The organism is Stenotrophomonas sp. TWI1149, from assembly GCF_039673155.1.
Classification (GTDB): Bacteria; Pseudomonadota; Gammaproteobacteria; order Xanthomonadales; family Xanthomonadaceae; genus Stenotrophomonas; species Stenotrophomonas maltophilia_AA.
Window position 1 is genome coordinate 115,344 of sequence record NZ_JBDJLB010000012.1, and the last position, 50,846, is coordinate 166,189.

Here is a 50,846-nt window from a genome sequence, read left to right on the forward strand (position 1 = left end):
CCGTCGTACGGGCCGTAGTTCGCGGTGGCCACCATCGCCGCCAGCGCCTTGTTCTCATCGAACCCGCGGATGCCCTTGAGGTAGGCATCGGCGATCACCGGCACGGCGTGGTAGCCGATCATGCACCAGGTTTCCTGGCCGTGGAACGCCCATACCGGCAGCATCCCGTAGGCGCTGTTGTGCTGGTGCGCGAGCAGCGAATTGATGAAATCGCTGTTGCGCTTCTCCGGCTGCACCAGGGTCAGCAGCGGATGCAGGGCGCGGTAGGTGTCCCACAGCGAGAACGTCGAGTAGTTGGTATAGCCCTCGGCGCGGTGCACGGCATTGTCCGCGCCGCGGTACTGGCCATCGCTGTCCATGAACACGGTCGGCCCGAGCAGGCTGTGGTACAGCGCGGTGTAGGCGCTGCGACGGTCGTGCTCGGGGCCGTCGATATCCAGCACCGACAGCGCCTGCGTCCACTGCGTTTTTGCCTCGGCACGGACACGGTCGAAATCGAAGCCCGGCACTTCACTCTCCAGGTTGGCGATCGCACCGGCCTCGCTGACCGACGAAATCGCCACCGTCACCACCAGCGGTGTGTCCAGTTTGCCGAAATCGAAGGTGCCGACCAGCTGGCGTCCTTCAATCTGTGCACGCTGGGCCGGGCTCTGGTGTCCCGGCGGCGGGAAGCCCTTGTAGGCGATGTCGGTCTCGGTGTTGTGGAATGCGTGACCGGTCAGCGGCCGCGAGAAGCGCATCGCGAAATACAGTTGCCGGCCCGGTGCCCAGCCGCGGGTCTCGCGGAAGCCGGTGATGGTGCCGTCCTCGCGGGCGCGCAGGCGTGACCACATGATCTTGCCCGGGTAGTCGTAGAGGCTGGTGCGCAGGTCCAGCAGCACGCGCGCGGGCTGGTTGGCTGGATAGGTATAGCGGTGTACGCCGACGCGGGTGCTGGTGGTCAGCTCGGCGCGCACCTTCGGATCATCCAGGGTGACGGCGTAGTAGCCCGGCTCGGCGCGCTCGTCGTCGTGGCGGAAGCGCGAGGTGTAGCCGCTGCCGGGTTTGTCCGGATCGCCACGCTCGAGGCTGGCATCGGTGCGCACCGGCATCAGCAGCACATCGCCCAGATCGGAATGGCCGCTGCCGGAGAAGTGCGTGTGCGAGAAGCCGACGATGCTGGTGTCGTCGTGCCGGTAGCCCGCCGCCCAGCCATACGCCTTCTCGCGTGGCTGGATGCGGGTGTCCGGACTGAGCTGCACCATGCCGAACGGAACGGTCGCGCCGGGATAGGTATGCCCCTCCCCGGCCGTGCCGATGAACGGATCGACCGCCGCATAGGCGCGTTCGCCGAGCTTCGCCGGTGCCGCCGTGGCCGTGCCGGCCACCAACATCGCCCCTACCGCGAGCCCCAACCACCGCACCGTCCCCGTTTTTGTCATGGCGTTGAATTTAGATCGATTCAGGTGAGGTTGATCCTAGCACTGGCCGATCGGGCTGACATGTTGCGGTGCGGGTGTTGGCGACGCCGGGCCGTTCGCCCGGCGCCACTGGTGGCCGCTGATGACGGACGCGGACCGGGCTTACGCGGGCCGCGCATCTTCCGGCACGGCCGCCACCGGCAGCGTCGGCTGGGTCGCATCCACCGTGACCGGGTCGTCGCTGCGCATCAGCGCACGGGCTTCGGCTTCGCTGGCCACCGCCGGCGGCGAACCACGCAGCGGCATTCCGGCCGTCTCACGCACGAACAGCATGGTGATCACGCCGATCACCGCCGCGCCCATCAGGTAGTAAGCCGGCACCAGCGGATCGCCGGTGCGCTCCACCAGCCAGGCGGTCACCAACGGCGTGGTGCCACCGAACAGCGAAACCGAGACATTGAAGGCGATCGACAGCGCGCTGTAGCGCACCGGCGTATAGAACAGCGCCGGCAGCGTGGACGGCATCGAGCTGGTGAAGCACACCAGCGCCACGCCGAGCAGCATCAGCCCGAGGAAGATAAGCCAGTCATTGCCACTGCCAACCAGCTTCAGGCACGGGATCGCCAGCAGGAACAACGCGATGCAGGCACCGATGATCATCGGGCGGCGGCCCAGGCGATCGCTGAACAACCCGCCCAGCACATTGAGCGGCATCATCACCAGCATCACGATGATGATCAGCAGCAGGCCCTTGCTCTCGGCGTAGCCCATCGTGACGCTGAGATAGCTGGGCATGTAGGTGAGCAGCATGTAATCGGTCACGTTGAACACGAGCACCAGGCCGACGCAGATCAGCAGCTGCGCCCAATGCACGCGGAACAATGCGCCCAGGCCGGGACGTTCGTGGTCGCGCTTTTCGGCTTCTTCGGCATAGGCGCGGAAGGCCGGGGTTTCTTCCAGCTTCATGCGCATGTACAGGCCGAGCAGGCCCAGCGGGCCGGCCACGAGGAACGGAATGCGCCAGCCCCAGTCCAGCATCTGGGTGCCGCTCAGGGCCATGTGCAGCGCGGTGACGGTGCCGGCACCGGCGATGTAGCCGCCCAGCGTGCCGAACTCCAGCCAGCTGCCCATCAGGCCGCGGTTGCGGTCGGTCGAATACTCCGCAATGAAGGTGGCCGCGCCGCCGTACTCACCGCCGGTGGAGAAGCCCTGCACGATGCGGGCGAGCAGCAGCAGTGCCGGCGCCCATATCCCGATGCGGTCATAGGAGGGGATCAGGCCGATACTGAAGGTGCCGGCGGCCATCAGGATCATGGTGAAGGCCAGCACTTTCTGGCGGCCGTACTTGTCACCCAGCGGCCCGAATACCAGGCCGCCCAGCGGGCGCACCAGGAAGGCGACGGTGAAGGTCGCAAAGGTCGCGATCAACTGCGCGGTCGGACTGCTGTCGGGGAAGAACACCTGGCCGAGGGTCACGGCGAGGTAACCGTAGACACCGAAATCGAACCATTCCATCGCGTTGCCGAGCGCGGCGGCACCGACGGCCTTCTTCAACATCGGACGGTCAACGACGGTGACTTCGTCGACGTGCATCTGGCGGCGGCGTTTGAACCAGCCGAAATGGGCATGTGCGGCATGCAGGTCCTGCATCTGCTTTCTCCTGGAAGCAGGCCATCGCGGCGCCCGAGGTCCCGCGCACGGCACAGGAAATACCGCCTCTGATGACACAGCGCGATGCGCGACGAGGGGTTGCAACAGACGATCCCGGACGGCCGCGTGGACTCAGCGACGCTGCGGGATGGATGACCAGGAAGCGGGCAATGGCCCGGGGTGATCAAGCGGGCCATGTTACTACAAATGGCGCTCTCGATCCTCCCACCCTGCCTGCGAACGGCGTGGAACAGCGTGTTTCAAGCTGTTTCAATGCATGCAATGACTTACGGATCGCGCTCCAGTGCATCGATCAAGGGCGCAAGATCTTCCCTCTCCTGCGGCCGTACCGCCCGCGCGATTTCCTGGCCGTCCCGCAGCAGGATCACGGTCGGCCACAGCTTCACCGCGAAGGAGCGGCCGAGTGGCCGCCCCTTCCCGTCTTCCACCTTCAGATGCGTGGTCTCGTAGCCACCGAGGAACTTCTGCAGCAGCGGTTGCGCGGCGCTGCAGTGGCCACACCAGCCCGTGCCGAATTCCAGCAGCACCCAGCCGCTTCCCGCATCGAGCTCGGCGCGGGCGATGTCGGCAGGGCTGTACTCACGAACGAAGGCCATGGGCGGTGTTCTCAGGACAGAGCGCGCTGGATGTCCTCCAGCGGCGCGTTGGTGAAGTCCTTGGCCAGATCCTTGATCAGGCGCTCCTGGGTTTCCTTGTGCAGCAGCGGACGGATGCGGCCCAGGGTCTGCGGATCGGCGATCAGGATCAGGTGTGCGTAGCGGTTCTTCAGCGCATCTTCGTTCAACTGCGCGGCCACCTGCTTGGCGAAGGTCGCTTCGTTGAGCTGGGAGATGCTCATCTCCTGCGGCACCGAGCCAGACGGCCCCTGCCCGGACGCGCCGGCATCGCTGACGGCCTGCAGTTGCAGTTCCCCCTCCTGCTTGAGTTGCAGCTTGTGCGCGGTGCCGACGTTGGTGAACACGCGGGCCGAGCCGCCATCGGCTACAACGACCAGGGTACCTTCGGGAATCTGCTGACTCATCATCTACTCCTTATGGGGAAAACCGAGCGCGGCTGCACTCGGGTTCCACCGTAGGGAACGGCATGTAAGCACCGTGCATACGGATGTATGCACAGCGTATGCAGGCCCTGTGCGCCCTACTCCCGCGGGGATGTCGGCAGCGGCATCTGCAGGTGCCTGGCGAAGAAACGCGCCATCACCCGGTAGGCCTGCTGGCTTTCCGGCAAGCGCGCGTCCAGGTGGAAGGCGTGGCCCAGCCCGTCCCAGACGTGCAGGTCCGACGCGCGGCCGAGGTCCACCAGCCGGGAATGGGTGTAGACGACGTTGCTCAGCTCGGCTGCGCGGGTCGCGGTAATGAACAGCGTGGGCGGAAACCGGGCCAACACCGCATCGGAAAACACCGGCGACACCAGCGGATCGCGGAAATCGACCTTGCCGTAGTACAGATCTTCCATGATCGGCAGCGTGCCATCGGCATGCGGCAGCAGGGCGTCGGTCACCGCCGCGGCCACATAGCGCGAGTCGCCGCCGTAACGGGCATCGCCGCCGGCGCAGAACAACCCCGCCGCGGCCGGCATCGGCAGTTTCTCCTTGTCGAACCACGCCAGCGATTCGCCGGTCAGCACGCCGCCGGCCGAGCAGCCGAACAGGCCGATGTGCTGCGCGGGCATTTTCTCCAACGCGGCGCGATATACCGCCGCGACATCCTCGCTGGCGGCCGGGAAGTGGTGCTCGGGCCCCTGTCGATACTCCACCGCTACCACCGTGGCACCGGTCATTGACGCCACCGGGATCGCCTCGAGCAGGCCGAGGCTGTCGGCACGTCCAAAGACGAAAGCACCGCCATGCAGCTCGATCAGCAGGCGCCGCTGCGCCGGGTCGGTGGGTGCACTGCGCGGCTCGACCCGCACCACCGGCACGCCGTTCCAGCGCTCGTGGTGCAGCTCCACCGGATAGCGCTGGCGCAGCGCCTGGATTTCTCCGTAGGCCCACGCGTCCGCGCCCTTGCGGATCGCCGCCAGTTCCTTGAGCACGGTGGCGTTGTCCATCTTTGCGACCGGATCACCGTTGACCACCGCGCTGCGCATCGCCGCCTGTGCTTCAGGGCTCAGATAGGGCGAGAGCGGTAAGGCAAATCCGGGGACGTTCCGCACGCCCTCCGTCGCTGAAGGTGCGGGATTGGCCGCCATGACGGTCCCGCTGACGACCAACCACAGCGCCATCGGCGCGATCTTCCCGGTCCACCCCATCTTCCGCACTCCCCTGTGAGATCGGGTCACAGAATAATCGTTGCCTCACCGCAGACGCTATGCAGCCGGGCTGGATCCTATCGACTCATCCGGTTCGCCATGTGCCCCCGGCCAGGGGGCGCATGGCCGAGACTGAACCCGGTTCCCCGGCGACAGGCGGTCATTACGGTGTAAAATTCATCGTTTTAACCGGAACAATGGCCAAAACCGCGCAACGGACGCCTGTCCCGGGCCCGGCCTTCATCCGGCTGCTGGCCCGCCTCGCCGAAAGCAACCTGTCCTCGGCGGGCCCTGCCCTGTCCGACCGGCTCAGCGAGTGGGTGGACTGGACGCGGGCGGTCACCTTGTCCAAGGCGCTCGATGGCCGGCTCCCGCCTGCGGTGGAAGGCCCGGATTTCGACGCCGACGAGGACGCCGAGGTCCAGCGGATCCGCGCGACGCTGGAGGCCAGCATTGTTCAGGAACCTGAGCCTGCCAGACCCCCTCGCCGGGTCGTTGACGGCGGCGGTGCCGAAGCGTCCAGCGACTACACCGTGTTCCGCGAGCGCTACATCACCCTGCAGCGCTCGATGCTCGGTGCCACCAGCCGTCTGCGTGGCCGTCTGCGCGACATGCTGACCCGCACCTCGCCCGAGATGGCCAGGCTCGCCGAAGTCGATGCGCTGATGGAGCAGACCCTGAGTGCGCGCGAGTACAGCCTGCTGGCCAAGGTGCCGGTGCTGCTCGGGGTGCATTTCGAACGCCTGCGCGAGGCCGGCAGCGACGATGCCTGGCGCGAAGTGTTCCGCCGCGACATGCAGAGCCTGCTGCTGGCCGAGCTGGATATCCGTTTTCAACCGATCGAAGGCCTGCTTGCAGCGCTTCGCACCCACTAACCGGGACGTCATGTTCAGAACCAGTCTTCACTACGTTGTTTTCCTGCTTGGCCTTGTGGCGGTGTGCTGGATCGGGGCGGGGTATGCCAGCACCAATCCGGTCGGCTTCGCGGTCGCCCTGCTGATCGCCGTCTGCTACCTCGCCGGTGGCCTCGAGCTGTATCGCTACCGGCAGGCGACCGCCTCGCTTGCGTCGGCCAGCGCCAGTGCGGGCACGGCAGGCGCAGGGCTCGCCGCCTGGCTCGGCCAGCTGCATCCCAGCCTGCGCAACGCGGTGCGGCTGCGCGTGGAAGGCGAACGGGTCGCCCTGCCCGGTCCGGTGCTGACGCCGTACCTGGTCGGCCTGCTGGTGCTGCTGGGCATGCTCGGCACCCTGCTCGGCATGATGGCCACCCTGCGCGGCACCGGCCTGGCACTGGAGAGCGCGACCGACCTGCAGGCCATCCGTGGTTCGCTGGGCGCGCCGGTGGAAGGTCTCGCGGTGGCGTTCGGCACCTCGATCGCCGGTGTCGCCACCTCCGCCATGCTCGGCCTGCTCTCGGCCCTGTGCCGGCGTGAGCGCTTGGAGGCGGTGCAGCGACTGGACGTGGAGATCGCGACCACCCTGCACACGCACTCGCAGTCCTGGCAGCGCAATGAAGCCTTCCGGCTGCTGCAGCAGCAGGCCGAACTCATGCCCACGCTGGTGGATCGGCTGCAGGCCATGACGGCCGCGATCGAGCAGCAGAGCAGCGCCTCGGGCGAGCGGCTGCTGACCAACCAGCAGAACTTCCATGCCAAGGCCGACGAAGAATACGCGCGCCTGACCGCCGCGATCGAGCAGTCACTCAAGGACAGCGTCGCCGAAAGCGCACGCGCGGTTGGCGCGGCCTTGCAACCGGTGATGGACACCACCCTGGCCGGCATCGCCCGCGCCAACGCCGCCATGCACGAGACGGTGACCGAGGCAGTGCAGCGCCAGCTGGCCGGTCTGACCGAAGGTTTCGACGCCAGCCGCGTCGCCACCGCCGCCTCTTGGCAGGCCGCGCTCGACAGCCAGCAGCAGACCAACACCGCATTGACCGCCGACCTGCGCGCCGCGCTGGACGGATTCGCCGCGCAGCACGATCAACGCGCGCTGGGCCTGCTCGACGCGGTCTCCGCGAAGCTGGTCAGCACCGCTGACGGTTGGCAGGCGGCCCAGTCCGCACAGCAGCAGACGAATGAAGCCATGGCGACCGATCTGCGCAGCGCACTGTCCAGCTTCACCGAAACGCACGAGGCCCGGGCCACCGGTCTGATCGACTCGGTCGGCAACCGCATGGACGCCACCACGGCGCAGATCGCCGAGGCATGGCAGCAGGCCCTGGCCCGCCAGGATGCGGCCGCAACGGCACTGAGCGAGCGTCACCAACAGGCGCTGGACGCCGCCGCCGCGACGCTGCAGGCACAGGCGGTGTCACTCGGCGATGCGATGCAGCAGTCCCATGCCCAGCTGCAGGACGCGCTGGAAGCACGCGATCAGCAACGTCTGAGCGCGTGGACCGAGGCCTTCACCGGCATGAGTGCCAGCCTCGGCGAGCGCTGGGAGCAGACCGGCGACAGCGTGGCCCGCCGCCAGCAGGACATCTGCGACACGCTCGCCCGCACCGCCAACGACATCACCCAGCAGGCACAGGCCCACGCCAGCGAGACGATCAGCGAGATCTCGCGCCTGGTCCAAGCGGCTTCGGAAGCGCCCAAGGCCGCGGCCGATGTCGTTGCCGAGCTGCGCAGCAAACTGTCCGACAGCCTGGTCCGCGACACCGCCACGCTGGAAGAACGCAGCCGCCTGCTGGCGACCGTGGAGACCCTGCTGGATGCGGTCAACCACGCCGCCAACGAACAGCGCGTCGCCGTCGATGCACTGGTATCGACCTCGGCCGAGCTGCTGGACCGGGTCGGCACCCGCTTCACCGATCACATCGAAGCCGAGACCGGCAAGCTGGGCAGCGTGGCCGCGCAGGTCACCGGCAGCGCGGTGGAAGTGGCGAGCCTGGCCGATGCGCTCGGCAGCGCCGTGCAGTCCTTCGGGACGGCCAGCGACGGTCTCAACGAGCGGCTGGCCCAGATCGCCGCCTCGCTGGACGGTTCGCTGGCACGCAGTGACGAGCAGCTTGCCTACTATGTTGCCCAGGCGCGCGAGGTCATCGACCTCAGCGTGCTTTCGCAGAAGCAGATCATCGATGAGCTGCAGCAGCTGGCCGGCCGACGCAGCAGCAAGGCCGGAGCCGCCTCGGCATGAGCGACGAGATCGAAGTCGAGGCCGACGGAGGCGCGCCGATCTGGGCCGCCTTCGGCGACCTGATGTCGGTGCTGCTCGGTGCGTTCGTGCTGATCCTGGTCGGCGTGGTCGCGCTGCAGCTGGAGCTGACCAACCGGCTGGATGAAGAGGTCAAGCAGCGCCAGGCCGAAGTGCAGCGCCGGCAGACGCTGGAGCAGGCACTGGCCGGGCCGCTCGCGGCCGGGCGCGTGACGCTGGTGGATGGCCGCATCGGCATCCGCGGCAATGTGCTGTTCGCCTTGAACTCCGACACGCTGCAGCCCGAGGGTGTCGACGTCCTCAAGAGCCTGGCCGGGCCTCTGAAGGGCTACCTGGCCTCGCGCGAGGAAATCCTCATGGTCAGCGGCTTCACCGACGACCAGCAGGTGCGCGATGGCAACTGGCGCTTCGCCGACAACTGGGAGCTCTCCGCCGAGCGTGCGTTGACCGTGACCCGCACGCTGATCGCCGAGGGCGTTCCGTCGGATGCGGTGTTTGCCGCGGCGTTTGGCTCCGAGCAGCCGGTGAGCTCGAACGCCGACGAGGATGGCCGCGCCAGGAACCGCCGCGTCGAAATCGCCCCGATCCCGAAACCCAAGGCGAGCAAGGCCGCGGATGCCCCGTAATCCAGTCGCAACCGCTGAGATTCTCCAGCATTGGCGAGCGGACAAGCTCGACGGGCTGGACCGCACGCGCTTTGCGGTGATCGAGGCTTTGCATGCCCGCGCACAGCTGCATGAAGGTGAGGTGCGGGCGCTGTTGCAACGGAAGCTGGACGCGTTGGTCGCAGGTTACGCTGAGCGGGTTGCCGAGGCGTCGGCATCGCTGACATCCGCGCCGGGCCTGTCATCGGGTCGCACCGGTCTGCAGGCGCTGGTCACGGAATTAACGGGGCAGCACAGTGCTGCGTATCCGGAATTGCCGGTGCTGGGCGAGGTCCGGGCGACGTGGGCCAGGCTTCGCAATGCCAGCCAGCTCAAGCAATCACTGGCCCAGATACCCACCAATGGTGGGCCGTTGAACTCCGGTGTATTGGTCCATCGCGCGCTGACGCTGATGAAAGAGACCTCACCCGGTTACCTGACGCATTTCATGGCGTACCTGGATGCGCTGTCGGGCATGGAGCACCTGCATCAGTGGGGCGTGCTGGTGGCGACGCCGAAAGTGGTGCCGCGGGGGGCGAAGCCGCGGCGGCCGCGTGCGGGCAAGGCGCCGGGCTGATCGAAGCGTCGACAACGCCCTATGTACGTCTACGCCTCCACGCGCGACGGGACAGGATCAGCGCTACTGCGAAGCTCATGGTCGTCGAACCACGCCGCCGTCGCGACGCCAGACAAGCGTCTCCGCGTCGCCGAATGTAACCCGATCCACCTTGTCATCCAGGGGGAGCGCGTAAGTGAAACTGCCCGACATGCCCGCTTTCGCGGGCACCAGCATCACGTTGACTTGAATCGCGTCCGCCTGCCGCACGCTGTCGATTCGCTCAACGGCGAGCGCGCTATGAAGGGCAAGGCCCGACAGCAACAGCTCCCCTGGTCGGCTCTGTTGGGCCTTGAAGAACTGGACGTCCTCCAGCTTCAGTGTCAGCGCATTATCTGCGCCACACGCTGCCAACAACGCTCCTGCACCCAACACGACGTACCTGAGTGCAATCATCTCAAATCACCGTCCCGGAGGAAGTCCTTCGGCTTGACGCCCAGGCGAATCACGTTCCTCAGTATGCCCAGATGGGCATCACCAAAGAGCAACGAAAATCCTACCGTCGTATAGAAGATCAGAAGCGCTGCCGGGACCGGGAGTGCGCGAACGATGCTCCCACAGTCACGGTTCCACGCAAGCAGCACGCCGACACCGACCAGTTCAACCGCGACCACCGCACCGAGCACGCGTCCAACCCACGATGCAGGCAGCTTCACCAGCCCCCTTGATGCAAACTTGAACCTCGAGTACACCATCAGCATCAATACAGCCACATACATCGCCGCCAGTACGCTCGGCGGGTAGGCGTCGAGCGGGCAACTCATGCTAACCAGGTTGCGCGCAAGTACGAAGCAGGCAACAAACGCTGCCGCAGTCGCTGCAAGCTTCAGAGATCGCGCAATGATCAATTCTGCGTACATTGGCATATGTGGCGTTTTTGTCCGTCGAACGATCAACGCTAAGCGGCGCTTTCTTCAGAGCGCCGTGGACCACGTCGAACAAACACGCCAACGCATGCGCCCGCCATGCCACTCAGGACGGACACCACGACGTTCGGCGCGAACCACATGCCGGCAGCCGAAGACAGCACGTCGCTCGTGTCGAATGCAAAATTACTTCGAGCCACTACTGAGATGCCCAGGCAGTACGTGGCCCCGAATACCAATGCCAGCACCAGAAGCAAAGCCCCAAGTTGTCGCCACATGAATTGAAACCCCCGTTCATCCCGTTCTCGCGCCACTCTACGTGGATACGGCTGCCCAGCGATAAACCCCGGACACTGGCCTAGAGCGCTCCTCGCGTGCGGGGAAGGCGGCCAGCTGATCGTCTCCACGCTGGCGCCCGTAAGTCTCATGGATTCAACATCACGCCGCGCTGGCATGCAGGGTCACGCCCAGTGCACGGGTCACTTTGAGGATTGTGGCAAAGTCCGGGCTGCGTTCACCGGACAATGCCCGGTACAAGCTTTCGCGCGACAGACCCGCATCACGCGCGACTTTACTCATGCCCTGCGCGCGCGCGATATCGCCCAGCGCCTTGGCGATGAAAGCCGCATCGCCGTCGCTTTCAATGATGCAAGCATCGAGATACGCCGCCATCTCGTGCGGTGTACGCAGGTGCTCGGCCACATCGAAGGTCTCCAAGCGCGTTTTCTTGTTCATTGCCATGGCATCTTTACTCCGAACCATTCGGGGCTATTGTCTTTCAGTAGAAGTGCCCTACAGGTGACGTACTAGTTCCTGTGCCCTTGCGATGTCACGTTGTTGAGCAGACTTGCTCGATTTATCTCCGCCGACCAGAAGAATCACCACTTCGCCTCCACGCTGTGTGTAATACACGCGGTACCCAGGGCCAACGTCGATCCGAAGCTCCGATACACCACCGGTCAGGTTTCGATGATCGCCTGGATTGCCATCTGCGAGGCGGCGAATCCGGGCAAGGATCCGCATCCGTCCGACCACGTCTTTCAGGTCGTCGATCCAGTCTTTGAATTCCTGGGTGCGTTTCACGTCCACGCGGACAACTGTAGCCCACCGACTACAGTTCGTCAAAGCGCTGGGGCCGATCCGCTTTACGCGCGCGGTCAACCCGTGTTCGGGACGCTGAATACGCACCCGGCCGCTCGCCTGAAGGCCCCCTCTTGCCGCCCAGAATCCACGGTGGTAGCGTGTAATTACAGCGTAATTATGAAGAGGCGGCAGATGGCTCGAGACTGGAACACGCTGGCGACCCGCCGCCAGGCAAGGCTGCAGCGGGCCACGGATGCCGGGCTCGGGCGCCTGGTACCGCATGCCGAGGTGCCGCGGCTCCTGCATACCGTGCTCGAACCCGGCGACCGGGTCTGCCTGGAGGGAAACAACCAGAGGCAGGCCGATTTCCTCGCCGAGTGCCTGGCCCAGCTCGATCCCGCGCAGGTCCACGGCCTGCACATGGTCCAATCCGTGCTCTCCCTGCCCTCGCACCTGGACGTCTTCGAGCGCGGCATCGCCCAGCGCTTGGACTTCTCCTTCTCGGGTCCGCAGAGTGGCCGGCTGGCCAATCTGGTCGCCGAGGGCCGGATCGAGATCGGGGCCATCCACACCTACCTTGAACTGTTCGGCCGCTACTTCATCGATCTCACCCCGCAGGTCGCGCTGATCGCCGCGCAGGCTGCCGACCGCCACGGCAATCTCTATACCGGCCCCAACACCGAAGACACCCCCGTGATCGTCGAAGCCACCGCGTTCCGGGGCGGCATCGTGATCGCCCAGGTCAACGAGATCGTCGACACCCTCCCCCGCGTCGATATTCCGGCCGATTGGGTCAACTTCGTCACCGAGGCGCCGCGCCCGAGCTACATCGAGCCGTTGTTCACCCGCGATCCGGCGCAGATCTCCGAGATCCAGGTGCTGATGGCGATGATGGCCATCAAGGGCATCTACGCCGAGTACGGCGTGCAGCGCCTCAACCACGGCATCGGCTTCGATACCGCGGCGATCGAATTGCTGCTGCCCACCTATGCCGAATCGCTGGGCCTCAAGGGCAGGATTGGGACGCATTGGGCGCTCAATCCGCATCCGGCGCTGATCCCGGCCATCGAATCCGGCTTCGTGCAGTCGGTGCATTCGTTCGGCTCCGAGTTGGGCATGGAGCGCTACATCGAGGCGCGCTCCGATGTCTTCTTCACCGGCAGCGACGGCAGCATGCGCTCCAACCGCGCGTTCTCGCAGACCGCCGGTCTGTATGCGTGCGACATGTTCATCGGCTCCACGCTGCAGATCGATCTGCAGGGCAACAGTTCCACCGCCACCCGCGACCGCATCGCCGGCTTCGGCGGCGCGCCCAACATGGGCTCGGATGCACGCGGCCGCCGCCACGCCAGCCCGGCCTGGCTCAAGGCGGGCCAGGAGGCGGCACTGCCCGGGCAGATGCCGCGCGGACGCAAGCTGGTCGTGCAGATGGTGGAAACCTTCCGCGAGCACATGGCGCCGGCCTTCGTGGATCGCCTCGATGCCTGGGACCTCGCCGAGCGCGCGAAGATGCCGCTGCCGCCGGTGATGATCTACGGCGATGACGTCACCCACGTGCTGACCGAAGAAGGCATCGCGAATCTGCTGCTGTGCCGCAGCCCGGAGGAGCGCGAACAGGCGATCCGCGGCGTGGCCGGCTACACCGCCGTCGGCCTGGGCCGCGACCGCGCGATGGTGGAGAACCTGCGCGACCGCGGCATCATCCGCCGCCCCGACGACCTCGGCATCCGCACCCGCGATGCCAGCCGCGACCTGCTCGCCGCGCGCTCGGTCAAGGATCTCGTGCGTTGGTCCGGTGGGTTGTACGACCCGCCCAAACGCTTCCGCAACTGGTAAGGGGCACGCCATGGAAACCCTGCGTTATCGCTTCCCCGGGCAGCACGATCTCACCGAGCGCGATCACCACGCGCTGGTCGGCGTGGTCGCCTCGGGCAATCTGGAAGTCCTGATCGAACCCATCCCGCTGGATGGCGCGATGGAGATCGAGGTGATCACCTCGGCCACCGGCTTCGACACGATCTGGCAGGCCGTGCTGGCCGACTTCGCCGCGCGCCATCCGCTGCGCAACGTGCGGCTGTCGATCAACGATGCCGGTGCCACGCCGGCGGTGGTCAGCCTCCGCCTGCAGCAGGCACTGGAAACGCTGCAGGAAGGAGACGCGCCGTGAGCAGTCACAGTTTCTACGAAGCCGATGCCCGCGAACGCATCCGAGGTCTGCTCGATGGCGGCAGCTTCCGCGAATTCGTCGGCCCTGCCCGGCGCATCATCAGCCCGCACCTGGCCCAGCTCGATCAGCCCGGCGCGTTCGACGACGGCATCGTAGTCGGTGGCGGCACGCTGGATGGCCGCACCGTTCTGATCGCCGCGCAGCAGGGCCAGTTCATGGGCGGCGGCGTCGGCGAAGTGCACGGCGCCAAGCTTACCGGCCTGCTGGAACGTGCGATCGAGGTGCGTCCGGAGGCGGTGCTTCTGCTGCTCGACAGTGGCGGCGTGCGCCTGCATGAAGCCAATGCCGGCCTGATCGCGATCTCCGAGATCATGCGTGCGGTGTTGGCCACGCGCGCGGCAGGCGTGCCCGTTTTCGCACTGATCGGCAGTGGCAACGGCGCGTTCGGCGGCATGGGTATCGTGGCCCGCTGTTGTACGGCAGTGGTGATGTCCGAAGAGGGGCGGCTCTCGCTGTCCGGCCCGGAAGTGATCGAGACCGTGCGCGGCGTGGAAGAGTTCGACTCGCGCGACCGCGCCCTGGTCTGGCGCGTCACCGGCGGCAAGCACCGCTATCTGATCGGCGATGCCGTGCGGTTGGTGCCCGACCGCATCGACGCGTTTGGTGCGGCCGCAGCGGCACTGATCGCCGCACATGTCGAACCGCAGGACCCGCTGGAAGCACTCGATCAGGCACACGCCCAGCTGGGCGCGCGGCTGCAGGCCTATGGCGGCTGCCGCGACGGCCTGGAGGTCTGGACGCTGCAGGGCATCGCCGATGCCGGGCAGCTGCCCCTGCTGGACACCGCTGACTTCCTTGACGCCGTCAAGGATCGGAGCCTGCCATGGAACTGACCCCGCTGCTGGATGCCCTGTTCCCGCTCGGCCATGCGGTCACCCGCGATGACGATGTGCTGGGCGGTACGGCCACCACCGCTGCCGGCGAAGTCACCGTCATCGGCACCGCCAACAAGCTGGAGGTCGGCGTCGACCACGCACTCGCGCTGGCAGCCACCGTGCTCGCCAGCACCCACGCGCACCCGCAGCGGCCGATCGTGATGCTGGTGGACACGGCCGGCCAGCGTCTGGCGCGGCGCGATGAGATGCTCGGCATCAACAGCTACTTCGCGCACCTGGCCCGCACGCTGGATCTGGCCCGCCGCCGCGGTGCGCCGCTGGTCAGCCTGGTCTACGGTGAATCCGTGAGCGGCGGCTTCCTGTCGTTCGGACTGATGGCCGATCGCATCTTCGCCCTGCCTGAAGCGCAGGTGCGGGTGATGGATCTGCGCGCCATGGCCCGCGTCACCAAACAACCGCTGGAGAAACTGCAGGCCCTGAGCCAGAGCTCGCCGGTGTTCGCGCCCGGCGTGGAGAACTACGTCAGCATGGGCGCCGTGGAGGCCGTCTGGGAGGGCGACCTCGCACAGGCACTGGTCGATGCGCTCCACGCTCCGGTCACCGGCGACCCACGTCGTGCGCGTGGCGCCGAGCGTGGTGGCCGCCTGTTGGCGCGCGATGTCGCCGCTGCCGTGGCCGCAGGCGAGGCCTGAAGCATGCGCCGTCACGACCTGGTCTGGCTCGCTCCGCAGGCACCGTGGCAGGTGCTGAGCCCGGGCGCGGATGCGCGCCTGCGGGCGTGGGCCCAAGCGCGCCTGCCCTTTGTCGTGGCGCGACGCGATCCGGTCACGGATGGCGATCAGCTGCGGCTGGGCGTGCCCTTGCCCTTGGCCGAGCAGCGCCAGCGGCTGTCTCTGCAGGTCGAACGCACCCACGTGCAGCGCACCGCACCGCCGCCGTTGCTGGCCGAGGTCGCCGACGCACTGGCCACCCCCTGGCGAGATGCGCTGCGTCCGTTGCTGGCCGACCTGCCCGCACCCACCCGACCGCCCCGCGTGTTCGGCAGCTTCGCCTGGCAGAGCCTGACCGGTCTGTCGTATCTGCACGCCCGCTCCGATCTGGACCTGCTGTGGGAGATCGTCGATCACGCGCACGCCGCGGCGCTCACCGAACGCATGCGCCGCTGGGAACACGAGCACGGTCTGCGCATCGATGGCGAGCTGCGCTTCCCCGGCGGGCGTTCCGTGAGCTGGCGCGAGTACGCCGGCGATGCCACCCGCCTCCTCGTCAAATCGGATGACGCCTGCTGGTTGTCCACACGCGACGCCCTGCTCACTCAGCCGGTGGCCGCATGAACGCCGCGCCACGCCCCGGCCCCTTGCCACCGCCCTCCCCCACCGCGGCTGCGCATCGGCTGGCCCGGATGGCGATCACCAGCCTGCATGCCGAGCTCGCCTGCGCCCCCAAACCGGGGTTGGTCACACCGTGGAGCCGCGGCAGCCACGATGACATGGACGCGGCCACCTTCCTGCGCAGCCTGTTCGCGCTGCGTGGCTATTTCGTGGCGGTCGCCGCCGCCGGTGCGCACAACGTGCCGTTCGATCATCTGCGCATGCTCGGCATCGAGGCGGAAACCGCCATGCTGCGGGCGACGGATGGCATCAACACCCATCGCGGCGCGATCTTCAGTCTCGGCCTGCTGGTCGCCGCATCCGCGCGTCTGCGTCATGTCGAGCATGCTGCGCCCCAAGGTACTGCGGTCTGCCACGCGGTGCGCGACTACTGGGCGTCCGCGCTGCTCGCCTCACCGTTGAACAGCGCCAGCCCCGGCCAGCGCGCCCGCCAGCGGCATGGCGTGCCCGGCGTGCGCGAACAGGCGGCGCAGGGATTCCCGCTGCTGCGCGAGGTCGCGCTGCCCACGCTGCAGGCCACCCTGCGCGCCACCGCTGACCGGCAGGCCGCAATGGCGCAGACGCTGATGTCGCTTGTTGCGGTGACTACCGATCTCAACCTCCTGCATCGCGGCGGCGAACGCGGGCTGGCCTTTGCCCAGCACCACGCGCGTCGCTTCCTCGCCGAGGGCGGTGCGCTCGAACCCGGCTGGCGGGCACGGCTCGGGCCGGTGTGCGACGCGTTCGAAGCACGTCGGCTCAGCCCGGGCGGCAGTGCCGATCTGCTGGCCTGCGCGTGGTTCCTGCACCTGCAGGAGCGCGCATGAGCCTGGTCCTGCTCTGCCCCGGTCAAGGCGGCCAGCATCCGGATATGTTCAAGCGGGTGCGCGGGAATCCGCAGGCGCAGCCGGTGCTCGATCTGGCCAGCGCGCTGCTCGGCGCACCGGTCGAACAAATGGCGGCCGATGCGTCACGCTTCCACAACGCAGTGGCCCAGCCGCTGGTCTGCGCCGCGGCGCTGGCACATTGGGCGGCGCTGCAGACGCAGCTGCCGCCCATCACCGCCGTCGCCGGCTACAGCGCCGGCGAGCTGGCCGCGCACGCGGTGGCGGGCAGCTTCGACACGGCCACGTGCCTGACGCTGGCCGGCGAGCGTGCCCGGTTGATGGACGCTGCAGCGCCGGCCGATGCCGGCCTGCTGGCGGTGATCGGGCTGGACGAGGCTCGCATCGCCTGCCTGTGCGCTACCCACGGTGTATTCCTCGCCATCGTCAATGGGCCCGACCACGTGGTCCTTGGCGGCCTGCGCCCTGCGCTGGAGGCCGTCGCCGCCGACGTGGCGGCCCACGGCGCACGGACCGTCCCGCTGCCGGTGGACGTGCCCGCGCATACCCCGTTGCTGGCCGCAGCGGCGCAGGGCTTTGAGGATCCATTGCACGCATTGCCATTGCAGGCACCGCGGCTGCGCCTGCTGGCCGGCATCGATGGCCGCCTGGTCAGCGACGTCAGCCGTGTCGTGGCGACGTTGTCGGCGCAGATCGCCCAGCCGCTGCAATGGCAGGCCGTACTGCAACAGGCAGTCGAGCGCGGTGGGCGCGTCTTCCTGGAGCTGGGCCCGGGCGCGGCGCTCAGCCGCCGGGTCCGCGAACTGCACCCGCAGCTGGAAGCGCGTTCCGTCGAGGATTTCCAGACGCTGGAGGGCGTCCTGGAGTGGGTGGACCGCGCATGCGCACGCGCATGAGGGTCCGCCGGTAACCGCTGCATCCCGTAACCCTCGATGGCGGGTCGCCATCATGCTGCACGCGTATCAAGTGTCTCGGGAGGGCGCATGAGTCCGCAAATCGCAACGATCATCGGCTTGGTGATCATGTTCATCGTGGCCACCGCGCTGCCCATCAACATGGGTGCAGTGGCCTTCGCGCTGGCCTTCATCATCGGCGGCCTGTTCGTCGGGATGGAGGGCAAGGAGGTGTTGGCCGGTTTCCCGGGCGACCTGTTCCTGACCCTGGTCGGCATCACCTACCTGTTCGCCATCGCGCAGAAGAACGGCACCATCGATCTGCTCGTGCATTGGGCGGTCAAGGCCGTGCGCGGACACATCGTGGCCATTCCCTGGGTGATGTTCGTGGTCACCGCGGTGCTCACCGCCTTCGGCGCGCTCGGCCCAGCGGCGGTGGCGATCATCGGCCCGGTCGCACTGCGCTTTGCCAAGCAGTACAAAATCAATCCATTGATGATGGGCCTGCTGGTGATCCATGGCGCGCAGGCCGGCGGCTTCTCGCCGATCAGCGTCTACGGCGGCATCACCAACCAGGTCGTGCAGAAAGCCGGACTGGAAGTCACGGAAATGGCCGTGTTCCTGACCAGCCTGGGCTTCAACCTGCTGATGGGGATCATCTGCTTCTTCGCCTTTGGTGGGGTGGCCCTGATGCGCCGCGCGCCGACCACGACCGAGCCACTGGTGGCCGGCAGCCAGGCGTCCTCGCGCCAGTTCGCGATCGAAGGCCACGGCGCCCTGGTTTCGGCCGGTGGCGGCACGCTCTCCAATGATCCGGACGCACTCGATGACGTGCGCATCAACCGCGAGCGCGTGTTCACCCTGATCGGCCTGCTGGGCCTGGGCATCGCCGCACTGGTCTACAACCTCAACGTCGGCCTCGTCTCGATCACCGTCGCGGTGGTGCTGGCCCTGCTCTCGCCGAACTCGCAGAAGGGCGCGGTGGATGGCATCAGCTGGTCGACCGTGCTGCTGATCAGCGGCGTGGTGACCTACGTGGCCGTGCTGCAGCAGGCCGGCGCGGTGGATTACATCGGGCATGGCGTGGGTGCGATCGGCATTCCGCTGCTGGGCGCACTGCTGGTCTGCTATGTCGGTGGCATCGTCTCGGCCTTCGCTTCCTCGGCCGCGGTGCTGGGCGCCACCATTCCGCTGGCCGTGCCGTTCCTGATGCAGGGGCATCTGAGCGCGGCCGGCGTGATCTGCGCGCTGGCGATCTCTTCCACCGTGGTGGACGTGAGCCCGTTCTCGACCAACGGTGCGCTGGTGGTGGCCTCGGCCGCGAAGGAAGAGCGCGAGGCGCTGTTCCGCCGCTTCCTGGTCTACAGCGGCCTGGTGGTGGCCTTCGGACCGCTGCTGGCGTGGCTGCTGTTCGTGGTGCCGGGCTGGATGTGAGCCGATGGCGGGCCTGCGCCGGCAGGCCCGCCATGACCCGGTAGAATGCTCCACACCTGCCCATGAAGCCCTGCCATGCCCCTGGCCCCTGGTCCCCGCCTGTCGAAGAAACGCGTGCCGCTCTACGAAGAAGTGGCCGAGCGGCTGCGCCAGAAGATCTACGACTACGAGCTGCCACCGGGCGAATGGATCGACGAGCCGATGCTTGCCGAAGAGCTGGGGATCAGCCGTACCCCGCTGCGCGAGAGCCTGAAGCTGCTGGCGGCGGAAGGGCTGGTCCAGCTGGATGCCGGCCGGGGCAGCCGGGTCACCCGCCTCACCCTGGAAGACCTCAATCAGCTGTTCCCGGTGATGGCGATGCTGGAGGGCCGCTGCGTGCATGAAGCGGTCAAGCGGGTCGATGACGAGGGCGTGGTGCAGCTGCAGGCCCTGCACGATGCGATGGAAGTGGCCGCCGCCGCGGGCGATCTGGCCGAGTACTACCGCAACAACTACCTGATCCACGAGAGCCTGCAGACGCACGCCGGCAACCCGTGGCTGATCCGCGTCACCCACGATCTGCACCGCATCCTGAAGATGCATCGCGGCCGTCAGCTGCTGACCCCGGGCCGCATGGCGCAGTCCCTGGCCGAGCACCGCGCTCTCATGGAGTGCATCCGCAACCGCGATGCCGAGGCCGCCGAGCAGATGATGAACCGGCATCTGCTCAGCCAGGGCGAGGCGTTGGCAGCCTACGTGGCGGCGGGCGGGCAGTTGAACGTACCTGCCCCACTGCCGCGCCACGGCGGCATCTGAGCCGCCGCCCTCTCTCTAGGCCAACTCGACCGTCAAACGGGTCAATGACTGTCCCAGCAGATGCAGCCGGATCTGATCCAGGCTGGTGAAGTAGCACACGGTATCCGCTCCGGCCAGGCGATAGATGCCACGTTTGCCCCCGAGCAGAACGAACTTTTCCTGGTCCACCAAGTACTGGGCGACCGGCGGCACTCCCTGTGCCTTGAGTCCGTCGATATCGATGGGCTCAAGTGCGTCGAGATCATGCAGTGCTGTGGTCATGGGAGGAGAAGGTCAGGATGGGAGCTCCATCGTAGGGTTCGCGGAGGCAGCAAGGCGTGGAACCATCGTGACGACGGCGCGAGTACATGCGTTGGCCGCGTGGCACATGGCGTCCCGCCGTCTCGCATCCTCGCGGGACGGAAGCTGTCCGATGCCTCAGTTTTCGACCGCCGCGATAGCTTTCGTACTTGTTGCATACCGCCATTGCGCTGTCGCGTGTACTTCTAGCACGCATGTATCCATCGATCCTCGACCGAAAGCGTGCACGCCGCGTGGCGTGGCAGGCGACCGTGCTTGCCCTTGGCGGCATGCTCCTGTGGCTGGCCCTGTGGCCCACCACGGCGCAACGCGTTCCCTACCATCTGGCCATCGGCCCCCAACTGGCCAGCCAGCACGGCCTGTCCGGGGATCCCGACAATGGCGGCGCCAGCGCCTATCTGGAGGCGGTGCAGGCACTGTCCGGGCTCAAGCTGGAGCTCGTGCGCGCGCCATCGATCGAACGCGCGGCGCTCCTGCTCCAACACCAGCAGGTCGACGGTCTCGCGTTTTCACTGCCCTCCACGGCATCGCTGCTGCCGTCCTCGGTGGCATTGTCGCCGTCGTTCTACAGCGGAAGCACCGTGATGGTCACCCGTCGGACCGCCGCACCACGGGCGCTCTGGTCCATGGGCGGCATGCGGGTCGGGGTGATCGGCAATGGCGAGTACCGGGCCTTTCTGGCCCAGAACTTCCCCGACATCGACATCTACCAGATGGCCAACGTGGACGAGATGCTGGACGCCGTGGACCGCGGCGCCATCGATGCGGCGCTGGGGGTGGACGCGGTGCTCGCCCCGCTGACCCGCAAACGCTTCGACGAACGCCTGGTCGCGCAGGTGGTGCCTGACGCGCCGGCGGTCGAAATGCGCGTGGCATCGCTGCCGCATCGCGCGGGCGAGATGGAGATGGCCCACCAGACCTTCCGTTCGCTGCCGCTGGATACCCGGCAGGACATCCTGGAGCGCTGGCTCAATGCCCTCTATCGCTCTCCCCCCACCTTCCGGGCAGTGCTGTCCCACTACCGCCTGCAGGTCACGCTGCTGTGCGCGGTCCTGCTGACCATCCTGCTGGCCGTGACCCACGCCCAGCGCAACGCACGGGCACTCGCGTCGCGGCAGGCCAGCGCCGCGCGGATTCTCACCCTGGTCAATCATGAGATGCGCAATGGCGCGGCCTCCGTCATTTCCGCCATCGACCTGCTGGAGGCCGAAGCAGATGCCCGTGAGCGCGACCGGCTGCTGCGGTCCGCGCGCTCAGCGGCCGATGCGCTCAAGCACACCCTTACCAATGCGCTGGAATTCATGTTCCGCAACAAACCGGAGCAGGCCGACGCCGCCTTCGTCAAGAACGCCAACGAGGTCGTGGAAGAATGCCTGTCCGCGATGCGCCCATTGGCCCATTGCAAAGGCCTGCGCCTGGTTCTGCATGCGGAAGGCGCGGACGCCGCACAGGCGCAGTGCGATGCGCGTGCCCTGCACCACATCGCCAGCAACCTCATCTCCAATGCCATCAAGTTCAGCAATCACGGGGACGTGGTGATCGAGCTGCACTTCCTTCCGGGTGTGGGCGAGGTCGGCACCCTCCGCCTCAGCGTGACCGATGTCGGACCGGGCATTGCCCCGGAAGATCTGGCGCAGATCTTCGAACCGTTCAGTGCCACCCGCATCGGTCGCCTGAACCATGGCGCCGGTATCGGGCTCTCGCTGTGCCGCCGCATCGCCCGCGCGCACGGTGGTGATGTGACTGTCACCAGCCAGCCCGGGATGGGCGCCACCTTCGTGGCCCTCCTGCGCGCGCAACGCGGCACGGGCGAAGACGCCACCGATGCACGTGACGAGTACGCCCCAGCGCCCTCCATCGCACGCGCACTGGTGATCGAAGACCAGCCTGCCATCGCCCGGATCATGGTCCGCCGCCTGTGCGGGCTCGGCCTGGACGCGCTGATCGCCAACTCCGGCGCAGCGGCGGTTCGCACCCTCAAGCAGCATGGCCCGTTCGGCATCATCACGGTGGACGGCGACCTGCTGGATGCGGACGGTGGCGATGTCGCACTGGAGATCCGCGCGATCGAGCGGCGTCGTGACTGGCCGCCTGCGCGCATGCTCTCCATCTCGGCGTCACCGGAGGCCATCGACAGGACCGCGTATGCGCGTGCTGGCGTGGAGGTGTATCTGGGCAAGCCGATCGACTGGATGTCCTTCGACACCGCCACCGGATGTCCTGCGCCCTCGGCCAGAGCAGCCCCTGCTCCGGTCGAGGAAGGCCTGAGCATGATGGAGGTCTATCGCCAGCAGATGCAGATCGACAGGACCGGATTGGAGGTTTCACTACGCGTCCAGAACTGGCGTGGCGCCCTGGCGATGGCGCACCGGATGCAGGGTGCCGCTTCGATGGTGGCCGACGTTGAGGCTGTGACGGCGCTGTGCGAGCTGCAGCAGCGTCTTAAAGTGCACGCCATCAATGGAAATCCTGCCGATGCCGGCATCTGGGCGCTGGTGGCCTGCATTGGTCGCGAGACGGCGGATGACGCGGACTCGAAGGCGCAATCAAGCTGCCCGCAGGTACGATCGGCGGAATGAATCACGCACTACAAAAGCTGGATGATGGCATTAAACGTCAGACCGTCGCCGAACAGTGCCGGGTTGCCGAAACAAGGTCGCGGTCTTCCCGATCGCCGTGGGCACGCCGGCTCGACCGTGCTGGGGCAGTTCAGCAGCAACGGCGAGATTGCGATCAAGAAGCTGCAAGGTACGCATTTCAAGGAGCTGTTGCCTTGGCTCAGTGCAAGTATGCCTGTGGTGTCCCACTCCGCCCCCGGCGGCACGGTTCAGCAAAACGAACCAAACTTGCGCGTGAAACGCTGCATAGATTATCTAAAGTCTCCAAGCCCCCCCTCTCAAAGCTTTTCACCATGGTACGACATATGATGGCAACCAATGATTGACAACGACTTTTTTAAGGAATTTGAAGCCAATCGATGGAACCTTACAATCATGGATGAAAATGACGAAAGCCAACCAATTCTCCAAGTCGGGTTAGTAGCAACGTTCTACTTGGTCGACGCATATCTTCCAACGAGACGAAAAAATATAACCGATGCTTTCGAATTGTACTGTCTGCACTTTGGAAGCAAGTTGAAATGGGGCTACCTTGGTGGCGAAGAGATTGTCCAACAAGAGTACAGCTCACTAGCCGTTCAGCACTGCATAGATCTTGCAGATCGCGATGGTCTCTATGAGCCTCTGGCATTTCGCTGGTCTTCCAGAGAAGGATACAGGCACGCAAGCCCATATATGTTTGGCGTATTTTCTCCAGCAGGCTGGTTTGAACAAACACACAACTCCCTCACCACAGTCAGATTCTATTTGCCGGTGGAAGAGCTGTGTGAATTCGGGAGTGAGAAGCTTCAAGCTCTAATCACAGACATGTGCAATCTACTGCGCCCCTTACATGGAGCTGCCGGGCTCGGCATTCAACACTGCCATGAATGGGAAAATTACCAGCACATGGAGTACCAGTTAACACTGGAGTACAGAGGCATTGATTTATGCATTCCCAGCGGCAATAGCGAGTGGCGCAAAGGCTATAGCAATATTAATTGGTACACCTATGTTGCTCACCACTGGATAAAAAAAGTAGGAGGCACAGAAGAACTAATTAAGACGTTTGACGACAGCCGCATCAACGTTTTGCCGTATGAATGGGGCACAATCATACGCGCTGGAGAGTGGCCTGCACTTGGCAAGGCAGACTCCGACCCGCGACCCGAGCTATATGTCAAGATAAATGAAGCACTTAGGCCGTTGCGAATAGATGATATCGGCTCACTGCACTATGGCTCAATTGCTGGCGAGATGCGCTTCAACAAACGCACGAGCAACTTGTGGCTTCGCCGTTTCGATCTTCCCCGGGGCAGCTCCTAAATCGCCGCCCCTAATCAGCACGCGGTTTCACAACAGACAAGCGATGCAAACGCAATGAGCATAGGCGCATTTCTGGTGGGCTAGGTGCCACGGCGATGGCGCACCGCAAGCAGGGTGCCGCTTCGATGGTGGCCGACGTGGAGGCGGTGACGGCGCTGTGCGAGCTGCAGCAGCGTCTTAAAGTGCACGCCATCAATGGAAATCCTGCCGATGCCGGCATCTGGGCGCTGGTGGCTAGCATCGGTCGCGAGGGGACGGATAGCGCGGAGATACAAGGCTCCTAATACGATCCTCAAGCATCTCCATCCGCCCCAGCCCAAGATGCACACGCAACGCCGGTACCAACGTCCCGCGATGTTTGAAGCCGCAGATCACGGCGACCTGATCAAGCGTCATCGCCCCCTCCCGCAGTAGCCGCACGGCATGATCCAGCCGCACCCGCCCGGCGAACGAAAGCGGCGACAGCCCATACACGGCCTGGAACACCCGGGAGAAGTATCGGGCAGGAAGTCCGGCGACGCTGGCCAGGTCGTCAACGCCATGGTCGAGCTGTGGATGACCTTCCAGATGGAGTCGGCTCACCTGCAGCCTTGCCATCAACCCGGCCCGCTGCTCGAGCGATCGCCCCGGGCAGCGGTGCGCCTGCGTGACGATATCGCGCTGGAGATCGGCCATCAGCAGCAGCAACGGGCGCAGATCATTGCGCACCGTAACCCTGCCGTCCGGCACCACGTCGAGTCGGCGCCAGAGGCGTAGCGCGATCTGCATGTCGTCTCGACACATCCGTCCACGGCCCGCGTACAGCGGGTTGGCGCCCTCGCCAAGGGCAGCAAGAGGATCAGCGCTGAAGTGCAGCCCCATGCAGATGCCCAGACGATCGGTCTGCACGTGGGGATCGGACCGATGATCCAGCAGGATCCAGTCACCCCGCCCGAGCCGGAAACTTCCCTCCCGGCACTGCACCGTGGAGGTGCCGAGCAACTGCATCCAGGCACTGGTGATGCCATCGGGCACGCAGACCGCGCCGGGTGCGGGAACACGGACGCACCCTGCCGTGCCGCGGGTGAGCGAGGGCATCGCGGGATTCACTGCACGAAACGCTGGCCGCCAGGCGACGCAGGAGACGATGCGGACGGGCATGCGGGCGTTGGCCGGCCGCCGGCTGGGTTGCAGGATACCTCGGTGAGCTTCGCAGTGGTCCGCGCCTGGCTTGAATGGCTCTGATAGTACGGAATGGCGATGGCCAGCAGTGTGGCCGACATAGCCAGCGTTACGATCAGCTCGATCAAGGTGATGCCGCCCATGGTGCGGTCACCCGGTTTCCGCCGGGAAAGGTGGTGATGTCTCATGGTCCTGTCGCCCTTCGGATTGACACGTAGGGCAGCAAAACGCCGTGTCCGCCCTTCCCCGGCGAACACGGCTACCCCATCCCCAAGCGTTGCGAGGCGCGTGCGCTCCATCATTACAGTGAAAGTTCGTCTTCCTTGGGCCGTGCGCCTGTCATGGGTGTTCCTCAAAATAGGGCTGGCAACCTTTCGGGGCCCATATTTCTTGGCCTCCATTGGCCTTGCAGGTCCAGCCACCAATGCTTGAGTACCAGCGTCAACGGCGACACCTCGGTGCTGCAGGTAGGTACCGACCTGCTCAGCTGGGGCGCGGACAGCCGCGGCCAGTTCGGCGTGATGCTGGGCGGTGGCCGTGCCAACAACACCGTGACCTCGCGCGAGACCGGCTATTCGGCCAAGGGCAAGGTCGAGGGCCAGGCGGTGGGTGTGTATGCCAGCTGGCTGCAGGATCCGGCGCAGACTACCGGCCTTTACGTTGACACTTGGGCGCAGTACGCGCAGTTCAAGAACACCGTGCAGGGTGATGCGCTGGCCAAGGAGCGTTACGACAGCGATGCGACGACGGCATCAGTGGAAGCTGGTTACAGCTTCAAGGTGCTGGACAGCGCCAGCACATCAATGTTCCTGGAGCCGCAGCTGCAGCTGAGCTATACGGACTTCAGCGCGGATCGCCATGTGGAGACCAACGGCACGGTGATCGACGGCAGCGATGCCGGCGGCCTGACCAGTCGTGTGGGCGTGCGCCTGTTCGGGCATGCGAACAGCGATATCGGCAACCGCGTGCAGCCGTTCGTGGCGGTGAACTGGATTCATGGCGCCGACGACAACAGCCTGCGCTTCGATGGTGATCGCCTGAAAGGCGGCCTGCCGAAGGATCGTTATGAAGCCAAGGCCGGTGCGTCGCTGCAGCTGGGCCAGCGCTGGACCGCGTGGGGCGATATGGGTCTGCAGAAGGGCCAGGGCGGGTACCGCGACGTGGCTGGGCAGATAGGGTTGCGCGCCAGCTGGTAAAATTGCGCGAGCGGAACACCTACTCAACGCGCGCGGCCATTCCGCGCGCGACTTCATCACATTGCAGGACATTTCTTGAGAACCATGACCCGCTTGGCCCTGGCGCTGAGCCTGGCCGTTTGCGCCTTGCCGCTACAGGCGGCCGACACCCCGGACCCCGATCGCGCGGAGTTCAATGCGCTTAGCCCCGTGATCAACGCGCTGATCCAGGCAGAGGGCCCTGTCGAACTGATGGAACGAGCGGAAGCGCTTGAGGACGAGAATCTCCTACAGGCCCTCACCCTCTACATCACCGTGGCGCGCGAGCGCCCGAACTCCCTGGCCTCGTACAAGGCCGCCTCGCTCCTGGCCCGGCGAGGCGACGACGACGCCGCACTGATCTATCTGGAGATCGCCGACGAGCGGGGAGTGCTGTTCCCGCTCCAACTGACCGAGAACCCCGACTTCGACGACCTGCGGCAGACGCCGATCTACCTGGCCGCACTCGCCAACGCCCAGCGGAGCTACGATCTGATCTCACCCTCGCTGGTGGGCGCGACCGGTGGCGTGCTGCTTCCCGGCGCGGATACCGGCCCTGCAGCGTGCCGCCCGGTCGTGGTCTGGCTGCACGGGTACGGCAGTAATGGCTTCATGCACGAAGGGTTTCAGTCGCTTGCCGATGCGGGCGCGATCCTGCTGGGGATCAACGGCACGGAGATGCTGGATTCCCACACCAGCTTCCGCTGGTCCTCGAACGGATTCGAACAGACGCACGTCGCTGTGCAGAAGCAGCTGGATGCGCTCGCAAAGAAGGCGTGCATCGACCGCAAGCGCGTCTACCTGATGGGGTTCTCACAGGGCGCCCTGCACGGCGGCGCATTGCTGGCGCAGCATCCGGACGCCTATGCCGGTGCATTGCTGATGTCACCCGGCGGCAGGCAGCCGAACCCGACGACGAGCGAGGCACGTGGCAAGCGCGTGGTGGTGATCAATGGCGAACAGGAAGGGCCCGGCAACCTGCAGCGGGCCGAGGCGTTCCGCACCCTGTTCGGCAGTGGCAACGAGGTGCAGTCCCGCGTGCATGACGGGGAGCATGAGTTTCCTGACGATTGGCAGCGCTCGCTGCCGGCTGCACTGCGCTGGATGATGGTTGACGGAAGCTGATGGGCTGCAGGCAAGCTCGCTCCCTGGCGCTGGTCGCGCTGTTCGCCGCGACCAGCCTCCCATTGCATGCGGGTAACCGAACACAGACCGGTACCGCGGCGGAGCCGCCTTCCCTGCTCCAGCATGTCGCCGAGCTGACTGTGCGCCAATACATGCTGGCCGACGCGGACAGTTCCGCGCAGCTCGCCAGATATCACAAGCAGTCAAAGCGTGAAGCGAGGGATGAACTGGAAGAGATCCAATCGACCATCCTCCTGCGACAAGAACTGCGACGCATGGACGTTCACCGGACGCCGGATGCACCTTCCCTCGAGGCGCTGCGGCGGACGTTCATCGAGCGGCTGGACGCCGTGCGGCGCAACGGCCGCTGCGGGGCTGCCAGCCCCCTGCCGTCAGCTGATGACCCCGGGGACAGGACGCCGCGCGATGTGGCTGTGTACTGTGAATTCGCAGACGTCGTACTTCCACCGGACACATTTCATCCCGGGCTGTCGCGCCACGAAAGAATGCAGATGCAGATCCGCGCAGCGGAGGCGGCGTTGGCGTCGCAGCCGACGAGGCGCATGGAGGGTACCGTAACCCTGCAATGGGATGCGCGCGGCGGGGTCTGGCGTGCGGATCGGGTGTCAATGTTCACATTCACGCGCGGTGTCATGCGCAAGATGTTCACCGACACCGAGCGGGACGCGCTGAAGCTCACTCGATACAGCTACCACGCCGATGACATGCGCGGCGTGGCAGCGCAGGACATGGCGCAGCTGGTGCTGGACAGCGCAGTTCACCGTGACAAGGCCCGATTCCTTGAACTCGCCACGTACCGCACTGTCGAGATCGACGAGGCGCGACTGGCACCATCGATTACCTGGGAAGCGCTGCCCGACGTTCAACGCCGGCGTATGCACTCCAACGCAGAGGCGCTGCCCTGGGGTGGTTATGGGCCTGAGGAGCTGCTTGGCCACCTCGCACCTCTCGCATTCGCCGCCCGGTGCAAGGCACTTGAAAAGCAGTGGGTCTCCCTAGATTCATACGGGCACCCCACCGTCAAGGTCGCAGCCGTATGCGCAGTACGTCTTCCTGCGGTACTGAGCAGCCACGATCTGGTGGGACTACGCGCGTTTCCGCCAGATCAGCGGATGCAGACACTGATCGAACGGTACGCGCAGGCCCCCATGCATGGCAGGGACTTCAACGTCCTGACATCCCTGTTACTGGTGCCGATGGGAGATCGCTGGACGCTTCCGGAACCCATCGAAAACCACACCGTCGCGCTGGCGCTGCTGCTCGCCGAGCGCGCCAAGGAGGACGTGGAACGTCTCTTCGGCTCCTACAGCCCGTGCGACAGCCACTGCCATCCTCAGCCGCGCAGCGTGGCGCCCCCGTCCACGTAGAGATCGCTCATCGCGATATGACCGGCCTGATCGGAGAGCAGGAACATCACGGCGTTGGCGATGTCTTCCGGGCTCGCCAGCTTCTGCAGCGGTATGCCGGCTTTGTATGTCTCCGGACTGCCCTGGATCACCCGCTCGGCGCCCTGCGCGTCCGCCCACATGCCAGTCTGCATGGGGGTCAGGGTCGAGCCCGGGGCGATGATGTTGCAGCGGATGCCCAGCGGCGCCAGCTCCAGGCCGAGGCAGCGGGTGAACATGGTGGAGGCCGCCTTGGAGGCGGCGTAGGCGGCCATGCCGTGGCGCGGGACGCCTGCGGCGTTGGAGCTGACCGTGACGATCGCGCCCCTGCGCCGCGGCGACATCACCCGCGCCAGTGCCCGGGAGACGTGGAAGACGCCATCCGTGTTGACCGCGAACACCCGGCGCCATTGCGCGTCGTCGGTGTCGACAACGGTGCCGGTCTGCAGCACGCCGGCGACGTTGATGCCGAACCCGATCGGCCCGATCTGGGTTTCCACCTCTGCCACCAGTGTATCCACCGCGGCCGGGTCGGTCACGTCCAGTGCTCTCGCGTGGACGGTCGACTGCCCTGCCTTGGCCGCACGCTCGGGCGCCACCACGTCGGTCGCGACCACGACGCAGCCGCTCTCGTGCAGCTGCTCGACCAGTGCCGCCCCGATGCCGCCGCCCGCACCGGTGACCAGTGCGATGGTGCCGTCGAATCCAGTGAGTTTCATTCGGGTGTCCTGTGTAGGTCGTGCCGCAGAAGATGCGCATCCAGCCAGGGCGCGATCTGCGCCACGGCATCGCGGCCGGTGAGTTCGGCGTGCAGGTAAGGAAGGTCGATCGCCTCCACGCGGGCGGCATGGGCCTGCCACAACGCGGACTGCAGCTGCGGGCGGGCGACATGGTCGCGGCCGGCACGCACGTGCAGCAGCGCGCCGTCGTAGTGCGTGTGGTGATGGGCGCGGATCAGGCGGTTGGTGCCGGTGACGGCACGGACCACGCCATCGAGGACGACATCCGGCAGGTTGCCCAGTGCGCTGTCGCCGCGACGCAGGAACGCCAGGATGCGCGCGCGGCTGTCCAGCTCGGGATGCGCCTCGGGGTCATGCCCGGCGATGGCGAGCAGAGCGCGCAGCGCGGCGATCGGGTCCGGCTCGGGTTCGGCCCGCCAGCACTCGCTGGGATAGGCATCGAGCAGCGCCAGCACGCCGACCTCGTGGCCGCGCCCACGCAGGTGCACCGCCATGGCCTGGGCGAGGATGCCGCCGACCGACCAGCCGAGCAGATGCACCGGGCCGGGCCGGCCCAATGCCAGGATGCGCTCCGCGTAGTCGGCCGCCAGTGCTTCGATGCTCGCCGGCAACGGCCGGGTGGGATCGAGGACCGGCGACTGCAGGCCCTGCACCTCACGCGCGGGTGAGAGTGCGCGGGCCAGGTCGCGGTAGTTCCAGGCGATGCCGCCGGCAGGATGGATCACATACAGCGGTGCGAGCGCCGCATCTCCGCTGGCCAGCCGGATCATCGGGGCCAGCCCATGATCGGTGGCGGTGGGCGGCGCATCGATACGGGCCGCCAGCGCGGCGACCGTGGGTGCCGCGAATACCGCACCCAGGCCGAGGTCGCAGCGCCACCGCTGCTGGATCGCCAGCAGCAGATGCACGGCACTGAGCGAGTCGCCGCCCAGGGCGAAGAAATCGGCATCGGCACTGACCGGTGTGCTCAGCCCCAGCGTTTCGGCGAACAGCGCCGCCAGCGCCTGCTCGGTCGCGCCGCGCGGCGCCACGCCCGAGGCGGACGCCTGCGCCGGTGCGGGCAACGCGGCGCGATCCAGTTTGCCGTTGGCCGTGACCGGCCAGTGCTCCAGTGCCACGAAGGCAGCGGGCACCATGTAGTCCGGCAGCCGGTTGGCCAGATGCCCCCGCAGCGTCTCCAGCGCAGGGCCACCCGCGTTGAGGTAGGCCACCAGCCGCGGCTCGCCGGGGCGGTCTTCGCGCAGCAGCACTTCCGCCCGGGTGACGCCCGGTGCCGAACGCAGTGCAGCGTCGATTTCGCCGAGCTCGATACGCAGGCCGCGCAGCTTGACCTGGTGATCGCTGCGGCCGAGATACTCCACCGCCCCGTCTTCGCGCCAGCGCGCCACGTCGCCGGTGCGATACAGGCGTCCGCCGGCAACGAACGGATCGGGCAGGAAGCGCTCGGCGGTCAGATCGTCGCGCCCCAGATAGCCGCGTGCCAGCTGCACCCCGCCGAGATACAGATCGCCGGCGACGCCGGGCGGCAGCGGTTGCATGACGGCATCGAGCACGTACAGGCGGGTGTTCCAGACCGGATGGCCGATCGGCACCGGCGCGGACGTGTCGTCCTGGCTGGCGGGCCAGAAGCTGACATCCACGGCCGCCTCGGTGGGGCCGTAGAGATTGTGCAGCTCGGCCTGGGCCGTGGCATGGAAGCGGTCACGCAGTGCGGCATCCAGTGCCTCGCCACTGGTGAACACGCGGCGCAGCTGCAGCCCACGCGCGGCCGGGGCGGCCAGGAACGCGGCCAGCATCGACGGCACGAAATGCAGGGTGGTGATCGCCTGCTGGCGGATCAGTGCGGCCAGCGCCAGCGGATCACGATGCGCCTCGGGCGGGGCCACCACCAGGGTGGCACCGCTGATCATCGGCAGGAAGAACTCCCACACCGAGACATCGAAGGTGGCCGGGGTCTTCTGCAGGATGCGGTCGTCGGGCTGGATCGCGTACTGCTCGCGCATCCACTCCAGCCGGTTGACGATGGCGCGGTGCTCGATCAGCACGCCCTTGGGCTCGCCGGTGGAGCCGGAGGTATAGATGACATAGGCCGCATCGTCCGGCTGCGGCACGATGGTCAGTGTGGCGTCGTTGTGGCGCTGCCACTGGGCCGGGTCCAGCACGGGTGTGCCCGGGAACCGCGCGCGATCCTCTGCCAGCGCCAGCACGCAGACCGGCTGCGCCGAGCGCAGGATCCGGGCCAGGCGCTCGTCCGGATGGGCCAGGTCCACCGGCAGGTAGGCGCCACCGGCACGCAGCACGGCGACCAGGGCGATGATCAGCTCCAGCGAGCGCGGCAGCGCCACCACCACCCTCGCCTCGCGGCCCACGCCCTGGGCCTGCAGCTGCAGGGCCAGCGCACGGCTGCGCTGCTCCAGCTCGGCGAAGCTCAGCTGATGCGCGCCGAAGACGACCGCGGTGGCCGTCGGCGTCGCTGCCATCCGTGCGGTGATCAGCGCGGCCAGGCTGAGCTCGGGCACCGGATGCGCCGTGGCATTGATGTCATGCAGATAGCGCTGCGCTTCGGCGGGCGTGCACAGCGTTACCGAAGCGATCGTGCCGCCGGTGGCCTGGACGTCCAGCGCGGCCGACACGAAATGCAGCAGGCGCGCGGCATGCGCCTGCACCTGTGTGGGGGTGTACAGCGTGGGATTGGCCTCGATCTCCAGATCGAGCACGGCCGTGCCATCCCCGCGGAAGCCGAGCGTCACGTCATCGACCGGACCGGTGGAAAGTACGTCGAGCGTCGCAGTGACGCCGGCCAGCTGCAGCGGCCGATAGAACGGCTGCACATTGACCAGCGGACCATGCAGGCGGCGCTGGCCGCCGATCAGGCCGAGGTCGCGCCGCAGCTGCTCACCCCGGTAGCGACCATGGCGCCGGCCCCGCATCAGGCGCATCGCGATATCGCGCACATACGCATCCACGCTGTCGTGCGTGGCCGCGACCCGCAGCGGCAGCACGTTCATCACCATCGCCGGGACGCGGGCGGAGACGCTGCCGAGGCGACCCATGAAGGGCACGCCGATCACCGCCTCCGCTTCAGCACTGATCCGGCGGCAGTACTCCGCGCCGAGCGCGGTCAGCAGGTCCGGCCAGGGCTGGCCGATCGCGGCCGCCGCCGCGTGCAGGCGCTCGCGCAGCGCGGTGTCGATCGGCTGCACGTGGCGCAGCGCATCTGCTGCGGCCGGCGCCACGCCCGCCTGCAGCCCGGTGGCGGCCGGCGCACCGGCCATGGCATCGCGCCAGTAAGCGGCATCGCGGGTGCGGCGCTCGCTGTCACGGTACTGGGCGTCTTCATCCAGCACGGGCAGCAACGGTGCCACCGCAGCCTGCTGCGGATGACCCGCATACAGCGCGCAGACGCGCTCGGTCAGCAGGCCCATGCCGTAGCCGTCGGTGGCCAGGTGATGCACGCGCAGGTACCAGACGCTGCGCGCCGGACCGAGCAGGAACAGACGCTGCTGGCTGAGCCGATCGCGGGCGGGATCGACCGGGCTGAGCCGGTCGCGCTGCATGGCCTCGCGCGCGGCGGCGGCGGGGTCCGGCTGATCGGACAGATCCAGCACCTGCAACGTCGGCGTGTGCTGCGGGTCGAGCCACTGGCCGGGCGCGCCCTGCGCGTCCTCGACGATGCGCAGGGCCAGCGCCTCCGCTTCCTGCGCGGCCTGATCGGCGGCACGCACGAAAGCCGCGACATCCAGCGCACCCTCGATCCAGACGGCGTGGGCGGTGTTGAACGCGGGACTGTCCGGCGCCAGCCGCTGGGCATACCACAGGCCCGCCTGGGCCTCGCTCAGCCCGCGGACGATGGGCCCGGCCGCGCCCGGCACCGCACGGGCAGTCATGCGCTGGCCGCCGCCTCGGCCTGCAGCCGCTGCACCACGGTCCACCAGCCGCCCAGCGTGGCGTGTTCGGCCAGATGACTGAATTCCAGCGGGATGCCGGTGTTGCCCCAGGCCAGTACCAGGCCGAGTACGCGCATCGAATCCAGCCCGAGGTCCATCAGGTTCTCGTCGTCCTGGACGTCCTCGGGGGCTTCGCCGAGCATCCCGGCGACATCGGCGCGCATGCGCTCCAGGGTCAGTGCGGTCATGCCAGCGTCTCCAGCAGCTGATCGGTGGTCATCGGCACGCCACAGGTGCGGGCGATCCAGTGCAGGGCCAGGTCATGGTCGGCCCGCGAGAAATCGGCGACCGCGTCGGCGGCGATGAAACTCTCGATGTCGCGCTGGAAGCCTTCGGCGACCGTGGCGGTACAGCCGATATGCGCGTAGACGCCGGTGACCAGCAACTGGTCGCGGCCACGCGCGCGCATCATGGTTTCCAGGTTGCTGCGCTGGAATGCGCTGTAGCGGTGTTTGACCAGGACATGGTCGCCCTCCACCGGGGCCACGGCCTCGATGATGGCTTCGTGTTCCTCGGTGGCGGACATGCCCGGGCCCCACAGATCGGCCTGCAGGCCACGGTCACGCCGGTCCTGGTTGCCGCGCTGGGCGGTGTAGAACACCGGGATGCCACGCGCACGGCAGTGCGTGAGCAGGCGCGCGATGTTGGCGACGGCCGGGGCCAGCGGTGCCGCATCCGGCGCGAAGGCGGCCAGGAAGTAGCGCTGCATGTCATGCACCAGCAGCGCCACGCGCGCGGTGTCCGGTTGCCACGCGCCGCGCGGGGTCGGCAGCTCGGCCTGGGTCGGCAGCGGATACGGTTGGATCTTGGGCAGCGCCATCAGCGCGTTTCTCCTGTCTGTTGCATGAAACGTTCGCGCAGCTGGGCACGCAGTTCGCGACGGCTGATCTTGCCGACCGCGGTGGTGCCGAAGGCATCGACGAACACGATCTGGTCCGGCACTTTGAACGCGGCCAGGCCGCGGCTGCGGACCCAGGCCTTGAGGCTGGCGGCCTTGGTCGGCTCGCCCTGGGCAATGATGAAGGCGCAGCTGCGCTCACCCAGGTAGTCATCGGGGATCGAGACCACGGCGGCATCGAACACACTCGGGTGCGCCAGCAGGTGGTCCTCGATTTCTTCCGCGGAGATTTTCTCGCCGGCGCGGTTGATGTGGTCGCTGGCCCTGCCCTGCACCACCAGATAGCCGCCCGGCAGCCGCTGGACCATGTCCCCGGTGCGGTAGAAGCCATCTTCGGTGAAGGCACGCGCATTGGCGGCCGGATCGTTGTGGTAGGCGCGGATCGTATAGGGGCCGCGGGTGAGCAGATGCCCGGTTTCACTTTCTGCGACCGGGTTGCCGTGGTCATCGACCACCAGCACCTCGTCGTCTTCGCTGATCGGGCGCCCCTGGGTGGAGACGATGAGGTCGTCGCTGTCGTGCAGGCGCGTGTAGTTGACCAGGCCCTCGGCCATGCCGAACACCTGCTGCAGCGTGCAGCCCAGCCCGGCGATGACGCGGCGCGCAGCTTCCGGCACCAGCTTGGCACCGCCGACCTGCACTACCTGCAGGCTGGAAAGATCGTGGACTGTCGTCGCGGCGGCCTGGGCCCACAGCAGCGCCAGCGGCGGCACCAGGCCGACACAGGTGACCCGTTCGCGCGCGATCAAGGGAAACGCGGCGTCCGGGCCCGCACCCGGGCTGAGCACCACGCGTCCCCCGGCGTACAGCGTGCCGAAGAACCCCGGCGAGCTCATCGGGAAGTTGTGCGCGGCCGGCAGCGCGACCAGATAGACGCTGTCCCGGGTGATGCCGCAGATCGCGTTGCTGGCGCGGAACGAATACAGATAGTCGTCATGCGTGCGCGGGATCAGCTTGGACAGGCCGGTGCTGCCGCCGGAAATCTGCAGGAACGCGACCGACTGCGGGTCCGGATCGAGAGGCGCTGTTCGAGGTCACCGGCCAGCGTATCGAGCGCGGTGAACCCGGCCGCGTCACCGGCGATGACGACGTGCTGCACGTCCGGCACCTGCGACTGCAGCTCGCGCGCCAGCGTGCGGTAGTCGAAGCCGTCATGGTTCGCGGCGGCGATGTACGCACTGGCTTCGGCCTTGCGCGCGAAATGCGTGACTTCGGTGATCCGGTGCGCGGGCAGCGCATACACGGGAATCAGGCCGGCACGGAACAGGCCACAGACCACGGTGACGAACTCGGGCACGTTGCCGAGCTGGACCACCACCCGGTCACCCGGTGCCAGTCCCTGGGCCAGCAGGCCGGCACCGATGCGGCCGGCCTCCTGCCACAGCTGCGCATAGGTCAGGCGCGTATCGCCACCGACTATGGCGATGTCACCGGCGAAGCGCTCGGCGCGCTCGCGCAGGAAACCCGGGAAGGTCTCGCCGCGCCAGTGCCCGGCAGCGCGGTAACGCGCGACCAGGGCCGGTGGCCAGACCTGGCGCAGCGGCACCCGGGAGGAAGAAAAGGATGCGTTCATGGACAGCTCCCGCACATCAGAAAGAACGAACGTCATGGACGCCGAGCGCGGTCAGCAGGGCCATGAACTTGGCAGCCGTTTCGGCTACCTCGAGATCGGGGTGTGAGTCCGCGACGATGCCGGCACCGGCATACAGGCGCACTTCGGTGCCCTGCACCCGTGCGCAGCGGATCGCCACGTACCAGTCGCCATCGCCCTGGGCATCGGTCCAGCCGACGGCGCCGGCATAGAAGCCCCGCGCCACCGGCTCGGCCTGGCGGATCAGCGCCAGCGCCTGCTGGCGCGGAGTACCGCACACCGCCGGGGTGGGATGCAGCAAGGCGACCAGGGCGGCCGAGGACACCGAGGCGTCCTTCAACGTGCCATGGATGCGGGTACCGAGGTGCCACATGGTTGCGGTGGCATGCAGCGTCGGGCGCGGCTGCGCTTCGACCTGGTGGCACAGCGGGGCGAGCGCGGCGACGATGGCCTCGACCACGTGGCGGTGCTCGTCATGATCCTTGGCCGAGGCCAGCAGCGTTTCGGCGGCGCGCGCATCTTCGGCGGGATCGGCCGAACGACGGGCCGAACCTGCCAAGGGATGCGACAGCACGCGGTCACCGCGCTTGGAGACCAGCAGCTCCGGGGTGGCACCGACCAGCCAGGCCGGGTCGGCCGCGCCCGCTGCGGGCATCGGCACCACGTAGGTGGCCACGCTGGGATCCTTGCCCAGGCGCGCGGCCAGCACGCGCGGATGCAGCGGCTGCGCGGTGGTGACGCGCAGGCTGCGGGCGAGCACGACTTTCTCCAGCGGACTGTCGCTGCGCTGCAGTTCGGTGACGGCCGTTGCCACTGCCTGCGCATACGCATCCGCAGACGGTTCAGCGACCACATCACCGACCAGCGTTGGCGTTTCCACACGGACCACCGCGGGCTGGCCGGACACCTGGTCCGGCTGATACAGCGCATCGCCCTGCTCGGGATCGAACGGCACCGCACCCACCAGCAAGCGCGGGCCGGAGCGCGGCGCGGCGAAGAACGCAGCGACGCGCCCGGCCAGCGTGGCGGTGGCACCGGACGGCAGCCGCGCGCGCACACCCTGCGCTTCCATCGCCTGCTGCGGGCTGCGCAGCAGGAAGTACGGCGCATCGGCGGCGTCGATGGCGGTGGTGTCGGTCATCTCCTCGGTCACACCGATGGCGAGCATCCCGTTCATGCCGCACCCCGCTCGCGGTGCACCGCTGCGGAGACGGCCAGGATCAGCAGCACCACGCCGACCAGCAGGTACGGCGCGCTCGGCGACCAGCGGTACAGCAGCGTGCCGATCATCGGCCCGACCACCATGCCCATGCCCTGCACCGACGCGACCGTGCCCGCGGCAGCGCCCTGCTCGTGCGCCTCCACCGAATCGGCGGCCAGCGCCTGGAAATTGGGGAACACGAAGCCCATGCCGAACGCCGCGATCGCATAGCTGGCCAGCAGCTGCCACGGCACGCTGATCAGTGCCACCGACGCAAAGCCCAACCCGGAGATCAGTGCGCCGACCAGGATCCAGCGCGTCGGGCGGATGTCCTTGAGCTTCATCACCAGGCCCTGCGCGAAGATCAGGCCCACGCCGACCGCGGTCAGGGCCAGCCCGGCCATGCGCGCACCGTCTGCCGGTGACAGGCGCAGGCGGTCGATCGCGAAGAAGCCGACCGTCACCTGAGCGATGGTGACCGAGATCATCGCGGCGAACACCGCCAGCAACGGCAGGCGCAGGCGTGCATCGCCGAGCCCGAGCGTCGGCTTGGGGCCGGTATGTGTCGGCGCGACGGGGGGTGTATTCGGCAACCGCCACCAGATCATCAGCAGCGACAGCAACGGCAACAACGCGGCCACATACAGTGTGAGCGAGAGATTCTTGTAAGCGATCCAACCGGCGGCGGCCGGGCCCAGCACCATGCCCAGCGCGTTGGCGGTGCCGAGCTTGGCCATCACGCTGCCGCGCTGCCCCGGGGCCGCCTGATCGGCAATGATGGCCGCGGCGGTCGGCGGCACGGCGGCGTAGAACAACCCCACCAGTGCGCGCGTGCCAACCAGGACCAGCACGGACATCCAGATCGCCGGCGGTGAGGTCAGCGCCACATCGACGAACACCGCCAGCGCTACGTAGATCACGGCATAGGCCGCCAGTGCGATCAGCAGCACGCGCTTGCGGCCGATGCGATCGCTGAGCGCGCCCCAGCGGCGTGCCGACAGCATCCACAACACACCCGCCGCGGTGACCGACAGGCCGGCGTGCCACTCGGCCAGGCCCAGCACCCGCACCACCGGGCCGATCACGGACACGAACGCCATCATCGCCATGGTGCCGAGCAGGGCGGCGGAGACGAGGGCGGGCAAACCGGAAACGACAGGACGTGAAGACATTGAACACCACAGCCAATAAGAAGTTGAACCACAACGCATCACCGCCCTGTGATCCATTAAATGATAACGGCTCGCATTTGCGTTTGATAGAGCAGGCCTTATGACATGTTCATGTCCACCTTGGTGCCCTGCGACAAAAAAGCACTACATCTTCGGTTGACGATCCACTCGCACCCCACTATGTTGTGTCCATCGGCTCCCCGCTTCCGCCAGGCCCGGTGCACCGTCCCGACGCCGCGTTGCGCTTGAACGCCCCGTCGTACCACCTGACCGGCGCCTGGAAGCAAGGCCCGTCGCCACCGATGTGAGCCTCTGGCGACGTATTCCTGCACACGCAGGGCCTGCCCACCCAACACGCCTTCTGTCCGGCTGCCGCTCGGCTCTGCCGCGCCGCCTGCTGGGCACTGCGCCATGCAAGGAGATCGCATGAACATCGACGACACCGTCGCCTCGACCCTCACCCCGCCCACCGATACCGCCTTTGATGCGGCCACCGTCAATGAAACGCTGTGGATCACCAAGGAAGGCGGCAACCGGCGCATGCCGTTCGACCAGGGGCGGCTGGAGCGGACCGTGCACAGCGTGCACGCCGAGTTCCCGCAGCTGGACGTGGCCGACTACCTGCGCAGCGTGCTCGGGCAGATCGCGCGCCGGCAACAGCTCAGCGCCGATGAGATGGTGGACCTGCTGATCCGCGAGGCGGAATCGCGCATCGACCTGACCGCGCCGGACTGGGAACACTTCGCCGCCCGGCTCTACCTGCGCCGCCTGTACAAGCGCGCCAGCAAGAACCGCTTCTACGACGCCACGCTGAAGTACGGCTCCTACGTGGGCCTGCAGGAGAGCCTGGCCGACCGCAACGTGTACTCGATCGACATCCTCAAGGCCTATTCCAAGGACGAACTGGAGGAAGCCGGGCAGATGATCGAGCCCGAGCGCGACACTCTGTTCGCCTACAACGGCCTGTATCTGCTGGCCACGCGCTATCTCGCCACCGACCACTCGCGCGCGGTGTACGAGCTGCCGCAGGAACGCTGGCTGACCATCGCGCTGTACCTGATGCAGCACGAGCACGAGCACGGTGAGCGCTCACGGCGGCGGCGCATGCTGCTGGTGCGCGAGGCGTACTGGGCGCTGTCCAACCTGTACATGACGGTGGCGACGCCGACACTGGCCAATGCCGGCAAGGTGGGCGGCCAGCTGTCGTCGTGCTTCATCGATACGGTGGACGACAGCCTGCAGGGCATCTACGACTCCAACACCGACGTGGCGCGCGTCTCCAAACACGGCGGTGGCGTGGGCGCCTATCTGGGCTATGTGCGCTCCGCCGGCTCTTCGATCCGAGGCGTCGCGAACTCCTCCGGCGGCGTGGTGCCGTGGATCAAGCAGCTCAACAACACGGCGGTGAGCGTGGATCAGCTGGGCCAGCGCAAGGGCGCGATCGCGGTGTACCTGGATGTCTGGCACCGCGACATCGAAGCCTTCCTCGATCTGCGCCTGAACAACGGCGACCAGCGCCTGCGCGCGCACGATGTGTTCACCTCGGTGTGCCTGCCGGACCTGTTCATGGAGGCGGTCGAGCGGCGGGGTGACTGGTATCTGTTCGATCCGTATGAGGTGAAGCGGATCAAGGGCTGGTACCTGCAGGACTTCCACGATGAGCAGCGCGGCCAGGGCAGCTTCCGCGAGAAGTACGAGGAGGTGGTGGCCGACGAGCGGATCAGCCGGCGTACGATCAAGGCCATCGACCTTTTCAAGCGGATCATGGTCAGCCAGCTGGAGACCGGCAATCCCTTCATGTTCTACCGGGACGAAGTGAACCGGATGAACCCGAACAAGCATGCCGGCAGCATCTACTCCAGCAATCTGTGCACGGAGATCCTGCAGAACATGAGCCCCACCCGCATGATCCAGGAGATGATCAGCGGCGACCAGATCGTGACGACCAAGCAGGCCGGCGATTTCGTGGTGTGCAACCTGTCCTCGATCAACCTGGGCCGCGCGGTGACGGCCGCCCCGGACCTGCTGACCACCGACGTGCTGGAGCGGCTGGTGCCGATCCAGGTGCGGATGCTGGACAACGTAATCGACCTCAACCAGCTGCCGGTACCGCAGGCGACCATCACCAACCGCAAGTACCGCGCGATCGGCCTGGGCACGTTCGGCTGGCATCACCTGCTTGCCCTGCAGCAGATCGAGTGGAACTCGACCCAGGCCGAGGACTATGCGGACGGCCTGTACGAGCGCATCAACTACCTGACCATCCAGGCCAGCATGACGTTGGCCAAGGAAAAGGGCCGCTACAGCGCGTTCGTCGGCAGCGACTGGCAGAACGGCGAGTACTTCGGCGCTCGTGGCTACGACAGCCCGGCCTGGCGCGAACTGGCGGCGCAGGTGGGCGTCAACGGACTGCGCAATGGCTGGCTGATGGCGGTCGCCCCGAACATGAGCACCGCCCAGATCGCCGGCTCCACGGCCTCGATCGACCCGGTCTACGGCGCGTTCTACTACGAAGAAAAGAAGGACTTCCGCCGCCCGGTCGCCGCACCGGGGCTGTCGCTGGACACCTACCCGTACTACGAGAAAGGCGCGTACCGGGTCGACCAGTTCGCCAGCATCCGCCAGAACGCCCGCCGCCAGCGCCACGTGGACCAGTCGATCAGCTTCAACCTCTACGTCCCCAGCACCATCCGCGCCAGCACCCTGCTCGCGCTGCACATGAGCGCCTGGCGCGAAGGCTTGAAGACGACCTATTACGTGCGCTCGAACGACATCGACATAAGCGAGTGCGAATGGTGCAGCAGCTGACCCGGTCAGCCCGGTAGCTGACGACCGTTGGTCGTCAGTAGCCCGGTATCCGACGACCGTTGGTCGTCAGCCCCTTGACCGGTAGTGCCGGCCGCTGGCCGGCAACCCCGCACCCCCGCACCGCCCGTAAAGAACCAAGGACACACCCCATGGCCATCCCCCTCGAACGCATCAAGATCCTCGAACCGCGCCACCCCAACCGCTCCACCGGCATCATCAACGGCCGCACCAGCGGCATCCTCAACTGGAACGACATCCCCTACCCGTCCTTCTACCGGGCGTACAAGGAGCTCTCGACCAACTTCTGGATTCCCGACGAAGTCGACATGAAGGGCGACGCGCGCCAGTACGGTGAGCTCAACGCCCGCGAGAAGAACGCCTACGACTCCATCATCGGCCTGCTCGCCACGCTGGACTCGCCGCAGACGCGCTTCATCTACAACGTCGCCGAGTACATCACCGATCCCGCCGCTCACGCCAACGCCGCGATCATCGGCCAGCAGGAGGTGATCCACAACGAAAGCTACAGCTACGTGCTGGCCTCGATCGCCGGGCTGGCCGACCAGAACCGCGTCTTCGAGATCGCCCGCACCCACCCCACCATCCTCGCCCGCAACGCGCCGATTATGCAGTCCTACGACGACTTCATGCGCGAGAAGACCGCCGAGACACTGATCCGTGCACTGATCCAGTCCTCGATCCTGGAAGGGATCAACTTCTATTCCGGTTTCGCGTTCTTCTACAACCTGGTCCGCCAGAACCGCATGACCGGTACCGGCAAGATCATCAGCTTCATCAACCGCGACGAGCTGGCCCACACCAAGTTCATCAGCGAACTGATCCGCGCGATCATCGGCGAGAACCCGGCCCTGCAGGGCGAGCAGCTGACCGCCTATGTGCATGAAGCCTTCGAGCACGCCATCCAGCTGGAGACGCGCTGGACCGGTGAAGTGCTCGATGGCATCGACGGCATCGACGTGGACGAGATGATCCGCTACGTGAAGTACCGCGCCAACAAGATGGCCGGCATGCTCGGCATCGAGAAACTGTACAGCGAGACCAACGTCAACGTGATGCCGTGGATCAAGGCGTACGCCGACAATTTCACCGAAACCAAGACCGACTTCTTCGAGATGCGCAACGCCAGCTACAAGAAGACCAATTCGGACAATGGCTTCGACGATCTATAAGGCGCCCGGGCAGATGCAGATCCTGCTGGCTTTCGCCTCGCTGAGCGGCAACACCCGGGAGGTGGCGACGCTGATCCGGGCGCGCTGCGAAGCGCTGGGGCATCACGTGGACTGGCTCGACGTCGATGCCGGCGACGTGGCCGCCGTACTGACGGACGCGGCACCCACCCTCTGCCTGCTCGGTTCCTGGACCGACAACGCCGGGCGCACCCCGGCGGAAATGAAGGACTGCGTCGCCGCGTTGCGTGACCGCTTCGGGTTGCCGCTGCCCTTTCCGGTGGCGGTGTTCGGCACCGGCGAGACCCAATGGGGCGAGGAGTACTACTGCGGCGCCGCGCATCGGCTGGCGCGGTTCTTCACCTCGTCCTGTCCGGTGCTGGAGATCGAGCAGATGCCGCAGGGCGCCGAGGATACCCACGCCATCCACCACTGGACCGACACCGTGTTGGCCCACACCACGAGCACGACGACATGCTGACCCTGCACGCCCAGACCCCCGAGGATTACCACGCCGCCCTGCGCGAACATCCCGCCCTGCTGGTGGACTTCCACAAGGACGACTGCCCGGGATGCCGGATGCTGGAGATGTCACTGGCGAGTGTTGCCGGCGCGATTGAAGACGCTGGCATGACCCTGCTGAAGGTGAGGCTCGAAACGGTTGGAGAGGGATTGTTCCGCGAGCTCGGGCTGCGCCAGACCCCCACGTTGCTGGTGGTCCGCGACGGTCACGAAACCGCGCGGCTGGCGGGATTCCAGTCGCCGAAGCAGATTCTTGGCGTGCTCGGCGCTGGGTGACGCGCGCAGGGGATCGTCTGGTGCGGGCTTCAGCGCGTGCGTGCGATCGGCGCCGACAACAGCCCGCGGCGCTTGAACCACCACTCCAGCGGCAGCGTGACCAGCGGCGGTACCGCCGCGGCCAGCGCCAGCAGTGCCGCCCACCAGGGCCAGCGCAGACGGATGGCGGCGAGCACCGACACAACGACGTAGACCATGAAGGCCACGCCGTGCACCGGCCCGAAGATCTTGACCCCGACCGGCGTCGGATCGGCCGCGTGATATTTGAGATACATGCCGATCAACAGGCCGGCCCAGGTCAAGGCTTCAACGAAGGCGACCGTGGCGAATACGCGGCCCATGGGGCTGATTGGCGACGCATGCTTCAAGAGAGGCTCGGGATCGTAACGGAAAGGACCCGCATCATAGCCAGTGACGGCGAGTGATGCGAATCATTCTCAGCCATGCCAGAGGGCGTCACGACCACCGGTCGTGACCCACCGTTCAGGGCGTGACCCACCGATGTCGGCGCGGCCGGTCGCAGCGCCGCCACACGACCCTCAGACAAACATGCCGCCCGATGCCTCCACCCGTTGCGCATTGACCCACGCGGTCTGCGGCGACAGCAGTGCGACCGCCACCGGGCCGATGTCATCGGGCTTGCCCGGCCGACCCATCGCGGTGATCGAGGACACCATCGCGTTGACCTGCGCATCGTCGCGCACGCGGCCGCCACCGAAGTCGGTTTCGATCGCGCCCGGCGCGAGTGTGTTGGCGCTGATGCCACGTGCGCCAAGCTCCTTCGCGAGGTAGCGGGTGAACACTTCGATGCCGCCCTTCATCATCGCGTAGGCCGAGCTGCCCGGCAGCGAGAAGCGCGCCAGTCCGCTGGAGACGTTGAGGATGCGGCCGCCGTCGGCGATCAGAGGCAACAACGCCTGCGTCAGGAAGTACGGGCCCTTCAGATGCACAGCGACCAGCGCGTCGAACTGCGCGACGGTGGTGTCGGCAATCATCGCTTGCAGCCCTTCGCCCGCGTTGTTGAGCAGACCCTGCAGGTGGGTCTCGCCCCACCCGTCCAGCACGGTGCGGACCTGGCCGGCGAAGGCAGCAAACCCGGCGCTGTCGGCCATGTCCAGCGGAATCGCCGCGGCGCGACGCCCCAGCGCCTCGATCCGGGCGACCACCTCTTGGGCGGCCTCGGCCTGGCTGCGGTAGGTGAGCACGATGTCGGCGCCATCGGCGGCCAGCGCGAGGGCGGCATTGCGGCCGAGGCCACGGCTGCCGCCGGTGATCAGAACGATTCGGCGTGCGTTGCGCATGTCAGTCACCTGCTTGGATAAGGAAGGCCAGCGTATTGGCATTGCAGACCGGCATAAATCAGCGGATGCTGATTTGACTGTCCATACTTCATAAACAATCCATGGATCGCCTCGATCAACTGCGCTGCTTCCTGCGGGTCGCCGAACTGGGCTCGTTCACCGGCGCGGCCGACAGCCTCGGCCTGCCCAAGGCCAGTGTGTCCCTCGCCGTGCAACGGCTGGAAGCGGAAGTGGGCGTGCAGCTGCTGCACCGGACCACGCGCCGGGTGCAGCTGACCGCCGATGGCGCCCAGTTCCAGGCGCGCGCGCACGATCTGCTGCACGAGATGGACGATCTGCAGGGCATGTTCCGGATCGATACCAGCCAGTTGAAGGGCCGCCTGCGCGTGGACATGTCCAGTGGGCTGGCCCGGCAGCTGGTGATTCCGCAGCTGCCGGATTTCCTGGCCCGGCATCCCGGGGAGATCGAGCTGAGCGGTACCGACCGCCGCGTCGATCTGATCCGCGAAGGCTTCGACTGCGTGCTGCGGGTGGGCCCGCTGGATGACAACACGCTGGTCGCCCGCCCGCTCGGGCATCTGCCGATCATCAACTGCGCCAGCCCGGCGTATCTGGTCGCGCGCGGTACACCCACGACGCTGGACGATCTGGCCGGCCACGCCCTGATCCACTACGTCGGCACTTTGGGCCAGCGCTCGCCTGGTTTCGAGTACCCCGACGGTGAGGTCTATCGCAGCCTGCCGATGGGGGGCGCGGTGACGGTCAACAGCGGCGATGGATACACCGCGGCGGCGCTGGCCGGGCTGGGCATCATCCAGGTGCCACGGCTGGGCGTCCGCCAGGCCTTGGCGGCGGGCACGCTGGTGGAGATTCTCACCGGGGTGAAGGCGGAGCCCATGCCGGTCACGCTGCTGTATGCCCAGCGCCGTCATCTGCCGCGCCGGGTGGCCGCGTTCATGGACTGGGCGGCGGCGGTGATCCGGCCGGAGCTGTTGCCGGTGGCATGAGCGGGAAGCACGGATGTCGCCTGAATGATCCGGCACCTTTCGGCATATTCGTGCAGATTAACGCACCCAAAGCGAAGACCTCTGCTACAGTGCGGACCACATACAGGCACTCCAACGCACATGTCTGCACATTCATGCAGACTGATGCGCTGCCTCCGCCCTGACCCGAGGTTACCCATGACCACCCAGGACGCCCTGCCGGGCGAACGCCAACAGACCATCCTGCGCCTGCTGCGCGAGCACGGCCGCGTGATGTCGGCGCAGCTCGCCGTCGAGCTGCAGGTCTCGGAAGACTCAATCCGCCGCGACCTGCGCGAGCTGGCCGCGCAGGGCCTGTGCCGCAAGGTGCATGGCGGTGCGCTGCCGGCGACGCCGACCTTCCCGGCGCTGGCCGAGCGCCACGAAAAGGACCACGAGCGCAAGCGCGCCCTGGCGCGGATCGCGGCCGCCCAGGTGCTGCCCGGCGAGCTGGTCTTCCTCGACGCCGGCTCGACCAATACGGTGATCGCCACCTGCCTGCCCCAGCATCAGGGCATTCGCGTGGTGACCAACGCCCCGGATATCGCGCTGGCGTTGATGAGCCGCCCGGGCATCGAGGTCACGCTGATCGGCGGCCGCATGGACCCGCGCATCGGCGCGACCGTGGGCGCGCAGGCCTTGGACGCGATCCGTGCGCTGCGCGTGGACGTGTGCTTTGTCGGCACCTGCGCGGTGGATGCGGAAGCGGGCATCTGGGCCGTGGATGGCGAGGAGGCGACGCTCAAGCGCGCCCTGATTGCCGCCAGCAGCCGCTGCGTGGTCGTCGCCACCAACGACAAGCTGGGCGCGCAGGCCTCGTATCGGATCGGCGATGTCGATCAGATCGACCTGCTGGTCGTGGAAGCGGACGCGCCGGCGGCACAGGTCGCGGCGTTCGAGCGCCGCGGTGTCGCCCTCCAGCACGCCGCGCAGCACTGAGGTCCGGACTCCATGTCGACGCGTTCTGCTTCTTCGTCGCTCCTCGCCCGTGGCCAGCAGCACGCCACCCGCGCCGCCTTCTTCCTGCCCGGCTTCGCCACCGCCGCCTGGGCGCCGCTGGTGCCTTTCGCCAAGAACCGCACGGGCCTGGATGAAGGCTCGCTGGGCCTGGTGCTGCTGTGCCTGGGCGCCGGTTCGCTGCTGGCGATGCCGATCGCCGGGATGCTCGCCGCACGCCACGGCTGCCGTGCGGTGATGATCGCCACGCTGGTGATGGTGATCGCCACCCTGCCCCTGCTCGCCATCGCGCCCTCGCCGCTGACGTTGGGGGCGGTGCTGTTCGTGTTCGGTGCCGGCGTGGGCGCCTGCGATTGCGTGATGAACATGCAGGCGATCATGGTCGAGCGCGACAGCGGCCGGCCGATGATGTCCGGCTTCCACGCCTTCTACAGCATCGGCGGCGCGGTCGGTGCCGGCGCGATGACCGGCCTGCTCGCGGTCCACCTGCCGCCGTGGCTGGTGTGCCTGCTCGGCTCGGCGGTGATGGCGGCGCTGCTGGCGATCTCGCTGCCGTACTGGCGGACCGACAAGGCCCCCAGCGATGCGCCGATGTTCGCGGTGCCGCACGGGGTGGTGCTGGCGATCGGCGTGCTGTGTTTCGTGGCGTTCCTGGCCGAAGGTTCGGTACTGGACTGGAGCGCGGTGTTCCTGCATGAAGTGCAGCAGGTCGACCCCTCCCGCGCCGGCCTGGGGTATCTGGCCTTCGCCATCGCGATGACCGTGACCCGGCTGGTCGGCGACGGCGTGGTGGCCCGGCTCGGCCGCCACCGTTCGATCCTGATCGGCAGCCTGGTGGCGGCGTCGGGCTTCGGCCTGGCGACGTTTGCGACCTGGATGCCGCTGGCCCTGTGCGGATATGCGTTGGTCGGCCTCGGCTGCGCGAACATCGTCCCGGCGCTGTTCTCGATGGCGGGCAACCAGAAGGTCATGCCGGAAAGCCTGGCCATCCCGGCGATCACCACGCTCGGCTATGCAGGCGTATTGGCCGGCCCGGCACTGATCGGTTTCGTCGCGCAGGCCAGCAGCCTGGTGTTCGCCTTCAGTGCGGTGGCGGTGACGCTGGTGCTGGTGGGGCTGTGCGCGCGGTGGGTAAAGGCCTGACGGGCGTGCCGGACGATGGCGTTACCATCGGTCCACTGCCCACCGGATGCGCGCCATGACGGCCCTGCCCTTCGATCCCCGCCCGCGCCGCGCGGCCTTCCGCGCATTGCATGAGGACGGCTGCTTCGTGCTGCCCAATCCGTGGGATGCCGGCAGCGCACGCTATCTGCACAGCCTCGGCTTCCAGGCGCTGGCCTCGACCAGCTCCGGCTATGCGTGGAGCCAGGCGCAGGCCGATGGCACGCTGACCCTGGACGAAACGCTCGCGCATCTGCACACCCTGGCCGCCGCGACGCCGCTCCCGTTGAATGCCGATTTCGGCGATGGCTTCGGCATGCTGGAGGGTGTCGGCAGCAACGTCACCCGCGCCATCGCCACCGGGGCAGCGGGCATTTCCATCGAAGACGCCGGCCCCGATCCCGCCCATCCGCTGCGCACGCTGGAGGATGCCGTCGCACGGGTACGGGCCGCACGCCGTGCGATCGACGCATCCGGCGAGGACGTGCTGCTGATAGGCCGCGCCGAGAACTTCTTCGTCGGCCGCCCGGATGTGGACGATGCGATCACCCGCCTGCGGGCCTATGCCGACGCCGGCGCGGACTGTCTGTACGCGCCGGGCATCAGCACCCGCGAACAGATCGAGGCCGTCGTGGCTGCAGTCGCACCGCGTCCGGTCAACCTGCTGGTCGGCAGCGCACTGCCCTTCACCCTGCAGGACATCGCCGGCATGGGCGTGCGCCGGGTCAGCGTGGGCGGTGCGATGGCGCGCACCGCCTGGGGCGGGATGATGCGCGCCTCGCAGTTGCTGAAAGACGAGGGCCGCTTCGACGGGTTCGCCGACGCGGCCTCCGGGGCGGTGTTGAATCAGTTGTTCCGCTGATCAAACTCAGTGGCTGGACAGCACCACCACCGCACCGGTGACCAGCGCAATCCCAACCCAGCCGATCGGGCGCAGGCGGTTGCCGAACAGCACGCGCCCGCAGAGGGCGGTGCCGATCACCCCGATGGCGCCCCACATCGCATAGGCCGTGGCCAGGTCCATGGTCTTGACCGCCTGGCCGAGCAACGCGAAGGCAATCCAGACCAGCCCGATCGCGGCGACGCCCCACGCGGGTTTACGGAAGCCATCGGACTTGGCGACCATCATGTTGGCGGCGATGTCGATCAGCGCCGAGCACAGCACGAACAGGAACGCGGTGAGATTCATGACGTGTGCTCCTCACCGAGGGTGACGCAGACGATGCCGGCCGCCGCCATCACCAGCCCGATCATCTGCTGCACCGAGAGGCTGTCCTTGAACACGAACATGCCGACCAGCGTGAGCAGGGTCAGGCCGAGACCTTCCCACACCGCGTAGGCCACACCGACCGCGATGCCGCGCACCGACAGTGCCAGGAAGTAGTACGAAATGGCCAGGGCCACGGCCATCACGGCATAGCCGAGATGACCACCATGACGGGCGGCGTCAGCCATGAACGAGGTGCCGACCACTTCGGCGACGATCGCCACGGTCAGGCAGGCCCAGGCGATCAGACCGCCACGGGCACGGGGTTGCGAATGCACCTGTGTGTGCATGGAAAGCTCCTTGATTGCGGCCGGGCGCACACCGGCGGAACGCCGGGCACCGGGGCATCGGCCGGGATGGCGGATGCACGTGCGTCGCTGTGGGCCGGGTGACCTGGCTGCCGACACCCGGTCGGCACTGTCGGCACCGTGGGCACCGTCGGCACCGCATCGGCACCGCACCGGTAGGTACCGACGGTTGGTCGGTACGGCAGCCGGACCATGGCGCCCAAGCGACGCGCCCATTATCATCGCCTTTTCCATCATTACAAAGATGGAATCCATCGACAAAGGCGATACATCCATGCGCTACGGCCCCGAATCCCTCCACGCTTTCGTCGAAGCCGCCGCACTCGGCTCGTTCTCCGCCGCCGCCCGCCGCCTGAGGAAGACCCAATCGACGATCAGCAGCGCGATCGCGACGCTGGAGGCCGACCTGGGCCTCACCCTGTTCAATCGCAGCGGGCGCTATCCGGTCCTGACCGAAGACGGGCGCAAAGTGCTGGGCCATGTGCAGGAAATCCTCGCCGCCGCCGATCGCCTGGAGCAACTCAGCATCCGGCTGGCCGACGAGGTCGAACCGCGCCTCAGCCTGGTGTTCTCGGATATCTACCAGCTCAACCCCGACCAGCATCTGCTGCGCCGGTTCGAGCAGCGTTTCCCGGATATCGAGCTGGAATGGCTGGATGCCGAAGGCAGCGATGTACTGGATGTCGTGCAGCGCGGCCGCGCCCATCTCGGGCTGATCCCGCATCAGCCGGCCTACCCGTCCGAACTGGCGGTGCGTGCCCTGCCCCTGCGCGCGGACATGGCCATCTTCGTCGCCACCGGCCACCCGCTGGCGGCGCTGCCTGCGCCCGACGAATCGCATCTGGCCAGCCACCGCCAGATCTGCCTGAGCGGCGATGCGGAGCGCGAGGGCCACGCACGCGGCCGCACCTGGTCGGCGTCGGATTACCTGATGGTGCTGGAGATGGCCGAGGACGGGTTCGGCTGGGCGGCGTTGCCGCGCTCGCTGGTCGCCCGCTATGGGCGAGGCATCTTGGTAGAGCTGCCGCTGCCCGGCTGGCCGCGGCTGGTCTCCACCGACGCGGTGTGGCAAAAAGGCACGCCGCTGGGGCCGGCGGCGCTATGGCTGCTGGATCAATTCCTGCTGCCGACCGCCGCACCGGACCGCTAACGCCGGCGGCGCACCCGACCGGTAGTGGCGGGCCGGGGGGGGGGGGGGGGGCCCCCCCCCAACACGCCCCCCGCCCGCCCCACCCCCCCCGGGGGGGGGGGGGGGGGGGGGGGGAAAGAG

At 67.1% G+C, this 50,846-nt stretch carries 49 protein-coding genes and 1 pseudogene (1 of these 50 only partly in view); 27 read left to right on the plus strand and 23 right to left on the minus strand.

Annotated features, from left to right (window positions below):
* The 5 genes from ABE424_RS14675 to ABE424_RS14695 form a co-directional block, all read right to left on the minus strand.
* Positions 1–1,373, minus strand: partial view of a GH92 family glycosyl hydrolase gene (locus ABE424_RS14675; protein ID WP_346491160.1) — the 5' portion only. Its footprint begins 922 nt before the window's first position; 1,373 of the gene's 2,295 nt are visible here — the first part of the coding sequence; the start codon lies at positions 1,371–1,373; the stop codon falls past the left edge of the window.
* Between the two features lie 189 nt (positions 1,374–1,562).
* A complete protein-coding gene (gene proP, locus ABE424_RS14680) occupies positions 1,563–3,050 on the minus strand; it encodes a glycine betaine/L-proline transporter ProP (RefSeq protein ID WP_346491159.1) in 1,488 nt (495 codons plus the stop codon).
* Between the two features lie 287 nt (positions 3,051–3,337).
* The gene (locus ABE424_RS14685; RefSeq protein WP_346491158.1) at positions 3,338–3,667 is read right to left on the minus strand and encodes a thioredoxin family protein; all 330 of its coding nucleotides are present in this window, start codon (positions 3,665–3,667) and stop codon (positions 3,338–3,340) included.
* Between the two features lie 11 nt (positions 3,668–3,678).
* A complete protein-coding gene (locus tag ABE424_RS14690; protein ID WP_346491157.1) occupies positions 3,679–4,092 on the minus strand; it encodes a host attachment family protein in 414 nt (137 codons plus the stop codon).
* Between the two features lie 116 nt (positions 4,093–4,208).
* Positions 4,209–5,321: an alpha/beta hydrolase fold domain-containing protein gene (locus ABE424_RS14695; RefSeq protein WP_346491156.1), complete on the minus strand. Its 1,113-nt coding sequence runs from the start codon at positions 5,319–5,321 to the stop codon at positions 4,209–4,211.
* Between the two features lie 197 nt (positions 5,322–5,518).
* On the opposite strand from ABE424_RS14695, the gene ABE424_RS14700 reads away from it, so the two are divergent.
* The 4 genes from ABE424_RS14700 to ABE424_RS14715 are packed head-to-tail and all read left to right on the plus strand — an operon-like array spanning position 5,519 to position 9,698.
* Positions 5,519–6,196: a DUF3348 domain-containing protein gene (locus ABE424_RS14700; RefSeq protein WP_346491155.1), complete on the plus strand. Its 678-nt coding sequence runs from the start codon at positions 5,519–5,521 to the stop codon at positions 6,194–6,196.
* Positions 6,197–6,206: 10 nt separating this feature from the next.
* Entirely contained in the window at positions 6,207–8,459 is a 2,253-nt protein-coding gene (locus ABE424_RS14705) for a DUF802 domain-containing protein (RefSeq protein WP_346491154.1), read from the plus strand.
* Positions 8,456–9,103, plus strand: coding sequence for an OmpA family protein (locus tag ABE424_RS14710; RefSeq protein ID WP_346491153.1), 648 nt, complete (start codon positions 8,456–8,458; stop codon positions 9,101–9,103). The genes ABE424_RS14705 and ABE424_RS14710 overlap by 4 nt, the downstream gene beginning before the upstream one ends.
* Positions 9,093–9,698, plus strand: a complete 606-nt coding sequence (locus ABE424_RS14715) for a DUF2894 domain-containing protein (protein WP_346491152.1) — start codon at positions 9,093–9,095, stop codon at positions 9,696–9,698. Before ABE424_RS14710 ends, ABE424_RS14715 begins: the two co-directional genes overlap by 11 nt.
* Positions 9,699–9,773: 75 nt before the next feature.
* Here ABE424_RS14715 and ABE424_RS14720 read toward each other — a convergent pair whose 3' ends face one another.
* The 4 genes from ABE424_RS14720 to ABE424_RS14735 form a co-directional block, all read right to left on the minus strand.
* Positions 9,774–10,133, minus strand: coding sequence for a hypothetical protein (locus ABE424_RS14720; RefSeq protein ID WP_346491151.1), 360 nt, complete (start codon positions 10,131–10,133; stop codon positions 9,774–9,776).
* Positions 10,130–10,597, minus strand: a complete 468-nt coding sequence (locus ABE424_RS14725; protein WP_346491150.1) for a hypothetical protein — start codon at positions 10,595–10,597, stop codon at positions 10,130–10,132. Before ABE424_RS14725 ends, ABE424_RS14720 begins: the two co-directional genes overlap by 4 nt.
* 444 nt (positions 10,598–11,041) lie before the next feature.
* Complete coding sequence (locus ABE424_RS14730) at positions 11,042–11,344, minus strand: addiction module antidote protein (RefSeq protein ID WP_313212182.1); 303 nt, start codon at positions 11,342–11,344, stop codon at positions 11,042–11,044.
* A 51-nt stretch (positions 11,345–11,395) separates the two neighbouring features.
* Positions 11,396–11,692 carry a type II toxin-antitoxin system RelE/ParE family toxin gene (locus ABE424_RS14735; protein ID WP_346491149.1) on the minus strand — a complete coding sequence of 99 codons (297 nt, stop codon included), beginning with the start codon at positions 11,690–11,692 and terminating at the stop codon, positions 11,396–11,398.
* Between the two features lie 186 nt (positions 11,693–11,878).
* Here ABE424_RS14735 and mdcA point away from each other — a divergent pair, with 186 nt between their 5' ends.
* From mdcA to ABE424_RS14780, 9 genes are all read left to right on the plus strand, one after another.
* Complete coding sequence (gene mdcA, locus ABE424_RS14740; protein WP_346491148.1) at positions 11,879–13,522, plus strand: malonate decarboxylase subunit alpha; 1,644 nt, start codon at positions 11,879–11,881, stop codon at positions 13,520–13,522.
* A 10-nt stretch (positions 13,523–13,532) separates the two neighbouring features.
* Complete coding sequence (gene mdcC / locus ABE424_RS14745) at positions 13,533–13,853, plus strand: malonate decarboxylase acyl carrier protein (protein ID WP_346491147.1); 321 nt, start codon at positions 13,533–13,535, stop codon at positions 13,851–13,853.
* On the plus strand, positions 13,850–14,746 hold the full coding sequence (locus tag ABE424_RS14750) for a biotin-independent malonate decarboxylase subunit beta (protein ID WP_346491146.1): 897 nt from the start codon (positions 13,850–13,852) through the stop codon (positions 14,744–14,746). The genes mdcC and ABE424_RS14750 overlap by 4 nt, the downstream gene beginning before the upstream one ends.
* Positions 14,737–15,441, plus strand: coding sequence for a biotin-independent malonate decarboxylase subunit gamma (gene mdcE, locus ABE424_RS14755; protein WP_346491145.1), 705 nt, complete (start codon positions 14,737–14,739; stop codon positions 15,439–15,441). The genes ABE424_RS14750 and mdcE overlap by 10 nt, the downstream gene beginning before the upstream one ends.
* Before the next feature lie 3 nt (positions 15,442–15,444).
* Positions 15,445–16,083 carry a malonate decarboxylase holo-[acyl-carrier-protein] synthase gene (gene mdcG / locus ABE424_RS14760; protein ID WP_346491144.1) on the plus strand — a complete coding sequence of 213 codons (639 nt, stop codon included), beginning with the start codon at positions 15,445–15,447 and terminating at the stop codon, positions 16,081–16,083.
* Entirely contained in the window at positions 16,080–16,946 is an 867-nt protein-coding gene (mdcB, locus tag ABE424_RS14765) for a triphosphoribosyl-dephospho-CoA synthase MdcB (protein WP_346491143.1), read from the plus strand. Before mdcG ends, mdcB begins: the two co-directional genes overlap by 4 nt.
* Positions 16,943–17,860: a malonate decarboxylase subunit epsilon gene (gene mdcH / locus ABE424_RS14770; protein ID WP_346491142.1), complete on the plus strand. Its 918-nt coding sequence runs from the start codon at positions 16,943–16,945 to the stop codon at positions 17,858–17,860. The genes mdcB and mdcH overlap by 4 nt, the downstream gene beginning before the upstream one ends.
* A gap of 87 nt (positions 17,861–17,947) precedes the next feature.
* Positions 17,948–19,291 carry an SLC13 family permease gene (locus ABE424_RS14775; protein WP_346491141.1) on the plus strand — a complete coding sequence of 448 codons (1,344 nt, stop codon included), beginning with the start codon at positions 17,948–17,950 and terminating at the stop codon, positions 19,289–19,291.
* A 75-nt stretch (positions 19,292–19,366) separates the two neighbouring features.
* Entirely contained in the window at positions 19,367–20,086 is a 720-nt protein-coding gene (locus ABE424_RS14780; protein ID WP_346491140.1) for a GntR family transcriptional regulator, read from the plus strand.
* 15 nt (positions 20,087–20,101) lie between these two features.
* Here the strand turns inward: ABE424_RS14780 and ABE424_RS14785 are convergent, their stop codons facing one another.
* Positions 20,102–20,347 (minus strand): hypothetical protein, encoded by a 246-nt coding sequence (locus tag ABE424_RS14785; RefSeq protein WP_346491139.1) that lies wholly within the window; start codon positions 20,345–20,347, stop codon positions 20,102–20,104.
* A gap of 233 nt (positions 20,348–20,580) precedes the next feature.
* On the opposite strand from ABE424_RS14785, the gene ABE424_RS14790 reads away from it, so the two are divergent.
* Positions 20,581–22,965: an ATP-binding protein gene (locus ABE424_RS14790; protein ID WP_346491138.1), complete on the plus strand. Its 2,385-nt coding sequence runs from the start codon at positions 20,581–20,583 to the stop codon at positions 22,963–22,965.
* Between the two features lie 357 nt (positions 22,966–23,322).
* Positions 23,323–24,309 (plus strand): type VI immunity family protein, encoded by a 987-nt coding sequence (locus tag ABE424_RS14795; protein WP_346491137.1) that lies wholly within the window; start codon positions 23,323–23,325, stop codon positions 24,307–24,309.
* Positions 24,310–24,543: 234 nt separating this feature from the next.
* Here the strand turns inward: ABE424_RS14795 and ABE424_RS14800 are convergent, their stop codons facing one another.
* Positions 24,544–25,386, minus strand: coding sequence for an AraC family transcriptional regulator (locus ABE424_RS14800; RefSeq protein ID WP_346491136.1), 843 nt, complete (start codon positions 25,384–25,386; stop codon positions 24,544–24,546).
* An 8-nt stretch (positions 25,387–25,394) separates the two neighbouring features.
* Positions 25,395–25,613, minus strand: coding sequence for a hypothetical protein (locus ABE424_RS14805; RefSeq protein WP_346491135.1), 219 nt, complete (start codon positions 25,611–25,613; stop codon positions 25,395–25,397).
* Positions 25,614–25,898: 285 nt separating this feature from the next.
* Between ABE424_RS14805 and ABE424_RS14810 the strand changes: the two genes are divergently transcribed.
* From ABE424_RS14810 to ABE424_RS14820, 3 genes are all read left to right on the plus strand, one after another.
* The gene (locus ABE424_RS14810; RefSeq protein WP_346491134.1) at positions 25,899–26,666 is read left to right on the plus strand and encodes an autotransporter outer membrane beta-barrel domain-containing protein; all 768 of its coding nucleotides are present in this window, start codon (positions 25,899–25,901) and stop codon (positions 26,664–26,666) included.
* Between the two features lie 84 nt (positions 26,667–26,750).
* The gene (locus tag ABE424_RS14815; protein ID WP_346491133.1) at positions 26,751–27,809 is read left to right on the plus strand and encodes a hypothetical protein; all 1,059 of its coding nucleotides are present in this window, start codon (positions 26,751–26,753) and stop codon (positions 27,807–27,809) included.
* A complete protein-coding gene (locus ABE424_RS14820; protein ID WP_346491132.1) occupies positions 27,809–29,197 on the plus strand; it encodes a hypothetical protein in 1,389 nt (462 codons plus the stop codon). Before ABE424_RS14815 ends, ABE424_RS14820 begins: the two co-directional genes overlap by 1 nt.
* Here the strand turns inward: ABE424_RS14820 and ABE424_RS14825 are convergent.
* From ABE424_RS14825 to ABE424_RS14855, 7 genes and pseudogenes are all read right to left on the minus strand, one after another.
* Positions 29,164–29,934: a 2,3-dihydro-2,3-dihydroxybenzoate dehydrogenase gene (locus tag ABE424_RS14825; RefSeq protein WP_346491131.1), complete on the minus strand. Its 771-nt coding sequence runs from the start codon at positions 29,932–29,934 to the stop codon at positions 29,164–29,166. The genes ABE424_RS14820 and ABE424_RS14825 overlap by 34 nt on opposite strands.
* Complete coding sequence (locus ABE424_RS14830) at positions 29,931–33,842, minus strand: amino acid adenylation domain-containing protein (protein WP_346491130.1); 3,912 nt, start codon at positions 33,840–33,842, stop codon at positions 29,931–29,933. Before ABE424_RS14830 ends, ABE424_RS14825 begins: the two co-directional genes overlap by 4 nt.
* A complete protein-coding gene (locus tag ABE424_RS14835) occupies positions 33,839–34,090 on the minus strand; it encodes a phosphopantetheine-binding protein (RefSeq protein WP_346491129.1) in 252 nt (83 codons plus the stop codon). Before ABE424_RS14835 ends, ABE424_RS14830 begins: the two co-directional genes overlap by 4 nt.
* Positions 34,087–34,722, minus strand: coding sequence for an isochorismatase family protein (locus tag ABE424_RS14840; protein ID WP_346491128.1), 636 nt, complete (start codon positions 34,720–34,722; stop codon positions 34,087–34,089). Before ABE424_RS14840 ends, ABE424_RS14835 begins: the two co-directional genes overlap by 4 nt.
* Positions 34,722–36,373 (minus strand): annotated as a pseudogene (locus ABE424_RS14845) (AMP-binding protein). The gene ABE424_RS14840 and the pseudogene ABE424_RS14845 overlap by 1 nt, the downstream one beginning before the upstream one ends.
* A gap of 16 nt (positions 36,374–36,389) precedes the next feature.
* On the minus strand, positions 36,390–37,568 hold the full coding sequence (locus ABE424_RS14850) for an isochorismate synthase (RefSeq protein ID WP_346491127.1): 1,179 nt from the start codon (positions 37,566–37,568) through the stop codon (positions 36,390–36,392).
* Positions 37,565–38,764 (minus strand): MFS transporter, encoded by a 1,200-nt coding sequence (locus ABE424_RS14855; RefSeq protein WP_346491126.1) that lies wholly within the window; start codon positions 38,762–38,764, stop codon positions 37,565–37,567. The genes ABE424_RS14850 and ABE424_RS14855 overlap by 4 nt, the downstream gene beginning before the upstream one ends.
* Positions 38,765–39,190: 426 nt before the next feature.
* Here ABE424_RS14855 and ABE424_RS14860 point away from each other — a divergent pair, with 426 nt between their 5' ends.
* The 4 genes from ABE424_RS14860 to ABE424_RS14875 all read left to right on the plus strand — a co-directional run bounded on the left by ABE424_RS14860 (position 39,191) and on the right by ABE424_RS14875 (position 43,557).
* Positions 39,191–41,572, plus strand: a complete 2,382-nt coding sequence (locus ABE424_RS14860; RefSeq protein ID WP_346491125.1) for a ribonucleoside-diphosphate reductase subunit alpha — start codon at positions 39,191–39,193, stop codon at positions 41,570–41,572.
* A 149-nt stretch (positions 41,573–41,721) separates the two neighbouring features.
* Positions 41,722–42,762, plus strand: a complete 1,041-nt coding sequence (locus tag ABE424_RS14865; RefSeq protein WP_070425230.1) for a ribonucleotide-diphosphate reductase subunit beta — start codon at positions 41,722–41,724, stop codon at positions 42,760–42,762.
* 13 nt (positions 42,763–42,775) lie between these two features.
* Entirely contained in the window at positions 42,776–43,240 is a 465-nt protein-coding gene (locus ABE424_RS14870; RefSeq protein ID WP_346491124.1) for a flavodoxin, read from the plus strand.
* Positions 43,234–43,557, plus strand: coding sequence for a thioredoxin family protein (locus ABE424_RS14875; protein ID WP_121036938.1), 324 nt, complete (start codon positions 43,234–43,236; stop codon positions 43,555–43,557). Before ABE424_RS14870 ends, ABE424_RS14875 begins: the two co-directional genes overlap by 7 nt.
* Before the next feature lie 29 nt (positions 43,558–43,586).
* On the opposite strand, the gene ABE424_RS14880 is transcribed toward ABE424_RS14875, so the two are convergent.
* Positions 43,587–43,898 (minus strand): DUF3817 domain-containing protein, encoded by a 312-nt coding sequence (locus ABE424_RS14880; RefSeq protein WP_346491123.1) that lies wholly within the window; start codon positions 43,896–43,898, stop codon positions 43,587–43,589.
* Between the two features lie 198 nt (positions 43,899–44,096).
* Positions 44,097–44,858, minus strand: coding sequence for an SDR family oxidoreductase (locus ABE424_RS14885; RefSeq protein ID WP_346491122.1), 762 nt, complete (start codon positions 44,856–44,858; stop codon positions 44,097–44,099).
* Between the two features lie 101 nt (positions 44,859–44,959).
* On the opposite strand from ABE424_RS14885, the gene ABE424_RS14890 reads away from it, so the two are divergent.
* The 4 genes from ABE424_RS14890 (at position 44,960) to ABE424_RS14905 (ending at position 48,863) form a co-directional block, all read left to right on the plus strand.
* Positions 44,960–45,865 carry a LysR family transcriptional regulator gene (locus ABE424_RS14890; protein ID WP_346491121.1) on the plus strand — a complete coding sequence of 302 codons (906 nt, stop codon included), beginning with the start codon at positions 44,960–44,962 and terminating at the stop codon, positions 45,863–45,865.
* A 177-nt stretch (positions 45,866–46,042) separates the two neighbouring features.
* The gene (locus ABE424_RS14895) at positions 46,043–46,822 is read left to right on the plus strand and encodes a DeoR/GlpR family DNA-binding transcription regulator (RefSeq protein ID WP_346491120.1); all 780 of its coding nucleotides are present in this window, start codon (positions 46,043–46,045) and stop codon (positions 46,820–46,822) included.
* Between the two features lie 12 nt (positions 46,823–46,834).
* A complete protein-coding gene (locus ABE424_RS14900) occupies positions 46,835–47,983 on the plus strand; it encodes an MFS transporter (RefSeq protein WP_346491119.1) in 1,149 nt (382 codons plus the stop codon).
* Between the two features lie 55 nt (positions 47,984–48,038).
* Positions 48,039–48,863: an isocitrate lyase/phosphoenolpyruvate mutase family protein gene (locus ABE424_RS14905; RefSeq protein ID WP_346491118.1), complete on the plus strand. Its 825-nt coding sequence runs from the start codon at positions 48,039–48,041 to the stop codon at positions 48,861–48,863.
* A gap of 6 nt (positions 48,864–48,869) precedes the next feature.
* Here the strand turns inward: ABE424_RS14905 and ABE424_RS14910 are convergent, their stop codons facing one another.
* Both ABE424_RS14910 and ABE424_RS14915 read right to left on the minus strand, forming a co-directional pair.
* On the minus strand, positions 48,870–49,190 hold the full coding sequence (locus ABE424_RS14910) for a multidrug efflux SMR transporter (protein WP_346477377.1): 321 nt from the start codon (positions 49,188–49,190) through the stop codon (positions 48,870–48,872).
* Positions 49,187–49,558 (minus strand): multidrug efflux SMR transporter, encoded by a 372-nt coding sequence (locus ABE424_RS14915; protein WP_346488275.1) that lies wholly within the window; start codon positions 49,556–49,558, stop codon positions 49,187–49,189. The genes ABE424_RS14910 and ABE424_RS14915 overlap by 4 nt, the downstream gene beginning before the upstream one ends.
* Positions 49,559–49,850: 292 nt before the next feature.
* Between ABE424_RS14915 and ABE424_RS14920 the strand changes: the two genes are divergently transcribed.
* Positions 49,851–50,726: a LysR family transcriptional regulator gene (locus tag ABE424_RS14920; RefSeq protein WP_346491117.1), complete on the plus strand. Its 876-nt coding sequence runs from the start codon at positions 49,851–49,853 to the stop codon at positions 50,724–50,726.
* Positions 50,727–50,846 lie beyond the last annotated feature (120 nt).

Excerpts from the sequence above, each read along its gene's own strand:
- ABE424_RS14720 (WP_346491151.1), bottom strand. The coding sequence starts at position 10,133 with ATGATTGCACTCAGGTACGTCGTGTTGGGTGCAGGAGCGTTGTTGGCA.
- mdcC (WP_346491147.1), top strand. The coding sequence starts at position 13,533 with ATGGAAACCCTGCGTTATCGCTTCCCCGGGCAGCACGATCTCACCGAG.
- ABE424_RS14690 (WP_346491157.1), bottom strand. The coding sequence starts at position 4,092 with ATGAGTCAGCAGATTCCCGAAGGTACCCTGGTCGTTGTAGCCGATGGC.
- mdcB (WP_346491143.1), top strand. The coding sequence starts at position 16,080 with ATGAACGCCGCGCCACGCCCCGGCCCCTTGCCACCGCCCTCCCCCACC.
- ABE424_RS14885 (WP_346491122.1), bottom strand. The coding sequence starts at position 44,858 with ATGCGCAACGCACGCCGAATCGTTCTGATCACCGGCGGCAGCCGTGGC.
- ABE424_RS14725 (WP_346491150.1), bottom strand. The coding sequence starts at position 10,597 with ATGTACGCAGAATTGATCATTGCGCGATCTCTGAAGCTTGCAGCGACT.
- ABE424_RS14790 (WP_346491138.1), top strand. The coding sequence starts at position 20,581 with ATGTATCCATCGATCCTCGACCGAAAGCGTGCACGCCGCGTGGCGTGG.
- ABE424_RS14850 (WP_346491127.1), bottom strand. The coding sequence starts at position 37,568 with ATGAACGGGATGCTCGCCATCGGTGTGACCGAGGAGATGACCGACACC.
- ABE424_RS14815 (WP_346491133.1), top strand. The coding sequence starts at position 26,751 with ATGACCCGCTTGGCCCTGGCGCTGAGCCTGGCCGTTTGCGCCTTGCCG.
- ABE424_RS14800 (WP_346491136.1), bottom strand. The coding sequence starts at position 25,386 with ATGCCCTCGCTCACCCGCGGCACGGCAGGGTGCGTCCGTGTTCCCGCA.
- ABE424_RS14695 (WP_346491156.1), bottom strand. The coding sequence starts at position 5,321 with ATGGGGTGGACCGGGAAGATCGCGCCGATGGCGCTGTGGTTGGTCGTC.
- ABE424_RS14865 (WP_070425230.1), top strand. The coding sequence starts at position 41,722 with ATGGCCATCCCCCTCGAACGCATCAAGATCCTCGAACCGCGCCACCCC.
- proP (WP_346491159.1), bottom strand. The coding sequence starts at position 3,050 with ATGCAGGACCTGCATGCCGCACATGCCCATTTCGGCTGGTTCAAACGC.
- mdcG (WP_346491144.1), top strand. The coding sequence starts at position 15,445 with ATGCGCCGTCACGACCTGGTCTGGCTCGCTCCGCAGGCACCGTGGCAG.
- ABE424_RS14805 (WP_346491135.1), bottom strand. The coding sequence starts at position 25,613 with ATGGGCGGCATCACCTTGATCGAGCTGATCGTAACGCTGGCTATGTCG.
- ABE424_RS14715 (WP_346491152.1), top strand. The coding sequence starts at position 9,093 with ATGCCCCGTAATCCAGTCGCAACCGCTGAGATTCTCCAGCATTGGCGA.
- ABE424_RS14705 (WP_346491154.1), top strand. The coding sequence starts at position 6,207 with ATGTTCAGAACCAGTCTTCACTACGTTGTTTTCCTGCTTGGCCTTGTG.
- ABE424_RS14685 (WP_346491158.1), bottom strand. The coding sequence starts at position 3,667 with ATGGCCTTCGTTCGTGAGTACAGCCCTGCCGACATCGCCCGCGCCGAG.
- ABE424_RS14835 (WP_346491129.1), bottom strand. The coding sequence starts at position 34,090 with ATGACCGCACTGACCCTGGAGCGCATGCGCGCCGATGTCGCCGGGATG.
- ABE424_RS14905 (WP_346491118.1), top strand. The coding sequence starts at position 48,039 with ATGACGGCCCTGCCCTTCGATCCCCGCCCGCGCCGCGCGGCCTTCCGC.
- mdcE (WP_346491145.1), top strand. The coding sequence starts at position 14,737 with ATGGAACTGACCCCGCTGCTGGATGCCCTGTTCCCGCTCGGCCATGCG.
- ABE424_RS14730 (WP_313212182.1), bottom strand. The coding sequence starts at position 11,344 with ATGGCAATGAACAAGAAAACGCGCTTGGAGACCTTCGATGTGGCCGAG.
- ABE424_RS14840 (WP_346491128.1), bottom strand. The coding sequence starts at position 34,722 with ATGGCGCTGCCCAAGATCCAACCGTATCCGCTGCCGACCCAGGCCGAG.
- ABE424_RS14825 (WP_346491131.1), bottom strand. The coding sequence starts at position 29,934 with ATGAAACTCACTGGATTCGACGGCACCATCGCACTGGTCACCGGTGCG.
- ABE424_RS14855 (WP_346491126.1), bottom strand. The coding sequence starts at position 38,764 with ATGTCTTCACGTCCTGTCGTTTCCGGTTTGCCCGCCCTCGTCTCCGCC.
- ABE424_RS14780 (WP_346491140.1), top strand. The coding sequence starts at position 19,367 with ATGCCCCTGGCCCCTGGTCCCCGCCTGTCGAAGAAACGCGTGCCGCTC.
- ABE424_RS14910 (WP_346477377.1), bottom strand. The coding sequence starts at position 49,190 with ATGAATCTCACCGCGTTCCTGTTCGTGCTGTGCTCGGCGCTGATCGAC.
- ABE424_RS14890 (WP_346491121.1), top strand. The coding sequence starts at position 44,960 with ATGGATCGCCTCGATCAACTGCGCTGCTTCCTGCGGGTCGCCGAACTG.
- mdcH (WP_346491142.1), top strand. The coding sequence starts at position 16,943 with ATGAGCCTGGTCCTGCTCTGCCCCGGTCAAGGCGGCCAGCATCCGGAT.
- ABE424_RS14860 (WP_346491125.1), top strand. The coding sequence starts at position 39,191 with ATGAACATCGACGACACCGTCGCCTCGACCCTCACCCCGCCCACCGAT.
- ABE424_RS14830 (WP_346491130.1), bottom strand. The coding sequence starts at position 33,842 with ATGACTGCCCGTGCGGTGCCGGGCGCGGCCGGGCCCATCGTCCGCGGG.
- ABE424_RS14775 (WP_346491141.1), top strand. The coding sequence starts at position 17,948 with ATGAGTCCGCAAATCGCAACGATCATCGGCTTGGTGATCATGTTCATC.
- ABE424_RS14795 (WP_346491137.1), top strand. The coding sequence starts at position 23,323 with ATGATTGACAACGACTTTTTTAAGGAATTTGAAGCCAATCGATGGAAC.
- ABE424_RS14785 (WP_346491139.1), bottom strand. The coding sequence starts at position 20,347 with ATGACCACAGCACTGCATGATCTCGACGCACTTGAGCCCATCGATATC.
- ABE424_RS14880 (WP_346491123.1), bottom strand. The coding sequence starts at position 43,898 with ATGGGCCGCGTATTCGCCACGGTCGCCTTCGTTGAAGCCTTGACCTGG.
- ABE424_RS14895 (WP_346491120.1), top strand. The coding sequence starts at position 46,043 with ATGACCACCCAGGACGCCCTGCCGGGCGAACGCCAACAGACCATCCTG.
- ABE424_RS14870 (WP_346491124.1), top strand. The coding sequence starts at position 42,776 with ATGCAGATCCTGCTGGCTTTCGCCTCGCTGAGCGGCAACACCCGGGAG.
- ABE424_RS14700 (WP_346491155.1), top strand. The coding sequence starts at position 5,519 with ATGGCCAAAACCGCGCAACGGACGCCTGTCCCGGGCCCGGCCTTCATC.
- ABE424_RS14915 (WP_346488275.1), bottom strand. The coding sequence starts at position 49,558 with ATGCACACACAGGTGCATTCGCAACCCCGTGCCCGTGGCGGTCTGATC.
- ABE424_RS14920 (WP_346491117.1), top strand. The coding sequence starts at position 49,851 with ATGCGCTACGGCCCCGAATCCCTCCACGCTTTCGTCGAAGCCGCCGCA.
- ABE424_RS14900 (WP_346491119.1), top strand. The coding sequence starts at position 46,835 with ATGTCGACGCGTTCTGCTTCTTCGTCGCTCCTCGCCCGTGGCCAGCAG.
- ABE424_RS14820 (WP_346491132.1), top strand. The coding sequence starts at position 27,809 with ATGGGCTGCAGGCAAGCTCGCTCCCTGGCGCTGGTCGCGCTGTTCGCC.
- ABE424_RS14710 (WP_346491153.1), top strand. The coding sequence starts at position 8,456 with ATGAGCGACGAGATCGAAGTCGAGGCCGACGGAGGCGCGCCGATCTGG.
- ABE424_RS14875 (WP_121036938.1), top strand. The coding sequence starts at position 43,234 with ATGCTGACCCTGCACGCCCAGACCCCCGAGGATTACCACGCCGCCCTG.
- mdcA (WP_346491148.1), top strand. The coding sequence starts at position 11,879 with ATGGCTCGAGACTGGAACACGCTGGCGACCCGCCGCCAGGCAAGGCTG.